The sequence below is a fragment of the Paenibacillus sp. FSL R7-0333 genome (genome assembly GCF_038000365.1).
Taxonomy (GTDB): domain Bacteria; phylum Bacillota; class Bacilli; order Paenibacillales; family Paenibacillaceae; genus Paenibacillus_AQ; species Paenibacillus_AQ silagei.
Genome location: NZ_JBBOBZ010000001.1, coordinates 5,304,329 through 5,361,999 on the forward strand (window position 1 = coordinate 5,304,329; position 57,671 = coordinate 5,361,999).

Here is a 57,671-nt window from a genome sequence, read left to right on the forward strand (position 1 = left end):
ATCGGTTCTTAACGTCAACAATTGTAAAGCGTTGGAAGTGACCAGATCATAGGACCCTTTGCCATTATGCAGTTTTCTGTGGAGATCATGTGTGTCTTTGCCTCCGTCTAAACTGATAGATAACCCATAGTTAATATTCGTAGCCAGAAAACTCATTTTCTCCGCGTCCAATAATGTTCCATTGGTGGTCATTCCGAATAACAACACATCGTCTTGTCCGATAAAAGCTTCTTTGATTCGGTTTGTGGTATATTTCACAATCTCAAAGTTCATTAATGGCTCTCCGCCATGAAATTGTACGATCAGCGTTGTATCCGCCATTTGCTTATATTGGCTCAAGATGTAATCGATGGCGATATCCACCGTCTCCCGGCTCATCATCTCATATGATTTGTCCATGCCTTCGTAGCAATAATCACATCTCATGTTGCAAGCTGTCGTTACCCATATACTGGCTAACATAAGAACCACCCTTTTTATGTATGACTTCCCCAGACCGCTTGCTGCAATTCCCGCTTCTGTTCACTGCAATCAAATTCGGCAACATGATCGCCCTTCTTGAGTAGATCCAAGAAATGAACACAGTTCCAACAGAACAGATTGACATCACAATCAGCACACTTATTGAAGTTCTCTGGTTGAATGTTCATCAAGGACTGGTACCCCCCGCAATCTTGATAACATTTCTGACTGTAAAAGGATTCGAAATCCTCTATATCATTTACATGACATAGACGATATTCTTCCTTCTCAAGCAAGCCGCATGGATATACATTTCCTTTATAGTTGATATACAACGTTTTTTGGATTGCACCGCAATGACAGGTCTTCAGATTATGAAGAATCTCATTGTTGTTCAACTGCCCCATGTCCGACTTGAAGTCGGAATCAAGGTTAACCTCCAATTGACTTTTATTAATACGTCCTCTACCAATCGGACTAAAGATCCGGGTTACCCCTTTGGTGCCCAACTGTTCATTCAGATGGTCGAATTCTTCGCGTAAATGTTGGGTATCACTGGTGATAACCATGGACAACGATATTTTATCCAGACCATTCTCTTGCAGCAGCCGGATACTGTCCACTACTTTTTGGAAGACGCCTTCTCCTCTTATCTTGGAACATGTCTCTTCATCAACACCATCAATGCTAATGTCGATCGAGTCGGCATATTTCGCCAATGCTATAACATTGACTTCTTCAATAAGTGTGGCATTTGTCATTACGCCGATGATTCCCTGGTAATGCTCACGTCCATATTTAAGAATATCCAAGAAATCTTCCCGGACCAGCACTTCACCACCTGTAAAATTGATTTGGGCGGGGTGGAGGGCTATGATTTTATCCAGTATGCCCAGGATCTCTTCGGTCTGTAGGAACTCCTTGCCTGCGATAGAACTGGCCGCGACGCAGCAGTGGGTACAGTTCAAGTTGCAGCGGTGCGTGACCGCAAAATCAATAGCCCTCGCTGGAACCTTCTCCTCATCGCTCTGCAATCGGATCACTCCGATGGCTCTGAGTTTCGTAAATAATTTCTTGAAATAAGCTCTATCTTCATCATCAGCTAATGCTTGAAGCAAATCAGCAAAAGTGGCCTGATGATCCACACCCATGTTCAGAATATCGAAACATTGCTTGCTGATCTTCATCCATTTCCCGTCATCCCGGTTCCCGATAACGACTTGATTACCGTGTTTAAGCGTTCTCAAATTGCTCTTGAATTGATATTTCTCTTCAACCTGCATGAATACCATGCCTCCCTGCTGAACGTTGTAGCTGTCTACCTCACACAAAAATCATAACATAAAAAAATAATTATGGTGTAAAATGGGTTTTAATTGCATAAAAAGGGGGTATAAGTCGCAAATTACAGAAATTTTTAAATGACAGGAGGTTATTCCTTGTTCAACGTAGCCGTATGTGACGCTGATGAGCTCTGCCACGCTCAAATTGAAGATTTCTTTCGTAGATTCGAACAAGAGGCTAAATTCTACTTTCAAATCAAGTATTTTTTTTCCGGGGAAGAACTGATCGAATATTTGAAAAGCCATGCCGGTAATCCATTTCATATCCTGATTATAGATGTTGTGCTCCGTAAGATGAATGGCATTGAGACGGCAAAATGGATACGTAATCATCAGGACTATGATTTACAAATCATCTTTCTTACACACGATCAGCAATCTATATTAGATTGTTTTGATGTGCAACCCTTTCAGTTCATTACCAAACCTACTTCCTATGATTTGTTTTCTATGAAATTGTTAAAGTTATGTGAATATATCGTCTCGTTATCCGGGCGATACCTAACTATCCGGACAGACGGAGAATATCTGCTGTTAAAAGTCGCCGAAGTCCTATCCATCAAGAAAGTGAAAGATGCCGTTCTCAAAAATCAACTCGAAATTTCAACCGCAGATTGCCAATATCAAAGCAGAGGTGTTCTTAACAAATTCAAATTCGAAACGGAATCCCCGCTGCTTATGATTCACCGTTCCATTATTGTGAATATTGAACATATCCATAAAATCTCGTCCAACACGGTATCCATGTCCAATGGCGATCAATTCCCCATCGGGCGCTCGTATATGAAAGAGGTCAAAGATGTGTATAACTGTTATATGACGTCCCAATATAAAAAAAGAGTGTTTTTTTAGGTTAAAAACGAAAATGCAGCGATTCTCCTGTTGTTGGAGGATCGCTGCTCTGCGTTTTGATATAAATAGTGCTATTATTGCTTATTTCACTTTGATCCTACTTAAAATACAAAAAGGACTATCCCAATTAGCCACTTCATGGCTTTTGGGACAGCCCCTTATTCATACTAAAATTCAAATTCAACGTCGCTAAGACGTCTTTGAATCTCGGAGATGACACGCTTCTCCTCTTCCTCGCCCTTGGCCACGAAGGTCACGGAGAAACGCACGAACGCGCCGGCATCATCCCAAGGCACGGTGGAGATGAGCTTCTCGCGGATCAGGAACTGCGAGAAATCCTCGCCGGATTCGAAGCGGCGTCCGCCCTTGACGCCCTTAGGTGCGGCTACATAAAGGAAGAAGGAGCCCTTCGGCTTCTCGGCCTTGAAGCCCAGGCTGTTCAGCGCATCCACCAGCATGTTGTGGCGGCGGGAGTATTTGGCGGCAATCGCTTCGGTAATCTCAGGATGAGAGAGGCCGTAAGCGGCAGCTTTTTGAATGGCGATGAACTGGCCGGAATCATTGTTGTCCTTCACATCACTGAACGCCTTCACGATCAGCGGATTGCCGGCCACGAAGCCGATTCTCCAGCCGGTCATGTTGTAGGACTTGGACAGGGAGTGCAGCTCAACGCCAACATCCTTGGCACCAGGCACGGACAGGAAGCTCAGCGGCTTCACGCCGTCATAGGTCAATGCAGCATAAGGTGCGTCATGGATGACGACTACATCATATTTTTTGGCCCAGGCCACTACTTCGCTGAAGAATTCAGGGGTGGCGCTTGCGCCGGTAGGGTTGTTCGGATAGTTGAGGTAGAGCAGCTTCGCCTTACGGGCAACCTCTTCAGGAATGGAGTTCAGGTCAGGCAGGAAATTGTTCTCCTTCTTCAGCTCCACAGAGTAGACTTGTCCTCCAAGATACTTGGTATGAGTACCCAGTACCGGATAGCCCGGAATGGTCATGATCGTGATATCGCCCGGATTAATGAATACGGATGGCAGCATAGCCAGCGCAGGCTTAGAACCGATGGAATGCACGATTTCCGTTACAGGGTCAATTCCGTCCACCTGAAAAACTTCCTTAAGATACACAGCCGCAGCCGCTTTGAATTCAGGAATACCGTTATCGGAGTAGCCGCGGTTCTCTTCCTTGGCCGCTTCCAGCGCAAGTCTGGACACGATGCCTTCATCTGCCATTTCGTCCGGCTCACCGACGCCCATGTCGATCAGTTCAATGTTCGGAAAATCCTGCTTCGCCGAGGCTTTGGCGCGTTTGATTTTCTCAAATTTGTAGATGGAGGTGTCCTTGCCGTATCCTTCGCCGCCGATGCGGTCTGCGAAATTCGTCTGAATGAATGTCGCCTGATATTGTTCAATGCTCATAATCTTCTATTCATCTCCTGGGCCTAAATTGTGAAGCTATGCTCTTAATATGACGCAAATCGGGCCTGTGTACCATGGATTTATAATCTATTGATTTGTACTTATCTGCTGCGCAATGTAAATAGAAGCTCTTCCATATCCGCCGGAATCGGTGCGCTGAACTCCTTGTACTCGCCTGTAGAAGGATGTACAAAACCGAGTACCGCTGCATGAAGGGCTTGTCCGTTCATAGTAGTTCCCTTGCTGCGCCCGTAGACCGGATCACCCACCAGCGGATGGCCGATAAATTTCATGTGAACACGGATCTGGTGCGTGCGTCCTGTCTCAAGCTGAAGCTCCAGCAGTGTGCAGTCACCGAACCGCTCCAGCACGGTAAAATGCGTCACGGAGCGCTTGCTGTTCTTCTCGGTTACGGTATACAGCTTGCGGTCATGCGGATCACGGCCGATTGGCGCATCTACGGTTCCCTTGTCATGAGACAGATTACCATGCACCACTGCGATATAGCGGCGGGTCACACTGTGCTCCTTAAGCTGGGCGGACAGCGAAGCATGACTGGCGTCATTCTTGGCCGCCATAATCAGACCGGAGGTATCCTTGTCGATGCGGTGGACAATGCCTGGGCGAATCTCGCCGTTAATGCCGGACAGATCCTTGCAATGATACATCAGCGCATTGACCAGGGTGCCGGAGGGATGTCCCACTGCCGGATGCACGACCATGCCGCGTGGCTTATTCACCACAATCACATCGCTGTCCTCGTAGGCCACTTCCAGCGGAATATCCTGTGCGATCAGATCCGTAACCTCGGGTTCGGGCACCGTAACGGTTACCTTATCGCCTTCATTCAGCTTGTAGTTCGCTTTGACCGGCGCGCCGTTGACCACAACATGGCCGCTGCTGATCCATAGCTGAACCTGGGAGCGCGAGATCTCGTCTTCCATGGCCTCTGTAACGTATTTATCAATCCGCTCCCGCGCATTCTCCTCGGCAACGATCCACTCAGTGACGTCTCTTTCTTCCTCGAGGGCGCCAGAATCCGCCAGCTCTTTGACGTCTTTGTTCAAATCATTCATTCCCTTCTTTGACTTCCTGTGATTCCTTCACCTCGGTGACTTCCTGTTCGCCCTTCACTTCCAGCAGCGTGTCCAGAATAATCAGACCCACCCCGACCACGATACAGGAATCAGCCACATTGAAGATCGGGAACGTATAGCTGCCGAAATTGAACATGAGGAAATCCACAACCTCACCGTTAAGAATCCGGTCCAGGAAGTTGCCGATCGCTCCGCCAAGGACAAGCGCCAGTGCAGTAGGCAGCAGCTTGCGGGTCTTGCGGGCTTTGTTCAGGTACCAGACGATTCCGCATACAACAATTACTGTAATCACAATGAAGAACCACTGCTGTCCCTCCAGAATTCCGAAGGCGGCTCCACGATTGCGGTGCGACGTAATAATGAAGAAATCCTTGATTACCGGAATTTGCTCTGCGAGCTCCAGCCGGGTGGCAATCAGATATTTGGTACCCTGGTCAATCAGAAATACAATTAGCGCAATCAGAAAGTACACCACAGAAGTTGTCACTCCGTTCTTATTTTTCCCGCGGCTACGCGGTACGAATACTGTATAAAGACTTGTATATTGTAGCACAGGCCTCAAGAACCCGTCTATTGCATGACCAGGTAAGCCGGTTAAGGAAGGGCACTATTTGCCAGCGCTAAAAAAGGGCCCCGGAGGCCAAGCTATCCAGAGAAAGAAACGGCCTCGCCGGTATCCTGCCGGGGTATTCTTCACTTCCTTCATCCCTGGCACCGGCGCTAGGCCCATTTCAGCGATTAGCTACCGAAAGGAGCTCACAGCAATGAGCCATCTGACACCACAGCAGCTCTCCGGGCTGCGTACTGCTCTCCTGCAGCAGCAGGAGGATATCAAGCACAGGCTAAGCAATAGCGGACAATACGGACTGCAGGAGGCTATGCGGGACAACACCGGAGAGCTGTCCGAAATCGATAACCATCCCGGCGATGCTGCCACAGAGCTGTATAACCGTTCCATGGATATCTCCCTGCTGGAGCGCGATGAGCATGAGCTGGACGATATTGAAGCTGCCTTGCAGGCGATGGATGAAGGAACCTACGGCATATGCCTCGCCAGCGGCGAACCGATTCCTTATGAACGCCTGGCCGCCCTTCCCTCCACCCGCTACACGAAAGAGCATGCTCCCCGCCAGAGCGCTCCTTTCACCCGTCCGGCCGAGGAGGAGCTGCTGTCCCCGCCGTTTGGCCGCACCAGTCTGGATGAGCGGGACGACCAGAACGGCTTCGATGGCGAGGATGCCTGGCAGATCGTGGAGAGCTGGGGCAACTCGGATTCGCCGGCTATGGCTGAAGGGAACAACATCGGCTCCTACAATGATATGGAGATCGAAGCGGACGAAACCGAGGGCTTCGTGGAGCCTTGGGAGAATTTCGTGGCCACCGACATTTCAGGCAATCATCTAATGATTATCAAGGGCAACAGCTACCGCCATTACATGGACGACGAGGAAGGCGACTACCTGCTGGACCCGACTCGAAAAGAACGGAAGTAGCGCCGCTGATTCGTGCCTCTTTTTATAAAGGAAGATTGCCGTGCCCGTTATCCAAGCCGCAATGCCCCACACTGTGGGGTTATTTCCTGTTCATCCACGCTCAGAACGTCTTCAGCTCCAGCTGATGCTGGACAATCCGTACAATATCCGCGATATAGTCGCCGATGATCGGCAGATTGAGCGCACCCAGCACCTGAAGCACATAAATAATTGTCGCCGCAAAAAAAGTAAATCCGAGCGCAATCCCCAGCCCCCTGGCCACGCCGGAGAGAATGTTCAGCCAGATCAGCCGGAACGGGGAATGCAGCAGCTCGGTATATTCCGAGATTCGTGACTTCTCCATCTGTTGAGCCAGACTCGTGGTCATCCGGTACAAGGCGTTCAGCTTCTCTTCCGGGGGAAGATCGGCCGGATCGACGGCTGCTGTGACAGTCACTGCAGGCTTAGGACGGGAAGAAGCGGCTGGCTGGCTTTTCTCAGGATATTCTGCGCCCGGTTCTGTCTTGCCCGAAGGGCCTGCTCCCGAATGCGGGGGCTGCTGCTCATGCGGTCCTTCCTCCCTGTTATTCCCTCTGTCCGTGGTTCTGATCGAAATTCTTCCCGGCCCGTCCGGCTGCTTCGGCTGCTCCGCAGGAATCTTCCCGCCTTTCCATCCGCCCATGCCCCTGCACCTCCTGGTTGTCTGTACACCGCAAAACAAACGAGCCCGGTCAAAGAGAATTCTCTCTTCAAGCACAGGGCTCGTCATTTGCATTCTAACCCGTGGAAACTTTTCCTTAGCGGCTAGTATATGCCATACAGGGACAAGTAATGCAGGAAATGCGCGGCCGCTCCGGAGTTAAGCGCCGATATGAATACCGATACTCTTGCCGCCGGCATCCACTGTCTCATAGGTATACTCTCCGTCAAAATCAACCGTAGTCACCAGTACATTCTCACGCAGCACATGCTCGAATGCAGTCACCGCCGCCTTCAGCTCGTCATCGACATGCAGGGTCAGCGCAACCCGCTTGTCGATCGGCAGATCCAGACGTTTGCGGTAGTCCTGCACCGCACGTACGACTTCGCGTACCCAGCCTTCCTGTACCAGCTCCGGCGTGATTTCCGTGTTCAAGGCCACTGTCAGTCCATAGCCGGAAGCGGAGGCAAAGCCTGGTTTGGCCTGCTTCTCCACCAGCAGCTCCTCAGACGTAATCTGCAGCTCTTCTCCGTCCGGTGACACAATGGCGATAACGCCTTCTTGCACTGCTTTGCGGGTAGCGTCACTGTCCATCGCTTTGAGGAAGCCTTGCAGGAAGCCGACGCTCTTGCCGTATTTCTTGCCTGCCACCTTCAGGTTCAGCTTCAGGGTGAAGTCTACGAAGCCGCTGTCGCTGTGCTCGATGACGATATTTTTGACGTTGATCTCTTCTTTGATCAGCTCTTCATAATCCGCCACGTTGAAGTCGTCCGGAGTGGACGCGATCAGCTCGGACAACGGCTGGCGGGTCTTGATGCCGCTCTCGTTGCGGACGTTACGGGCCAGCTCGACGATGCCGCGGGCGTACTCCATATCTTTTTCCAGAGCAAGATCGATCAGGTTCTCATCCGCTGCGGGATAGTCTGCCAGATGCACGCTCTCCCCGCCGCCCAGGTTCGTGAAGATATCCTCGGACAGCATCGGGGTGAATGGAGCCATCAGCTTGGCTGTGGTCAGCAAGACATGCGTAAGGGTGCGGTAAGCATCCAGCTTCTCTTCGCCCAGCCCGCTGCCCCAGAACCGGTCACGGGAACGGCGGATGTACCAGTTGCTCAGCTCATCCACGAAGTTCTCAATGGCCTTGGAGGTGTTCACGAAATCATTCACAGCCAGCCCCTTATCCACCAGCACGATCAGGCTGTTCAGACGGGACAGAATCCAGCGGTCAAGCTTATGCTCAGACACCTTGAACGGGTGATCCGCAGGATCATAGCCGTCGATTCCGGCATACAGCGTAAGGAAGGCATGTGTGTTCACCAGAGTGTCCACTACCTTGGACTTCGTCTCCCCGACCAGACCGCGCGAGAACCGCTTGTTGTTCCACGGCGCACTGTCAGACAGAATGGCCCAGCGGAAGGCATCCGTGCCGTATTCGTTCATGATCTCCCAAGGGTCGATGACATTGCCTTTAGATTTGGACATCTTCTGGCCGTTCTCATCGAAAATATGGCCGTGGGCGATAACTGCCTTATACGGAGCCTTGCCTGTGAACAAGGTCGATACCGCCAGCAGGCTGTAGAACCAGCCGCGCGTCTGGTCGATCCCTTCGCAGATCATATCTGCCGGATACTGGTCCTCGAACCGGTCTTGATTCTCGAACGGGTAATGACTCTGGGCGAACGGCATCGAGCCGCTGTCGAACCAGACGTCGATCACTTCCGGGGTGCGGACCATGACGCCGCCTTCGCTGAACGGGCTGCGCAGCTGGATATTATCCACATACGGCTTATGCAGCTCGATATCCTCAGCGACCTCGCCGATGGCCATCGCTCTCAGCTCGGCGATGCTGTGCGGTGCGAATTCCTTGCCGGTATCCTGGCAGACCCATACGTTAAGCGGAGTACCCCAGTAGCGGTTACGGCTGATATTCCAATCCACCAGCTCCTCCAGGAACTTGCCGAAGCGGCCTTCGCGCACATGGTCCGGGTACCAGTCCACACTGTTATTGTTGGCAATCAGCTGATCCTTGATTGCTGTCGTCTGGATGAACCAGCTGTCTGTTGCGTAATAGAGCAGCGGGGTGTCGCAGCGCCAGCAGAACGGATAGCTGTGCTCGTATTTCTCTTTGTGGTAGAGCAGTCCACGTTCAGACAGTACCTTCACGATATCAAGGTCACAGTCCTTCACGAACCGTCCGGCAAAATCACTCACTACATCCGTGTATTTCCCGGAAGCATCCACTACATTCACGAAGCTGATCCCATTCTCGCGGCAGCTCTTATAGTCGTCTTCCCCGTGAGCCGGAGCCATATGTACGATCCCGGTACCGCTGGAGTCCGTTACAAAAGAGGCTCCGACAATCACATTATGCTTCTCTGCCTTGATATAACCGAACGGTGGTGTGTAGCTCTGGCCGATAAAGTCAGCGCCTGTGTGTGTAGACAGGATGGTGTACTCGCCCTTCAACACTTCGTCCACCAGATTCTTAGCCAGTACATACACGCCGTCTTCCTGCTGCGCACGCACATATTCCATAGCCGGATTCATCGCCAGCGCCATATGCGCCGGAAGCGTCCAAGGCGTAGTCGTCCAGGCCAGCACATAGTCGCCGCTGCCGTCCAGCTTGAACTTGGCGGTGGCACTCAGATCCTTAACTGTCTTATATCCCTGGGCTACTTCATGGGAGCTGAGGGTCGTCTGGCAGCTAGGGCAGTATGGGCTAACGCGGTGACCCCGGTACATCAGGCCTTTCTCATGAACCGTAGCCAGGATGTTCCACACGCTCTCAATATACGTATTGTCCAGCGTTACATACGGATGATCCAGATCTGTCCAGTAGCCGATCGCTTCTGTGAATTCACGCCACTGCTTCTCATAGCCGAAGACACTTTCCTTACATTCCTTGATGAACTTCTCCACACCGTATTCTTCGATATCCTGCTTGCCGGAGATGCCGAGCTTCTTCTGCACCCCGAGCTCTACCGGCAGGCCGTGCGTATCCCAGCCCGCTTTGCGGATGACGCGGAAGCCCTTCATGGTCTGATAGCGGCCGATGAAGTCCTTGATGACCCGGCCCAGCACGTGCCCGATATGCGGCACCCCGTTCGCGGTCGGCGGCCCTTCATAGAACACATAGTTCGGGCGTCCCTCGCGGTTCTCCATAGACCGGCGGAACGTATCCTCCTCGCTCCACTTTTTCAAGATCCGGACATCTCTGGCCCGGGCTTTTTCTTTGACGTCTACCTTATGCATGATGGTCAATCCCTTCGTTTAGTCTTAAACTGTATCGGATATCATCCGAGCCTTCTTCCTTAAAAGATTTTAAAGATTTTAATGATTCAAAAAATTTTCGATCCCTCCCAAACCCTCCCTTCGCCAAGGGAGGGCCCCAAGGGCGCTGCCCTCTGGACACCCGAAATAAATGCATCGCGCGAGGAGCAGGGTCAGTGGACGGAAAGGATTACTTCGGCGGAGTCCTCGGCCCTTCTTAGGCTGCCCTACGGGTACGCCTGCGGGGCCTTAACTGCACTAGGCACCACCGGGCTCCCGCCCGGGGGCCTTGCCGTTCGTTCTTGGGCCACCCGGCCCGCGAACCCGAAGGGCAGCTACTTGGACGGGGGGCTTGCCGTTGACTCTTGGGCTACCCGGCCCGCGATCCCGGAGGGCAGCACTGGACGGGGGGCTTGCCGTTGACTCTTGGGCCACCCGGCTCGCGAACCCGGAGGGCAGCACTGGACGGGGGGCTTGCCTTTTGCTCTGGGCCACCCGGCCCGCGAACCCGGAGGGCAGCACTGGACGGGGGGCTTGCCGTTGACTCTTGGGCCACCTGGCCTGCGACCCCGGAGGCAGCACTGGACGGGCTGAGCCCGGGGCGCTGTTAAGGCCCCGCAGGCGTTCCCGTAGGGGAGCCTAAGAAGGGCCGGTCCTTCCGCCAACAGAGTCCATTCCCTTCCGCCCACGCCACTCTTTCCACGGAGCACTTGTTGCGGGTGTCCAGAGGGCGGCCAGCCCTTGGGGTCCCCCTTGGAAGGGGGATTTAGGGGGATAGAAATTCGGGATGCCCACCACACAAAAAGGCGCCGCCCCGCCCCCAAAGGGGCGAGACAGCGCTCGCGATACCACCCTAATCTGCACTGCACGCACATCCTAAGGGTGTGGATTCAGTACAATCTCAGTCCGCAGGCAATAAGACAACCTTGCGGGTCCGGGATAACGTCCGGCAGACGGCGGAGCCTACGCACGTATTACACGCTTCAGCTTAGCTTCTAGGGGAGGATCTTCGGGTAAGGCGTGAACGATCGGCTCGCAGCAAGCACCGACTCTCTGGAGAACGTTACCTTATCGTACTTGTCCCGTCATCGAATTTGGATTCAATGGATACAGATATGTTCTAGTTATAGACGTTTTCTCCCCAATTGTCAAGGCGGATTACAGCAGCAGGTCCCAGCTCAGCGGGGTGCCGACGGGCAGATCGGTTCTGAGACGTTTGCCGAGAAGCAGATCATAATATTTGGGCGCGAGGCCGTAGCCGGGGCGGATGACTTTGATGTTATCCGCAGTGAGCAGGTCTCCGGCCTTGATGTCCTTGGAGGTATAGACAGACCGTCTGAATTGCAGGGATTTCTCTTCTTCGGGGGTGGGACCGATGGAGATACCCCCGAGTGCCCTCCAGGCCGTATCTGTCTCCCGGACCAGGGAAGCGAATTCTGCCGGCTCCAGGGAGAATGCAGCATCCACCCCGCCTTCCGCACGGTTCAGGGTGAAATGCTTTTCGATCACCGTACTGCCCAGCGCCACGCTTGCCACAGCGGCCCCTACGCCCAGGGTATGGTCGGACAAGCCCACCTGAGCACGGAAGACGTCGCGCAGATACGGAATGGTATTGAGGTTGGTATTCTCAGGCGAAGCCGGATAGCTGCTGGTGCATTTGAGCAGTATATATTCCTGGCAGCCTGCCCCGGTAATGGTGTGGACAGCCTGTTCAATATCGCCAAGCGAGGCCATCCCGGTGGAAATAATCATCGGCTTCCCTTTGGAGGCCACCTTCCGCAATAAGGGAATATCATTATTTTCGAAGGAAGCAATCTTGTAGCAGTCGACGCCGAGGGTCTCCAGGAATTCGAGCGAGGACTCATCGAACGGGGTGCTGAACGGAATCATCCCGAGCGCCCTGCACGAAGCAAAGATAGGCTCATGCCACTCCCAGGGCGTATACGCCTCAGCATACAACTCATACAGCGATTTTCCCTTCCACAGTCCATTCGAATCCCCAATCATGAAATCCTTATTCTGCAGATTAAGCGTCATGGTGTCCGGCGTATAGGTCTGGATTTTGAACGCATGTGCGCCCGCCCGGGCGGCGGCCTTAACGATGTCGAGCGCGCGGTCCAGGGACTTATTATGATTACCGGACATCTCCGCGATGACAAAAGGCGGATGCCCGCTGCCGATGGTGCGGTTACCGATCCTGATTTCCTTCATGGCCTGTCGTTGCCTCCTCTGTCAGCCGTAGCCTGTACTTCTCCCATTGCTCCCGGAACAGGGCCATCAAGACCACATCCACAGGCTGATGATTTCTGATCCGTTGCCTGCCTAGCCTGCCTTCCTCAATGAAGCCTAGTTTGCGGTGATAGGACAAGCTCCGCTGATTGAAATCCAGGATTTGCGCGCACACCTTACTTAGCTGCTCCACCTGGAAAATATGCTCCAGCGCCAAGATTCCCATCATGGTGCCGGAGCCGGGGGGACAGCTCTTGTCCCCTATATAAAAGCCCCATTCACAGGTCTTGTGGACCCTGTCGAGCTGTGAGAACTGTACGAAGCCTACCGGTGTGTCCAGATAGTAACAGATTCGGACCACCCGGCTGGTATCCTCGGCAATAGCATCCATCCAGCTAAGATGCTCTTCCAGCGCAATGATCCCGTCATGATTCATATAGGGCCGGATATGATCCGCATTGCGCCATTCCCATATGAGCCGGCTGTGCTCTTGGCCCAGCTTCTCAAGCCTGTAGTCCCTTAGGTCTGCCATAGTCCCCTCCCATAATCCTGTCTATGACCTCATCCCATTTATCCTCGCCCATCAGGCGAAGCGCCTGCTCAGACATGGCCCGTACCCTGGGCGGGTTAGCGAGCATAGAATTAAGCCCCTGCTCAATTGTTTGAGCGGTCACCTCGTTACTCTTCCCCAGGCAAAGTGCAGCCCCCTGCGCATGAACCAAGGCTGTGATCTCCCGCTGATTATCGGCCGTAATAATACATAGTGAAGGCAGGCCCAGGTAACAGCGCTCCCAGGTCGTACTTCCGCCTGCTCCGATGGAGAGGTCTGCCTTCTGCATCAAGTCAGCCATGTAATCAATCTGACAATGGAAGCTGGCCTGTGGCATCGTGTCGCATAAGGCTGCGATGTCATCCTTGCGGCGGTTCATTCCGCCTGCTACGACATCCAGCCGCAGGTTAGCGAATGCGGGGCTCTGTAATGCTTGTAAGGTCTTCAGGGTCTCGCCCGTAGGATCTGTGCCGCCAAAAAACACCAAAACCCGGTTGATGCTTCCGTCCCGTTCAGCCAGCCCCAGCTTAGCTGCGCGGAATTCCGGCCGCAGCAGCGTATAGCAGGTGCCTGTCAATTTCGTGCAATAAGCGGGAAGCAGCCCCTGGTAGCGATCCCGGGCAGCAGATGGATTGGGGTCCAGCAGCAGATCACACTCATGCGGACGGTCCGCCAAATCGTCGATGACCACGATCTTCTTCACTTTCCCCTGCACCCATGCTTCCCACCGCTTATCAATCCCGTAATGGTCAACAATGAGGCAATCTGCAGGAGCAGTTCCCTCCAGCCGCTGCACTGTCTCCAGGGCATCGGTCCGCCAATCCACCTGAAGCCAGAATGCGGCGTACGACGGATCATCCGGCGGCGGAAGCAGCTCCACCGCATAGCCCTGCCCCCTGATATAATCTGCCAGATTCCCCGGCAGCTCGCGGCAGATGAAGGTGATCTGCCCGCCCCTGGCGGCAAGTCCGCCTGCAAGTGTGAGGCAGCGCATAATATGGCCCGTGCCCATAGAATACGAGGAATCGGCGCGAATCCATATATTCATCTGCTTAGCTGCTGTGCTTACCATGCGGTCCAGCCTCCGTCAACAGAGATATTCTCACCTGTAACATAGCTTGAAGCGGCAGAAGCCAGGAATACCATGACTCCCTTCAAATCTTCAGGAGTGCCGATCCTGCCCAGCGGATTCTTCCTCTCCAGCTGCCGGATGAACTGCGGATCGGCTTGAACCGCTGCATTCGGAAAAGGCCCAGGCGATACCGTATTCGCTCTGATTCCATGTTGCCCGAAGTGGCAGGCAATGTAACGGGTAAACTGGCCAATCGCCGCTTTACCGGCCCCGTAATTGGCGGGATTATCCATCCCGCTATCTCCGTAGACCTCCGGGTTCGGCGAGACCAGCCCATACATCGAGGAGACGTTAATGATGGAGCCTCTCTTTTGTTCAACCATATAGGGCAGGACGGACTTGACACATCTGAAGGTTCCGTTGATCGTCCCGTCCAGCCCGGCCAGCCACTGTTCTTCACTCATGACGGCCAGCTTGGCGGCTGAGCTGAACGCGGCATTATTCACCAGGATATCGATGCTTCCGGCCACTTCGGCGATGCTCTGAATACATGCTCTGACTGATGCTTCATCCCGGATATCCATTGCCTTGCCGAAGCAGGCTGCTCCGGTGGTGCGGGTGATCGCCTCAGCGGTCTCCTTGCAGCGCTGACCACTTGAGCTTACCAGATAGACTGACGCGCCAGCCTCAGCCAGCCCCTCTGCTATAGCTGTGCCCAGATAACCAGCACCTCCGGTCACAACCGCTGTCCGGCCTTGCAGATTGAATAATTCTTGAAGAGTACGCATCCGGTTACTTCCACCTCCTGGGGTCAATGATCTCTACAGGAATATCCGTAAAGGATTCACCGAGCTTCTGCCTCACTGCCCGGCTTAGAGGGGGCAATGCCATCATCCGCAGGTTCTCCTGCACCTGTTCCACCGTCTCGCAACCAATCACCAGCCCTGATATCCCCGGAAGATCCCTCACATAGAGGAAGCACAGCTCTTTAACCGGTATCCCGGTTTCCTCGCTGTACCTGATTAATCGTAACAACGGCTGCTCCGCTTGCTTCAGCCCCGCCGGAAGCTGCTCCGGTGCCATCAGCAGCAGGCCTTGCAGATAGACACTGCGGACGAAGATTTCTGTGCCCTTCCGGGCGAGCCGCTCCAGCATTCCATTCGTTATCCATCTCTGGTCCAGCACATTCAGCGGAATTTGAATGCTGTCCAGGTCTTCCTCGCGCATAAAATTCGCAATATCCTCCGCATCATACACGGATACGCCGATTCTACGGATCAGCTGCTGCTGCTTCAGCTCCTGCAGCATTCGCAGAATTTCACCGCCCTGGTAAGTCAGATCCAGCGGATCATGCAAGAGACAGACATCCAGCGCAGAGCACTTCAGCCGGTTCAGAGAAGAACGGACGGAAGAGGTGACGAACCTCCTCCGCGCTTCCTCCGTGTGCAGTCCTAACCGCTGGACGGAAGGGAGCTTCGTCACGATCTGCGGCCGGCTCTGCGGCTCTGCACCCTCCAGGCAATCTCCGATGATAGACTCGCTGTCCCCGTATCCCGGTGCGGTATCCAAATAACCGATCCCCGAGGAGAGGGCATATTGGAGCAGCTCATTCCTCTGTTGCACAGAGAAATTGACAGCTGTATTCGCAATCCCGTAATTTCCGCCTAACTGGGCTGTACCCAGCACAAGCCTGGCTTTATTCATCATCTTCCGAAGCCTCGCTAACGTTATGGTCTCTTCTTCAGGGTGGTTGCTTCATTCAGCTCCTTGACCAGCTCTGTATCATCCCGCCATTTCACCTGAATGCCCCGGTTGCGCTCAGCCACCTCGGGATGGTCCTGCAGGAATGCCTTCAATTCTTCGAAGAATAGCGGTCTTGCACCCACATCCAGTGCCTGATAGACCGCCTCGAACAGCTCCAGATCCTGAATCTCATCCATGGTTAACCGCCACTCGGGATGCACCCACTCTGCAGGAAGATCCACAGCATTGATCTTGAAGAGCGTCGGATTGTTGAGAAAGTAAAAGGACAGATACTCCGCATGCGTAAGCGGATTGGAATAGTGCAGCAGCCTTCTCAGCGCTTCAACGGTAAACACATCCCCCACCGTTCCCATGGTCGACTCCTTGGCGTAGGTAAAGTCTGCGCCGCTTGCCAGATGCCGGTCTATCAGAAGCTGAAGCATCTCCGGGGAAATAGCCGGATTGTCGCCGGTGACCCGGACTACGATATCTGCCTGGGCCGCTTCAGCCACGCTCAGCATTCTGGCAGCCACATTGTCCGGGTCGCCGGTTACCACCTTCACCTGATGGTTCAGGGTGAACGCTGTAAGGGGCTGGTCGTCCGGCAGATCCGAGGTGGCCAACACCACCTCATAGCCGCCCGGCACAGCCAGACAATTCATCAGGCATCTCTCGATGGCTGGAATGCCGTGAATCTCGCGCAGCGCCTTGCGGCGGAGCCGGGTGGATTTCAATCTACAGATGACGGCGATGCAGATTTTGGGTGTTTTTACCTTCCCGGGCGTGATGGGTGTGTTCGCTGGTATTGCTGCCGTTGCAATCATAGGGAATTGCACCGAAGCATTGCGCGCCATGAGGGCATCTGGCATAGAGGAACGCTTATAGCATATATTCGCAGGCGTGATCATTTCACCCGGGCGCAGCTCCGTACGGGAGACGATCTTCAGAGAGGAATCCTCCAGGTACCTTCTTTCCGATTCCTTAATTTCGAGACTGCCCTGTACACACTCTGCCCGGCGCAGCTTATCCACCATCCGCCCGAATTCCTCCGGCTCCAGCGCGGAATAATAGTCAATGCCCTTCTCCGCACGGTTCAGGGTGATATGCTTCTCAATGACACTGGCCCCCAGCAGATAGGCATAGACTGGAAGATCAATCGCCATTTCATGATCAGCATCCTCATGGTCCGCGAAGCCCACCTCCAGCTGATAGGTTTGCTTAATATGGGCGATCCGGCTCAGATTGGAATCCTCCGTCCGGGTCGGATAGCCCTGGAAGCCGTGCATCAGCACGATGGGGCCTTTGAAATGACTCCGGATGTAGGATAATTGGGAATCCATCTCTTCCTCCAGCCAGCCGCTTACACCGATAAGTAAGGGCTTATCGAACCTGTGCAGGGCTAGAGTCAAGGGGAGCGACTGTAAGACGGTTGTCGGTAATTTCAAGCCGTCTACCTGGGATTCAAGCTCCGTAAGCAGCCCGGCCCCCCATTCATCATAGAGATCTACCCAGACCTCCAACCCCGCATCCTTGGCAAGCTGTACCGCCTCCGCCCATTGCTGCTTGCTGATGAACAAATCGATATACGTCTGATAATGGATGAAATCCGGCACCGCTAGGCTGTCGTAATGGAACCATTGAAATTTCACCCCGTCAGCGCCGCTGCGTGCGGCTGCGAGGATCAGCTCCCGCAGCCGGCCGGGGTCGCCCATATGGGCATTGGCAATCTCGGCAATCACTTTTGCCTTGGCCACCTGGCTCACTCCCTTCTTCACGATTTGGAATAGTGGCGGATCACCTTCTTGACCGCGGCGACCACATCCATCACATCTTCGGAGTCCATGCCCGCATATAACGGCAGCGTAATGAATTCCTCGTAGCAGCTTTCAGCAACCGGACAGATTCCCTTGCGGAACCCCAAGCTTTCGTAGTACGGATGGAGATAGGCGGGGATATAGTGGACGTTTACTCCGATGTTCTCCTTTTGCAGCGCCTGAAAGACCGTCTTGCGGGTGGCCTTCAGCTTCGATAGCTGAAGTCTGACAATGAACAGGTGCCAGCTCGACTCCGCCTCCGGAAGCTGATGCGGCAGAATAAGCTCTTCAGTCCCGCTCAACTCTTGCAGATACAAGGCTGCAAGCTGCTTGCGCTTCTCAATGAAGCTTCCGATTCTGCGCAGCTGGGAGATGCCGAGTGAGGTCTGTATATCTGTAATCCGGTAGTTGTACCCGAGGAATTGCATCTCATAATACCAGGGTCCGTGGTTCTCCCTTAACTTGCGCTCATCCCTGGTGATGCCGTGGGTGCGGAACTGCAGCAGCTTCTCATAATACACCGGGTTATTGGTCGTAATCATTCCGCCTTCTCCCGTTGTTATATGCTTTACAGGATGGAAGCTGAACATGGTCATGTCCCCGATGGCCCCGATGCTTCTCCCCTTATATCTTGCACCAAGCGCATGGGCGGCATCTTCGATCACGATCAGATTATGCTCCCGGGCAATCTGCAGGATCTCATCAAGCTGTGCCGGCTGGCCGGTGAAGTGGACGGGAATAATCGCTTTTGTTCTGGCCGTAATTCTCTCTCTGATTCGCTGCGGATCAAGGTTATACGTCCGCGGATCGATATCGGCGAATACCGGTACGCCCCCCTGATACAGCACACAGTTCGCCGTGGCGGCAAACGTCATCGGTGTTGTAATCACCTCATCCCCTTCACCGATCCCGGCGGCATAACAAGCTCCATGCAACGCTGCTGTTCCGCTGGAGAAAGCCACCGCATATTTCGCCCCTGTAAACGCTGCAATCTCTGCTTCGAATTGCTCAATGGCCGGCCCGCTGGTCAAGTAATCACTTTGCAGCACCTTGACCACGGACTCAATATCCTCGTCATCGATCATCTGTCTCCCATACGGCAAGTAGTGGGCACGTACAGGCTTCCCGCCGTCAATGGCCAGTTTGCTTTTTCTCATGACTGGTTCGGCTCCTTTCGGTGAAAGGTCTCAAGAATCCATTGCTCTGTCCGCCGGATGCCCTCTTGAATGGTAACCTTAGGCGTCCAGGACAATTGCTTCTCCGCCTTGTTGTAATTGCATAACAGCTTCTGGATCTCACTCTGCGGGTGAATATGCGGAACGTGATGGATGGGGGCCTGCCCGTCTGCAATAAGCTCGGCCAATTGATTGACGGTGATATCCTCACCCGTGCCTGCATTGACAATTTCTCCATGCAGCTTATCGCTGTAGCCCGCCTCCACTACGAAATCTGCACAGTCCCCCACGTATAATAGATCCCGTGATTGGGTGCCGTCTCCGTAGATATTCAGCGGCTCGCCTTTTAATTTGCAGTGAATGAAGATCGCCACGACGCCGCCTTCGCCCCCGGTTTTCTGATAGGGACCATAGGTGTTGAACGGTCTTACAACGACCACCGGCAGATCATAAGCATAGTAATAGGATAGCACCATATTCTCCGCAGCAATCTTGGCACCGGCGTAAGGCGAGGCTGGCTTGATGGGGGATTGCTCGTCAATTCCCTGCTCATCCGTAGCTCTGGCATAGACCATGCAGGTACTCATGAAGACCACTTTCACCTGCTGCTTGCGGCATTCCTCCAGCAGATAGAAGGTGGCCAGCGTATCATTGTTGAACGTGGTTTCAGGATCATCTATGCTGTCTTGCACATTAATGCTCGCAGCCAGATGGTAGCACAGGTCGAAGGTGTTCTCCCGGAAAAGCTCCTTCAAGGCCTCTCTGTCCTTGAGGTCCATGATCTGTACCTTCTGCAGATACTCGCTATCTTCATACTCTTTCAGATTATCCAGGGATGAATTCGCCAAATTATCGATCACCCAGACACTTTGTCCATCCTTTAACAAACGCCCTACGACCCATCTGCCAATGAACCCTGTACCTCCGGTTACGAGTATATTCATAATAGCCTCCACTAGATTAGATTTTGTTCAATCGCCAGCTTCCTTACCTCCTCCTTGGTCAGCGGGATCTCTCCTTCGGAGCTGTAGGTGCCCGGCTTCGGCCTGCTTGCTTCCCGGTAGGACTGCGGTGCAGCATAGGGGGAAGGGACAATGTATACATCCTTTAATTCATAAGCGGTTAAGGATTCCTCGTGGGTCATCAGCTCTTCGTACCTCTTCTCACCCGGCTTTAGGCCAATCTCCAGAATCTTCACCGCAGACGGGCGGGTCCCGTATTTCTTCGGCGCCTCTTCGGCTACAACTTCAGCCAGATCCTTCAGCCTGATCACCGGCATCTTCAGAATAAAAGTCTCACCACCCTTCGCCAGCTGCAGGGACTGAACGGTGAGTCGGGTCGCCTGCTCCAGGGTCATCATGAACCTTGTCATGGACAGATCTGTTACGGTGATCGCTCTGCCTTCTCTCGCCTGCTTCACAAACAAGGGAATGACAGACCCTCTGGAGCCCATCACATTCCCGAACCGCACAGTGCAGAACACCGTTTGGCCAAGGGCTCCCGAGGTGACGGCAGAGGAAATCAGCTTCTCAGCAGACAGCTTGGTGGCCCCGTAGTTGTTGGTCGGCGAAATGGCCTTATCTGTGCTTGTAAAAACGACCTTGCGTACCTTCTGCTGCTTCGCTGCCTGAATCACGTTATGAGTGCCGATAATATTCGTAAGTACAGCCTCGAACGGGTTATATTCACAGAAGGATACATGCTTCATAGCTGCGGTATGGAAAACATAATCTATCCCCTCCATCGCAGCCAGCACACGGTCATAATTACGAACATCGCCAATCAGGTAGCGCAGCCTTGGATTTCCGTTCAGTTCATTCTGCAGCTCAAATTGTTTATATTCATCTCTGCTGAGAATCCGGATGACTTCAGGCTCCTGCTCTGCGATAAGCCTCACAATGCTTTTCCCGATGGTGCCGGTTCCGCCAATGACCAGAATTTTCTTGTTCCGGAAGAACATACTCTCCACCTCCCGCTTCATCGCTTCTCGCTTCCGTGGATCAGACGGTCCATGAGATCCGCAAGCGCTTTGCCGGAGTCAGAAATCTGATAGGATTGCTGCAAGAACTTATCCTTCACAGCCTTGTAGTTTACTTTCTTTTTATTGCTGGAGAAATAATGGGCCACCATTCGTGTCAGATCAGCCGGCTCTTTTTGAATATAGGGATCAAGAGCATCATAGTAATCATATTCACGGTTAGCCTGAATGAATTTGTAGACAAATACGGGCTTATCGAACAAAAGGCCTTCGAGGGCAACCGTGGAGAGGGTGGCGACCACAGCGTCCGATTTCATAATCAGCTCACGGGTATCAGCCTTTCTGTCGGTAACCACATGAACATTGCTATATTCTTCTTCATACTCGGTATACAGCGAGATCAGCTTCTTCGACAGCTCCCAGGGATGGGGCTTAATAATCAACTGGAATTGCGGATGTGAGGCCAACTGGGTAAGCAGGGTGCGGATCTTGTATTCATCGAGCGTTGGTCCGGTAGCGATTAGTAAGGTGACTTTATGAGGGTCAAGCTGGTAGGTCTCCCGGAACGAATCTTTGGGGGTATGCTGTGCCGTAAAGATATCATCATAACGCGGGTGGCCAGTGATCACAATTCGCTCCGCTTCAAGCCCTCTTCTTGTATACCAGTCGTGTTCATATTGCCCATAGATTCCGATATGGCTGGAGAATACAGGAATGAATGCTTCCTCTCCCATCAGAATTCCGTGCTGCAGACATACGCTGGGAATCCCCTTAATCCCTGCAACGACGGCAAGTGTCCGGCTGGCAACATCCTCTGTCGTACCTACCATTACAGCGGCTACCGGCAGGTCATTGTAGAGATTAAACACCATTTCAATCGTATCTACAATGGAAGGAATCCGGCTTAGGAAGGTCTGGGTAAAAAATTCATTACTGAATGCAGGGTGTCCTTCGGCCTTAGCGAATAGCTCCGCCGCCCGCTGGATCAGCTCTTCCGCCTCAGCTTTGGTGTCCTGCTTGTAGCCCAGGCTGTAAACATTGGGGATGCCAAATAGCTCATCCGCTCTGGAGCGGGATAGAATCATAGCCGAATTTCCGCTGAAATGCTCGCTGATCGTTTGCTCCGACATTCTGATATAGTCCAGATTAATCAGTATTTTGCCCTTCAGATTGGACTTCACGGGCTGATAGAGCGGCGCAACCCACTTTTCAAAGAATGGCTGAATTTGGTGCTGCTCTTGAATACCGGAATGCTCCAGCTTCAGCTTAAAATCAATGCTCCCCATCTCGCTTCTAAGCTCATCATTGATTTGCTGATAGAAATTTGTCATCAGGGCCAGAGGGATATTCCTGTACTTCAGGTCCTGCGCAACATGAATAAATTCACTATAGAGCGACCAGTAATTGGACAGATAGATGGACAATCCGTTTTCCCTCCTCGTGGTACCTTTCTATGCAAAGACTTTATTTCTTTTGCTGCTGAATGGATTTCAGCTCTTCTCTCAGCTCCTTGCAGGTGCGCTGCGGGGGAAGCATCTGAATGAACTGGCTCTTCTCCTGATGCTGCAATTGATAATGAATCGACAGCTCAGTGATATAGTTATCATCCAGAACCTCATCCACCGGGTAGAAGTCCCAGAACTGGTTGAGCCGCCAGAAGAACCGGCCGTCGCCAATTCTATAGAACTCCGGATTCTCATCCCAGTAGGACCCGAACTTGTCATGAATGACCGGAAGAATGGAGCTTCTGTGCAGGATGGAGCAATGATCGATGACGCAAGGGGCCACCGAAACGATTTTTTTGGCCGGTCTTAACTGGCTGCGGGTCACTTCATTGTGTTCATTCAAGTAGTTGACCAGCGATGCAGAGTAGGCAATCATGACCTCAGGATTCTCCTCCATATAGTCCACCATCTGCTCAAGTCTAGTATTTCTGTAACAGTTGTCATCCGTAGCATAGGAAATATACTCTCCCTTTGCTTGATACAGGGCTTGATTAATCAGCGCGGAATATCTGACCTTCTCCACTCTCTGCTGCAGGGTTTTGGTATCGCTTCGGAAGAATTTGATTCTCTTATCCTTGAGATAGGGCTCAATCACTTTCAGAGTTTCTTCATTCGAGTTATCATCCATCAGGTAGAATTCAAAATCTGTAAGCGTCTGATTCAGAATGGATTCAATGGACTTTGCGACATATGCGGCCTTATTGTAGCTGGTCATAATGATCGTAACTTTTGGCAATCGAATACCTCCCTCGCTGTTTACTTGCTATCATATGTATCCTTCTTCGAAACGGTATAGGTTAGAAGACTAAATTTTCAAATGGAGGACAGAATGCTTCTCTGGATCTAAGGGCAACCTGAATAAACGCCTAACAGAATAACTGTAAGGCGTCAATCAGGTCCGGTAAATCCGTCTATCAAGCTTGCACGTTCATTAACAAATCATGCACCCGGTGTTCAAAAGTATGGGCGGCCAGCACCTGCTGCCTCGCTGCTTCAGCTATCCGCTTGCGCTCATCGTCATGTGCCATATAGTAATGGATTTTCTGCAGTAAATCATGCTTATCCTGATACGAAACCACCTGATTTCCTTCCTCAAATTGATGACGGAGCCCGCTTCTATAGTCTGTAAGCTGAAACGCTTCACAGCTGGCCGCGTCGAAAGTGCGGTTGTTGATGCTTGTTGCGATGATCCCCGCCCGGTTCCGGTTGTACTTCTCAGCGGAGGGCCGGTGGATATTCAGCACAATCTTAGCGCCATTATAATAATTCACGGCTGTTTCGGGCTTCACCCAGGCGTTCACCAGCTCTATAGTCTGGCCGGGCTGCTTCACCCATTCATTGTAATACCTGCCCCACCCTCTCCCCACAATTTGAATCCGGTAATCGGTTCTCTGGAGTAAGAATTCGATAAGCTCTATGCGGTTACTGTAGGGTACACCTACTAAACAAATATCACTTTCATACTCTTCAGAGACCTCTGAGGGATGAAACAGGCAGGGATCTGTGCCCAGTGGCAGATGATTGACATGGGGATGACCAAGCTGTCTGTACTGTTCCAATGCGGCTTGATCGATGGTGAAGATGTAATCAAAATAAGGGATGAGCGAAACCGTCCAATCCATATAATAAGGGTCCTCGGTCAGCCATATCGCTGACTTCCCTTTGGTTTGTTGTATGAATTCCAGCACAGGTGTCGTGATTTTGAGGCCGGCCAGGACCAGAATCAGATCCGGCTGCAGGGACTGCTGCTTAAGCTTTAGCGCATCCAAGCCACTCTTTAGCGTGAAAGATTCACAACGATGGCCGGCCTTCCGAAAAGCATCCACTATACTCTGTTCAAAAAAGTAATAGACGGCCCGGAAACCTGAGGTAATAAATAGAATATTCAATCTAATCCTCCCTTATAAACTCCCAATTTCCCAAAGAATAGGATGTCGCCCCAAGCATAATATCCATGAAAACCATATGATGTGATTATGATCAAATTGGAGGTGAAAATATGGCGCAAACTTTAGTTGAATATGCAAGAAGCTTCCATACCAATCTAAGCACTGGAGTTATTATGATTCCAGTCCCTGCCACACCAACTTTGATATTAGAATTCGGTATGGCAATTCCTCCTGCTCCAAGCAATTATGTAGAACTCACTACTACCGTTGGCTGGGAGGTAACGAACGTATTTGCCACGCCGCCCGATCAGCCCAAGCTTTTGCTTGAAGTCCTTGTGGATGGAATCCTCGTCGGCAGTGCCCAGCAGTCCTCCATCTCGAACGATGAAGATGAACCGCTGCGGATGACCACCATGTTCCAGACCATTCTTACCGATCTTCCTGAAGGATATTATGCTATTCAGGTATTTGCGACAAACCTGGAGGATCTTCAAGGAGATATCACCTTAAGAGGCCCTATCCTCATCACCGGAAAAGTAATCGCCACTGTATAAAGGCTACACAAAAAAACTCCTTGGTAGAAGTCTTATTTGCTCTAAAGCAAACAAGATTAACTTCTACTAAGGAGTTTTTGTATGCATCTGAGCGGTTACCTGCTCAGAGCGCGTTCTCGCTAACCTCACGGCTCTCCAGCGCATTCCAGTCATCCTGGGACAGCAGCTCCAGCTGGGCTTCCAGCAGCGTCCGGAACCGGGTACGGTAGATCGAAGCCTGCTTGCGCAGCTCCTCGGTCTCGATCGCCACCTTGCGGGATTTGGACAACGCTTCGTTGATAATCCGGTCGGCGTTCTTCTCCGCTTCCTTGAGGATCAGCTGGGATTCCTTCTTAGAGTTGTTCTTGACATCATCCGCAGCCTCCTGGGCCACAAGAATAGTCTTGGACAGGCTTTCTTCAATATTGACGAAATGATCCAGGCGTTCCTGAAGGGTTAACAGCTGGTTGTGCAGTTCCTTGTTCTCCCGGATCACACTCTCGTAATCCTTAATCACCTGATCCAGAAATTCATTGACCTCATCTTCGTCATAACCGCGGATTCTCCGGGAGAATTCCTTGTTATGTATATCGAGCGGTGTTAATGGCATGCTGTGCACCTCCTAGAAATTTCGGTGAAGATTATAGATGAAAGACAATTACCGGCGCACGGCCTGCTAAATGTCCATATTTCCCTGAGATTATCAATTTCGACAAGCACAGCTGTAATCCTGCAAAGACTTCAGACAAATTTGCCTACCAAAATCCGGTAACGGCCCTTCTTCGTCAAGCTGCCGATCTCCAGCACCTTGAACCGTCCGAAGCCCTGGATAGAAACCATGTCCCCGTCCTTCAGCGAACAGGACGGATCTTCCTCGACCTTCCAGTTCACCCGGACGCGCCCGGCCTTGATCGGGGCCAGAATCTTGCTCCGGCTGAGCCGCGTGACATCCGCTGCAATCCCGTCAAGCCGGAGAGAAGCCACTGTGAACTCCATCGCCTCCAGCTTGACCTCACTGCTGCGCAGGCCGGATAACGGCAGAATCTCCGTACTGACGTTAATCCGGTGTACCCCGGTCAAATGGATGGACAGGTAATCCGCGATGTCAGCAGCCACCACTACGTGGCAGCCGTCTTCCAGCACATGAATATCACCGATCTTGCCTCTTGTAATGCCAAGTCCCAGGATTGCTCCCATATAATCCCCATGCATAAGCGAGAGAAATTTCTGTTCGCCTGAGGTAATCGCCAGCACGCTTAGCTCCATATCCTCTTCCGTGAGGTCACGGTAATCCGGAGCCACCAGCCCCCGCTTCCGCTCGGCATCCGAAAAACCGCCCTCCCAGCGCACAATCACATCAGGATGGCGGTTCACCAGACTCTGCAGAATATAGGCCTGACGGGGGTCCAGGAATTCGGTCAGCTTCGTCTCATGATACTCCCCGGCATTCGTGACCCACTCCCAGGCCTTGTCCACAAACGGCCGCTCATCCGGGTGGAAATGCCCGTAGATTTCATTCTTCATCGGATTAGCCGAAGACCGAGGTTACGATAGACTGAAGCCCGACTGCGGCAAAGCGCAGCATGATAATCGCGACAATCGGGGAAATATCCAGCGTTCCAAACAGCGGAGGGATAATCCTCCGGAACGGTGCCAGATACGGCTCCACCAGCTTGCCCAGCAGCTCGCCGATAAAGTTCTCACGCAGATTCGGCAGCCAGGACATCAGAATGTACACGAGGATCATGTAATAGTAAATCTGGAATAGGATGTATATAATTGAAGATACTTCGTTCAAAACCTGCTCACCTCATTCTGTTGTAATCTTGCTCGTCACCCAGGATCTCGGTAATGGAGCCTTGAATCTCCACGGTGTCCGGTGTGCACATAAATATATTGCCCCCAATTTTGGATATTCCTCCACCCAGAGCATAAACAGTTCCGCTGAGAAAATCGATAATCCGCATCGCCTGGTCATTGCGCACCCGCTGCAGGTTAATTACTACCGTGCGGTGTGAACGCAGATGGTCGGCAATCTCCTGCGCCTCATCATACGAACGCGGCTCGTAGAGCACAACCTTCACATTTTTTTGGGAATGAATGCTGACGACGTTGGCCCTCTGATTCTTGCGTGTTTCTACAGGGGCGGGTTCGTATTCATCCTCATCACGGGAGATTTGCTCCCGTTCCACAATCTCCTCTTCCTCCTGCAAGCCCAAGAAACTCATAAATCGGTTCATCACGCCCATCATTCTCCCTCCTCATGACCTACTAATACCGTTCCCAGGCGTACCCGGGTGGCTCCTTCCTGTATCGCCACTTCAAAGTCATTCGACATGCCCATCGACAGCTCTTGTATTGGCTCAGGTGTCAAGCCCAGGAGATTCAGGCGGTCACGCAGCTCGCGGAGTCCGCGGAATACCGGCCGGGTCGCCTCGGGGTCTTCCTCGTGAGGGGCCATCGTCATCAGGCCGATGACCTTCACCCGGTCAAGCGGGGCGATCTCCCTCAGGAAGTCCTCCACCGTTTCCGGCGCCAGGCCGAACTTGGTATCCTCGCCTGAAATATTCACCTGCAGGAACACTTTCACTTCAAGTCCTGCAGCTTCCGCCTTCTTATGCAGCTCCCTGGCCAGCGACAGCCGGTCCAGAGAGTGAATATATTGAAATTTACCGATAACGTCCTTCACCTTATTCGTCTGCAAATGCCCGATAAAGTGCCATATTCCCTTATGCCCAAGCGCATTCCATTTCGGCTCCGCATCCTGCCAGCGGCTCTCGGCGATCTCCTCAAGACCTGCCTCCAGCACAGCGGCAACCGTATTCAGCGATACGTATTTCGTTACCGCAATCAGCTTGACTTCACTGGCATCCCGGCCGCTGGCCGTGCAGGCCCGTGCGACACGTTTCCGGGTAGTGGCTATTCTTTCTTGTAGCGAGGCCAAAATGTCAACTCTCCTTTATTCCGATCCAGCTCGTCATTCTCCCAGTGACCCCGTTTTCCTTCCGGTAGGAGAAGAACAGATCACTGTTACAGCTTGTACACCAAGTTGTACATTCGATATGAGTCGGCAATATTCCTGCTTTTATCATAATGCGTTGATTCAATTCTTTCAAGTTCAGCATCATTTTGCTGCTGTCTGTCTCCGATGGTCTATATACAGCCCGCGCGCCTTCTGCCGCAGCCGGCAGGTTCAGCCCGGCCTCCAGGCGGCGGACAGGGTCCATTACATAATCATCCACCTCATAGCAGCAGTCACCGATGGAAGGTCCTATAGCAGCCTGTATGTCCTCAGGACGGCTTCCGAACGTCTGTCCCATGCGCTCCACCATCGCCGCCGCGATTCCCGCCACAGTCCCCTTCCAGCCAGCATGCGCCAGCCCTACTACTTGGTTCAGCGGATCATGGAAGAACAGCGGCACACAATCAGCGTAAAAAGAAGTCAGCAGCACCCCGGGCACATTCGTCAGCAGCCCGTCCGTGGCCTGAAAGGCAGAGGCCCGGTCCAGGCTGCCCCGGCCCCGGTCCTGTTCTGTAATGACTGCGATCTCTTTGCCGTGGGTCTGTTCCCCGCAGGTCCAGTCGGCCAGCCTGAAGCCCAAACTCGCAGCCAGCAGGCTGCGGTTAGCCAGCACATCCGCCGGATCATCGCCTACATGAAAAGCACAATTGAAGCTGTCATAAGGCTTCGTGCCGCTTCCGCCTGCTCTGCCGGTAAAGCCTGCAGTAATGCCCCTATACGGCTCACGCCACGGCTCCAGATGCAGCAGCATAGGCGCTGCGCCATTTTGCATAAACGGTTCCATCTCTTCACCTCCGCTTAAGTGTAACACACTCAGCCCCACAAACTCTTCCCCACAAAGTGAAGTAATGCTTCGGAGTGGATTCAAGTACTTTGCAGGGGCCCCGAAAAACCTCCTTACAAACCCACCCTATGACTATACCCATAAAGGCAGAAAAAAGACGCACCTCATTAATAAGTGCGCCGTTCACTGCGGTCCGGCCGATCCAGGTACATCATCTCGCGGTCTTCCTGTCCCTGCGGCATACGGGGCTCCTCCAGCTTCACGAGCACGACATCCGCACCGATCTTCACGATATTCCGCCACGGAATCACCAGATCGGCGCCGCCGCCAAACAGCCCCATGAATCTGGTGTACCCCGGGACAATCACAGCGTCAATGACGCCTCTACGCAAATCCAGCTCCAGATCGCTGATCTGGCCCAGCCGTTTACCGTCAACAATATTGATTACATCTTTGGTTTGAAAATCGGAGATTTTCATCTTTTTCCCCGAAGCTGACGTTTCCTCAATCATCCTGCCACCCCTGTACATTCAGACCTATAGCTTCAGTATATGTCCTTAGGGCTTGGCCGCATGACTGTATTCCAGAGCCTTAGCGCCACGGACATATAAAAGGATATCCCGGCTAGCGGCTAGTTGCCGCCATCCGGAATATCCTCCGCTCATCTATAGACTGTGGTCAGGACTTTACATGCTTTTGCATTTGCTGGATCGCCGATTTCTCAAGCCGTGAGACCTGGGCCTGTGAGATGCCAATCTCGTCGGCGACCTCCATCTGGGTCTTGCCTTCGAAGAAGCGCATCGACAGAATGCGTTTCTCGCGCTGTCCCAGCCGCTGCATGGCCTCCCGGAGCGCAATCTCCTCAATCCAGGAGACATCCTTGTTCTTGTCGTCGCTGATCTGATCCATCACATAGATCGGGTCCCCGCCGTCATGATAGATCGGCTCAAACAGGGAGACCGGGTCCTGGATCGCATCCAGAGCGAAGACAACATCCTCCTTCGGAACACCGAGCGCTTCGGATATTTCGAAGATCGTCGGCTCCCGCGAATTCTGGTTCGTCAGACTGTCACGCACCTGCAGCGCCTTATAGGCAATGTCGCGCAGGGAGCGGGATACCCGGATCGGGTTGTTGTCCCGCAAGTAGCGGCGGATCTCTCCGATGATCATCGGCACCGCATAGGTGGAGAACTTGACATTCTGCGATAAATCGAAATTATCGATGGCTTTCATGAGTCCGATGCAGCCTACCTGAAACAAATCATCCACGAACTCTCCACGATTATTGAACCTTTGAATCACGCTTAGCACAAGCCTGAGGTTGCCATTTACCAATTTCTCTCTGGCGGATCGCTCGCCCTGCTGCTGCAGCGAAGTGAACAATGCCCGCATTTCCACGTTCGTGAGAACAGGCAGCTTGGCGGTGTCCACACCGCAAATCTCGACTTTATTTCGGGTCATGATGATTAACCTCCCAAGGAGAAACATTACTGTACATTATCTCCCCGGTCCGGCATTTTATTCCTCGGCTTTCATCACTTACACCATCTTGTTGAACTCCTTGCGCAGCCGCTTGATAATTCGTTTCTCCAGGCGTGAAATATAGGATTGGGAGATGCCCAGCAGATCGGCCACATCCTTTTGCGTTTTTTCCTCGCCGCCCCGCAGCCCGAACCGCAGCTCCATAATCAGCCGTTCCCGCTCGCTAAGCTTCTCCAGCGCCTTCTGCAGCAGCTTACGGTCGACCTGCTCCTCGATGTTGCGGTAGATCGTATCGTTCTCCGTGCCCAGCACATCCGAGAGCAGCAGCTCGTTGCCGTCCCAGTCAATATTCAGCGGTTCATCAAAAGAAACCTCGCTTCTGGTCTTACTGTTGCGCCGCAGATACATCAGAATCTCATTCTCGATGCAGCGCGAGGCGTAGGTGGCCAGCTTGATTTTTTTCTCCGGATCAAAGGTGTTGACCGCCTTAATGAGTCCAATCGCGCCAATAGATACCAGATCCTCGATGTTAATGCCGGTGTTCTCGAATTTTCGGGCGATGTAGACCACCAGCCGCAGGTTACGCTCAATCAGCATGGCCCGGACAGCCGCATCCCCGCTGGAGAGCCGCTGGAGCAGAAATTCCTCCTCCTCGCGTGTCAGCGGCGGCGGCAGCGCTTCACTTCCCCCGATATAATAAATCTCCTGGCTCTTCAGACCGAGCAGAAACAGCATGCGGTAATACTGCAGTTGCAGCACAAGCTTGAATTTGACCATTATTGTTCCTCCTATAGGTTACTTAGCCCATCACCTTGTCAGCCGGTGCTTCTGGAGCACTCTCTTTATGGGTCAGGTCAGGATGTATGACCGCCCGGTACGCGCCGTCTCCCGACAGTGTCCCGCCATCCAGCCCGATGAGTACCCTTGTGCTGCAAAAGGTATCACCGCCAAGCTCTATCCTCACCTTATCCGGCTTCAGCGCGAGCATGAAGGATGCCCCGCGGTTGACGCCTCTGTACGGCACCAGCCGCACTCTGTCCTGCCAGGCGAACGACTGCCCGTCCGTTTCCAGTACAAGTGTATCTGCACCCGTCTGGGTCAGCCTCCCTTTCCAGGAAGCCGGCAAATGGCCCTCCCACAGCGAGGCTTCCATCACCATCACCGGAATCCTCGTCAGCGGATCGCTGAGCCGGTTCCCGGTATCCAGCAGTCCGGGGCAGGTAACCGACACTCCGTCGATCTCCACCGTCACTTCCCCGATATAGGAGTCCAGCTGCTCTCTGTGCCGGCGGGAGGACTGGATCAGCTTGAAGAGCAGCAGCACCAGCGGAAGCAGGGTAAGCACGAACCAGAACCCGATCTTCAGCCGGTAAGCTTGGCCTCCCGATGAGGTGAAGATCATGCCCTTCCAGAGGTCACCAGAGCTTTGCAGCAGATAATGAACGCCTATGATCCCTCCCGCCGCCGCAAAATTAATGATATAAAACGCCCCAAATGCCCGAAGATAGCTTTGCAGACTTCTAAATCCAAAGGCTATCCAGATCATCAAAACCGATAAACCGAATTTGACGAGAAAGGTATACAGAAAGGACAGCTCCGGTACAAACATCATGACAACATAGAGCGCCCCCGCCAGCGCTGAGAGTGTCAGCCGCCACCAGGACACCTTGTGCTTCACCAGCCAGCTTGTCAGCCACAGCAGGACTCCGTCGATCAGCAGATTGGCGGCAAAAATCAAGTCAATATACACAACCATCGCTCTCACCTGCCTGCAAGCGGATATCTATCCGGAGGCCGGGGTGCAGGCTCTCTTTTTAGACGATAAGATTAGTATAGAAACTCCCGCATCCAAAGTCTGTCTAAACATGGGGGGCGTTCTTGCAGTTTTTTTGTCGAGTTATGGGCCTTGAGAGGAACTTCAGCGCACAAGTGGAAACGGCTTTGCCGTCCTTTTAAAGGACGGTACCGTTTCAGCGAGAAATAGAAGGATAATGTATAGCGTGGAACATATAAATTCTTATATTTCAACAAAAGCCAGCCTTAAGCGGCTGGCTTCAGACGTGCCGGATTTAATTGTTGATAGATTTCAACTCTTCTTCGGAGAGTCCGGTTGCCTTCTGCACTGAAGCACGATCCATTCCCATAGACAGGAGATTCTTTGCTATAACACGTTTGGCTTCCAGCTCACCTGCCGCTGTACCCTTGGCGAAGCCTTCCCTAAGCGCACCATCCCGCTGCGAGGCTTCGTCCATCAGAAACTTCTGGCGGTCCTCATATTTACGGCGGGCTTCTGAATCCTGACTCAGAAATTCCAGCGTCTCCATCGCCTTCTTCAAGGCTGGCTCGTTCATTTGCAGCACCTCCCAATCAGAGTAGTCAATCCCTTTTAGAAATAACAGCCAGTTCACAAGGCCGCCCTCGCCGGGTATACGCGGCTGGTTCAGCTTGGGCAGCTCCAGGAAATGAATCTCGATATCGTCTGTCAGCGGCGCTCCGCTGCTGTCCTCCCGCAAATGAAATACACTATGGGTATGTTCATTGGGCAGCACCTTATAATTCAGAATGTTGATCGTCACGCACTTCTTGAGATCAATATATTTGCCGTTGACCTGAAGCTGGCCGGCATACCGTTTGCTCCAATAATACAACGTGCGTTTCTCAATATCATATTTGTTGAAAAGCTGCATCTCGATGTTGATCAGCTTGCCGTCAACCGTCTTCGCCCATATATCAAATATCGCCTGCTTATCCAGCGGATCATCCTTATCCGTATAAGGATTAAGCAGCACTACTTCCTCCAGCGGAAGATCGCCCGCATCCAAGAATATCCGGTTCAGAAAAGCGAGCAGTACATCCTTGTTGCCCTCGCTTGCAAATATCCGCTTAAATACAAAATCCACCCGGGGGTCCAGCATTTCCATGGTATCGTCTCCCGTTAACGTTATTATACAGCCTGAAAAGCAAAAAAACACCATACCCCGCAGTTCAAAGCTGCGTGATACGGTGCTTCCGTAACAGTCTAAGCTATAATCGCTATTAATAACTCTTAATCATTATTGCCGCGTGTCCGGTTGCGCAGGAAGGTCGGAATATCCAGCTGATCAGAGCTTGTCTGATTCCCGAACGGACGAAGATTCTCACTCTTGCTCTTATTATCAGCAGAGGGTTCGCTGTTTGCCGCAGGACGGCGTACAGGAGCTATGGGAGAAGGCTTGTGTTCAAAACCGGTCGCAATAACCGTAACCTTGATCTCGTCCTTCATGCTCTCTTCGATAATGGCACCGAAGATCATATTCACTTCAGGGTCCGAAGCAGAGGTAACAATCTCGGCAGCTTCATTCACTTCGTACAGGGAGAGGTTAGAGCCGCCTGTAATATTCATAATGACGCCGCGCGCACCTTCGATGGAGGTTTCAAGCAGCGGGCTCATAATCGCCTTGCGGGCCGCCTCAGATGCCCGGTTCTCGCCGGTGGCAATCCCGATGCCCATAAGCGCTGAACCGCGCTCCGTCATAATCGTCTTTACATCGGCAAAGTCAAGGTTGATCAGGCCGGGAACCTGAATAAGGTCGGAGATGCCTTGCACCGCCTGACGGAGTACATTGTCCGCTTCACGGAAGGCTTCGAGCATTGGAGTCTTCTTATCCACAATTTCCAGGAGGCGGTCATTCGGAATCACAATCAGCGTATCAACCTTTTCCTTGAGCGCTTCGATTCCAAGCTCTGCCTGGTTGGCACGTTTTCTGCCTTCAAAAGTGAACGGGCGGGTCACGACGCCTACCGTCAATGCTCCGCATTCTCTGGCGATTTCGGCAATGACAGGCGCAGCGCCTGTTCCGGTACCGCCGCCCATGCCTGCGGTAACGAAGACCATATCTGCGCCCTTCAGCGTATTTGAGATCAGATCGCGGGATTCCTCTGCCGCCTTCTTGCCGACCTCAGGATTCGCTCCTGCGCCAAGTCCGCGGGTCAATTTATCCCCGATTTGTAATTTATGCTCCGATTTGGCCATATGCAGCGCTTGGGCGTCTGTATTAACCGTGATGAACTCAACACCCTGAACGCCATTTTCAATCATCCGGTTCACAGCATTGCTTCCGCCGCCGCCGACGCCGATGACTTTTATTTGCGCCAAACTCTCCATTTCAAAATCAAATTCCAACATATTGTTTCCATCTCCCCCTCGAGTAGTGCTTGGATGGCCAGTCCAAGTATATCTGGATTACACTTATATGAACTCGCTAAACATATTCTTTAGTCGTTCCACCAGACCCGGCTTCTTGGAAGAATCCTGAACCGGCGCTGCGCTCTGCTTGCTGCGGTTAACGGTCTTCTTGTTGGCACTTCCGCCGCTGCTCCGTCCGCGGTAGTTACGTACCACATTATGAAGAATGCCTACGCCGCCGGTGAAGCCTGGATCGCGTACTCCAATATAATCCGGAACAGCGATCCGTACGGAGGCTGCCAGTTCGTTCTGGGCTACCTTAAGCACCCCAGGCATCGATACTGTGCCACCCGTAAGTATATAACCTCCCGGGAGCTCCGTATAACCAAGCCGCTTCACTTCCTGACGGATCAGGTGGAAGATTTCCTGGACTCTCGGCTCGATAATCGCAGCCAGATCTTCCTGGTTGAATTCCTTCTCTACATTGCTGCCGATACGCAGGACCTTGAAGACGACCTCCGAAGCGGCATCGTCGATCCAGGCACAGCCGTATTTCAGCTTGACCTTCTCGGCCTGGTCGGTAAGTGTCCGAAGTCCGTACGCAATATCATTGGTTATGAATTCTCCTCCGATCGGAATCGTGGAGGTTGCACTAAGGGAACCTTCTTCATATACGGCTATCGTGGCTTGTCCTGCACCTATATCCACCAGTACAGCCCCCATCGATTTCTCATCTTTGGAGAGCGCTAATCCGCCAGCCCCGAGAGACATAAGGACAAGATCTTTAACCTTCAGACCTGATTTCTCCACGCAGCGGAGCAGATTATGTATGGGGGTCTTGGCACCGGTAATGATCGTGGCCTCCACTTCCAGGCGGACGCCGATCATTCCGCGCGGGTCCTGAATGCCTTCTAGGCCGTCGACGATATACTGCTTTGCGACAACATCAATGACCTCGCGTTCCGGCGGGAGTGCAATAACCTCCGCTGCCTTGATTACACGGTCGATGTCATCTTCGCCGATCTCACGGTCCTCATTCTGAACGGCAACTACGCCGTGGCTGGATTGCAGGCCGATATGATTGCCGGATATGCCGACATACACCTCGGATATTTGAATACCGACCATTTGCTCCGCATGCTCTACGGCACTCCTGATCGATTGCACAGTCTGATCGATGTCTACAATCGCACCCTTGCGTATCCCTTCCGAATCAGCAGATCCAACGCCAATAATATTGAAGGTTCCACTAGTAACTTCCCCGATTATTGCCCGAACTTTGGATGTACCGATGTCCAAACTAACAATGATGTCATTGTTGCTCAAGCCCTATGGCACCTCCTGTTATAATCATAATAAACATGTCTTTGATCCCGGTCGCGGGAAACATCTCTGTACATATTCAACATCCCTAATCCTTTCCCTCTTTTTTCAACAAATTTTTTGAGAGGAATAATATGACAAGGTATTCACGTGCAGGCAGACGCTCTCCGCTTAGCGGGATCAGCACCTGACATTCAAACAAGTGGAAACGGCATTGTCGTCCGTTTAAGGACGATACCGTTTCAGCGAGAAATAGAAGGATAATGAATAGCGTGAAACCTATACATTCTTATATTTTAAGAAAAACAAGAGAACAGCGGCTATATCCTGGATTGCATCTCAAAAAATCCGCAGAAAAAAGAGGGATATTGCTTATTACCCGTAAAACAGATTGTAGCATTTATTCCGCTCTATTAGTAGGGACTATTTACTCTTGTGCATCTGCGTCTTCTCCGGTGTCCCCAGCTTCAGAATGGAAGGGAACATAGGAATCAGCCTCCAGCATTTTGATCAGTCCCGGCTCCTCCGTCTGAATCACCTGATTCAAATAGCCTACTTTATCCTTCAGCAGTGAAATGGCCGTTATGACCTCAAAGCGTGAACGTGTGTAGAGCTTGATCCGGTCAGGAAAAGATAACGTCGGAGAAGGTACAATCTCCGATATATCACTGGTCAGCTCATTCGGAATGCCGGCCAGCGCCTGGCACAGCTTGGTCTTATAAGGATCGTCAGCCTTCCAGTTAGTCAATATCGGCTTCTCTACAGCAATTCCGGTATCCGTCACAGAGACGGCGGCTCCGCTTGACAGAATAGCCTCCAGCACGCCTGCCTGGTCCAGTTCATAAGCAACCGCCGGGTACTCCTTCACAGTGATCGTAACCACACCGGGGAACTTCTTGCTTACTTGCGCCTCCTGAACCGTATCCAGCCCTTCCAGCGCCTTCCCCACAGTATCTCCGGAGACTGCAAAGAACTGTCCACCGATCTTTAGGCCGCTTGCAGCCAGCAGCTTCTCGCGGGACGTATATTTATCCCCCTGCATTTCAATGGCTGTAATCTTGCTGATCGACGAACGGAAGAAGATTACAGCCAGCAGCGCAGTGAACAGCAGTGCCAGGATGATGATGATTTTACGGTTTTTTCTCTTGCTAGGCTTGTCCTCTTTCAAAAGAGGTATTCGCGTTTTTGGCATTCTCATATCTCCGTAATAAGGCCCTGTCTCCTTCCTCACGGCTACGCCGAAGGAGACAGGGAGCTTTAATTGGCCAAATCCAGCGGGTCAGGCACCGGCACCTTGCGGCTAATGCGCGCCCCCAGCTTTTGAAACAATAATTCGATGCCGTCATATCCCCGGTCAATATGATGCGCCTGCTCTACAATAGTCGTTCCCTGAGCAGCCAGCCCGGCGATTACAAGGGCTGCTCCTGCCCGCAGGTCAGTAGCCTCAACCGTTGCCCCATACAACCTCTTAACGCCGCGTATGAATGCCCTGTTCAGATCAATGGAGATATCGGCTCCCATCCGGGCCATCTCCTCCACATGCTTGAAGCGCCCTTCGAAGACCGTTTCCTTAATCACACTGAATCCTTCCGCCAGGGACAATAGAACCATAACCTGAGACTGCAGGTCCGTAGGAAAGGACGGATACGGAGAGGTAACAATTCGCTCAACCGCACGGGGACGTCCCATACAGCTGATATTAATTATATCATTGCACACTGTAATTTGAACACCGGCGCGCCTCAGGATGTGGATCAGGGAGGTCAAATGTCCTGCATTGGTGTGTGTCAGCGTCACATTGCCCCGCGTGGCGGCGGCGGCAATCATCACGGTTCCGGCAACAATCCGGTCGGGGATCACCTCATAGCTGCAGGCATGGAGCTTGCGGACACCCTGAATGGTGATCGTATCCGTCCCTGCGCCGATGATCTGTGCCCCCATCGCATTGAGGAAGTTCTGCAGGTCCTGGATTTCCGGCTCTCTCGCTGCCCCGGAGATGGTGGTCGTGCCCTCGGCCATGGCGGCGGCCATCATGATATTCTCCGTGGCGCCCACGCTGGGATAATCCAGATGGATATCACAGCCTCTCAAGCTAGCAGCCCGGCAGCAGATCCGGCCGCCCGTCTCCTCAATCTCTGCCCCGAGCAGCTTCAAGCCCTGCAGGTGGAGGTCGATCTTGCGCTCCCCGATGGCACAGCCCCCCGGCTGATAGATCGTCACTTCCCCGAACTTGGCCAAAAGCGGGCCCATCAGGAATATGGAGGATCTCATCTGCCGCATCAGGTCCTCCGGAACATGAGAGGTCAGGAGAAAGGACGTATCGACGGTGACCGTCTCCTCTTCATGTACTGTCCTGCAGCCCAGCCTCTGCAGAATATGCAGCATCGTTTCGATGTCCAGCAGCTTCGGCACATTATGCAGTGAGTGAACTCCTTCGGCCAGCAGGCTGGCTGCCAGAATCGGCAGTGCCGCATTTTTTGCTCCATGGATACGTATGGTGCCTGACAGGGGGGTACCGCCCTCAATCACCAATTTGTCCAATGTATCACCTCCGAGATTACCGCTCACCCACCGTAAGCACTTCCTGCACCACGGCCCTGCAGAATCGGCCGGAACGAACTCCGTTTCCGAATCTCAGACATCAAGAAGCGCTCTGGGTGATTGTCACGATTATAGGATCATCCTATGTTCGGAGCTCCGTGTGTGTGACAATGTCAGCCCGGATTCTAGCGTCCCCGTTCTGCAGCCAGCCTGCGGAGCTCGCTGACAACCAGGGAGGCGGAATCTCTTTTACCGAGGCGTCTAGAGGCCTCCGACATGCTGTGACGCAGCGTATCCGCTCCGATGATCTTCTGAACCGCTGTGAACAGGGCCTCGCCGCTTAAGTCCTTCTCCAGCAGTACCACTGCCGCACCTTCACCTTCCAGCGCTCTGGCGTTGGCTTCCTGATGGTTGTTCGTTACATTGGGAGACGGAATGAGGACAGAGGGTATGCCAAGCGCGGTAATCTCTGCGAGAAAAGAGGCGCCTGCCCGGTTCACGATCAGGGAAGTGCAGGCCAGCACCTCAGGCATATTGTGAATGTAAGGGAGGACATGCAGCCAGTTCGGAATACCGCCCAGCTGCTCGCGTACTGCTTTGCGGGTATCCTCGAAGTAAGACTCTCCGGTGACATACACATAGTGAACACCATTACCCTTACCCACAAAGGGTGCCATTTCAATCATGGCACGGTTAATCGCCTTGGCTCCTCCGCTTCCTCCGACAACCAGCACCACCGTGCTTCCTTCGGGGATACCGAGTGAAGCGAAGCCGCGCTGCGGATTAGCCGTCATGACCGTAGTAGCCCGGGGATTGCCCGTATAGATTACGTTCTTGGCCCCGGGAAAAGCCGGCTCTGTACCTTCAAAGCTCACCGCGACCGTGCTGGCATACCGGCTGAGAAAGCGGTTGGTCAGTCCCGGAATCGCATTCTGTTCATGGATCAGCGTCGGGATGCCGAGCCGGGAGGCTGCATACACCACAGGTCCGCAGACATACCCCCCGGTGCCGACAACTACATCAGGCTTGAACTCGCGCAGCATGGCTTTGGAGGCTTTGACCCCCTTCAGGAACCGCATGACCGTCTTCACATTATCCATCGACAGCTTGCGGCGGAAGCCTGTAATATCAATGGACTGGAAAGGCAGATTCTCCTGAGGAACCAGCTTGCTCTCCAGACCTCGCTTGCCTCCTATATACAGGAAGACAGAATCCGTATCTTCGGATTCCAGTTGTCTGGCTACGGCTACGGCAGGATAGATATGTCCTCCTGTGCCGCCGCCGCTAAGTACAATACGCATGTCTTTCACCTCGCATAACGGGATAAATTAAGCAGAATGCCAAGAGCTGTGAGCATCAGGGTGAGCGATGAGCCGCCATAGCTGATGAGCGGAAGCGTGATGCCGGTTACCGGAATCAGGCCGATTACCACACCGATGTTGATGACGACCTGAACCGCCACCATACAGACGATTCCTACGGCAAGATAGCTGCCGAAGCGGTCCGGCAGGCTCATGGCTACCTTCATTCCGCGCCAGATCAGCAGCAGGAACAGCAGCAGCACGGCCAGCCCTCCGATGAATCCCAGCTCCTCGGCCAATATGGAGAAAATAAAATCAGTCTGCGGCTCCGGGACATAGCTGTATTTTTGCCGGCTCATCCCGAAGCCCAGTCCGCCCAGCCCGCCGGGACCCACCGCGTAGAGCGACTGAATGATCTGATAACCCGCGCCCAGCGGATCGGACCACGGGTCCAGGAAGGCGGTGATCCGCTGCAGCCGGTAAGGCGCAGCGGCAATGAGTCCGGCGAACCCGGCCAGCCCCAGCGCACCGAGGGAGAGCAGATGCTTCATCCGCGCCCCCGCTGTGAAGACCATCATCATGGCCGCGCCGAACATGACAGTGCCTGTGCCGAGATCCGGCTGAAGCATAATCAGTGCGAACGCGGAGCCGATCAGCGCAAGCGGCGGAAGCAGCCCGCGCATGAAGCTGGAGATGTCATACTCCTCGGTTCCGAGCCACTTGGCCAGGAAGAGGATCATCCCCATCTTCATGAATTCCGAGGGCTGAATGCCGAAGGAGCTGATGCCCAGCCAGCTGCGCGCACCGCCGCGAACCACTCCGATGCCTGGAATCAGCACCAGCACCAGCAGGGCGAAGCACACGAGCAGGAGCGGCCGGGCGAATCTCTTCAGCACCAGGTAATCGGTGTTCGCCGTAATGAACATCGCGATGAGGCCCAGGCCTGCGAACAGCATCTGTCTTTTGACAAAATAAAACGAATCGCCATAATTGCGGAAGCCCAGAACGGACCCGGCACTGTATACCATTACCATACCGATAGCCAGTAAAGCCAGTATCGGAAGCAGCAGCCAGATATCGGGCGCATGACGGGATTTGTTCATCAGGAGCACACCTCTTGCATCCGTAGTAGGGGCTTATCCACCCCCCTACTTAAAGGTTATGCACCGCCTCTTTAAAAATACGCCCGCGCTCCTCATAGGAGGTAAACATATCCCAGCTGGCACAGGCAGGGGACAGGAGAACTACATCCCCCGCTTCCGCCAGGGCGGAAGCCTCCCGCACAGCCTGCTCCAGCACGGCAGCGGCACTCTCCCCATTATCGACGGAGATGACCGTCTTTACTCCTGCCAGCCGGGCTACAGCCGCCAGCTTGTCCCGGGTCTGCCCAAGCGCCACCAGGGCTTTGACATTCTCTCCGAGGACAGGCAGCAGCTCCATATAATCCGAGCCGCGGTCCAGGCCCCCGGCAATCAGAATGACCGGCTTCCGGAAGGAGGCCAGCGCCATGGAGGTAGCTTTGGAATTGGTAGCCTTGGAATTGTTATAATAGGCGGCCCCTGCCTTGTCTGTTACATACTCCAGCCTGTGCTCCACCCCGCGGAAGGAAGCCAGCACCGGACCCAGTACCGCCGGGTCCGCTCCTGCGGCAATGGCAATGCCGCAGGCAGCCAGCGCATTCCCTACATTGAAGCGGCCGGGAAGTCCGATAGAATCGACATCGGCTATTTCGGTCTCGCTCTCGGTGTAATCGCGGTAGATAATGACCCGCTTCAGTTCGTCTGCCGTATCCTCCACGTAGGACGGGCGGACGAAGATGCCCTGCACCAGCTCCTCGTTCATGGAGAAGGGCAGAATGCCCGCCTTCAGATAGGGTACCAGCTCGCGGCAGACCGGATCATCCCAGTTCAGCACAGCGGTGTCCTCCGGTCCCTGATTGGCGAACAGCTTGGATTTGGAGGCTACATAATCCTCCATGCCCCCATGGTAGTCCAGGTGGGTCTCAGCGACATTCAGCAAGGCAGCAATCTTGGGCCGGAACGCTTCCGTGCCCTTCAGCTGGAAGCTGCTTAGCTCGACCACCATCCAGTTGTCCGCGTCAGCCTCCTGTGCGGCCTGAGAGAGCGGCGTTCCTATGTTCCCGGCCACAATGGGGCGCATCCCTGCTGCCTCCAGCATATGGCCCACCCAGGTCGTTGTAGTGGTCTTGCCGTTGGAACCGGTGATGCCGATCATCGGGGCAGCGCAGAGTTGATAAGCTACCTCTACCTCGGTCACCACCTCAATCCCCAGCTCCAGCGCCTGCTGCACCGGAGCGACCGAATACGGAATCCCCGGATTCTTGACAACCAGCTGCACACCCTCGTGGATCAGGCTCTCCGGATGCCCGCCGCATAGAACAGAAATTCCCAAAGATTCCAGTTCGGAAGCTTCGGGACTCTGATCTCTTTCCTTTTTATCATTGACCGTCACCACAGCGCCGTGTTCATGCAGCACCTTGGCCACCTGGACGCCGCTTTTGGCGAGCCCCAGGACGACCACCTCTTGACCACGGTACAGATCCGGATGTTTCATTCGTTACAACCCCTTGATGAGATATAGTCCAGCTGCCGCCAGCACGAGGCCCACCGCCCAGAAGGAGACGACTACACGCCACTCCGACCAGCCGCCCAGCTCAAAGTGATGATGGATCGGGCTCATTCTGAATACCCGTTTGCCACGCGTCTTAAACGAGGCGACCTGAATAATTACGGACAGCATTTCAACCACGAAGACTCCGCCAATCACCACAAAGAGCAGCTCGGTCTTGGTGACAATAGCAATCGCGCCAATCGCCCCGCCGATTCCGAAGGAGCCGAAATCGCCCATGAACACCTTGGCAGGATGGGCATTGAATACGAGAAAGCCAAGCACTGCGCCAATCATCGCAGCGGCACAGACACCAGCGGCAATCGAGGTTGCCTGCATGGCTACCACCGCGAAGGCAGCGAGCGCAATTGCACTTACGCCTGATAGCAGACCATCCACACCGTCCGTGAAGTTAACGGCATTCGTGATTGCCATCATCATCAGCACAATGAACGGATAATAGAACCAGGGGCCCCAGTCGAAGCTGAAGGAGGTTCCCGGAACGCTGATATTCGTATGATGCCCGGCCGAGATCAGCAGGACGCTGAGCACGACGCCGACCAGCAGCTGGCCCAGCAGCTTCTGGCGCGCCGTAAGGCCGAGGGAGCGCTTGAACACAATTTTGATATAATCATCCAGGAATCCAATGAGTCCATAGCCCAGCGTAGCAGCCAGCAGTACATAGAAATCCGAATTAATGACCGAGAATTTCAGAAAAGACAGCGTGAACGCGACCATGATAATTACACCGCCCATGGTAGGGGTTCCCGCCTTTTTCAAATGGGTCTGGGGCCCGTCGTCACGAACCTGCTGTCCCAGCTTAAGCCGGCGCAGCAGCGGTATGATCAGCGGAGCGGCAATGACCGCAAGGATAAAGGATACAGCAATAGTCAGCAGAAGTAATTGATAATCCATGGGTACACCCCTCCTTTAGTTAGCATTCGCTTCAGAATGTTCTTTCAAGCGGTGGAGCACTTCTTCCAGCCGCATCCCTCTGGATGCTTTGAACAACACAACATCATCATTGCCGCACATCGCAGTCAAGGCATTGATCAAGGCTTCTTTATCTGTAAAAGCAAAGATATGCCCGGCCTCGAACCGCTCCGAGGCCGCCGCCGCAAGCTGCGCCGACAGCGGGCCGAAGGTGAATACGTCATCCGTCAGCTCCGGGTCGAGATAGCTGCCGATCTGCCGGTGGAACTGAAGCTCCTCCGGCCCGAGTTCCAGCATGTCCCCCAGCACCGCGATTCTGCGGCCGCTGCATTTCATGGACTGCAGCACATCAATCGCCGCTCTCATGGACGTAGGGCTGGCATTATAGGCATCATTCAAGAGCACCAGCCCGCTTGCCGCCTGAATAACCTCAATCCGCATACCGGTCAGCTTGAGGCCGCTTAGTCCTTCTGCCATATTCTCATCGGTCACCTTATAATGACGCGCCACTGCAAGCGCAGCGAGCGCATTAATTACATTATGCTGCCCCGGCAGCGGAAGGGTGAAGGCCCGCTCCCCATGCTGCAGCGAGGTGAAGGTCATTCCCCCGCTGTGGGTCATCAGGCCGGTCGGATAATCATCATTGTCATCCGACTGCCCGAAGCGGAAGGTTAGCAGCCCTTCAGGCGTGCGGAAGCCTGGCTCTGCCAGAACCTCGGCAAGCAGCGGCTCATCCCCGTTATAGATCAGCAGCCCGCCCGGCTGAAGTCCGTCCACAATCTCCAGCTTAGCTCTGGCAATCTCCTTGCGGGAGCCAAGCTGAAGCAGATGGGATTCGCCGACATTGGTAATTACCGCTACGTCAGGAGAAGCGAGCAGAGACAGCAGGGCGATCTCTCCCCGTGAGCTCATGCCCATCTCCAGCACAGCGATCTCAACATCGCTGTCCATGGAGAGAATCGTAAGCGGCAGGCCGATGTGATTGTTGAAGTTCCCTTGGGTCTTGTGTACCTTGTACTGCACTTCCAGCAATGCCGTAATCATATCCTTGGTCGTCGTCTTGCCGTTGCTTCCCGTTACGGCAACCACCTGGGGGGCCACCTCGGCCAAATAGGCGGAGGACAGCTTCTGCAGTGCCGCTAAAGTGTCCTCTACCAGAATAACCCCGCCGCCTGCGGGTGCAGGCCCCTTATCCCTCTGCCAGAGGGTAGCGGCAGCTCCTGCCGCCAGCGAAGCGACCGCATAGTGATGGCCGTCGAAGTTCTCTCCAACGAGCGGGACGAACAGGCAGTCCTGCGATATTTTGCGCGAGTCGGTTACGACTCCCTTAATCTCTATATCCTTAGCTTCGGACGAGGACAGCTCTCCTCCGCACATTTCCGCGACGTTATGCAATGTTCTAATAATCAATAGCTTCGGCCCCTTATCACTTCTTTGGCAACGATGCGGTCATCGAAGTCATGAACGACTCCCTTGATCAGCTGATAGGTCTCATGACCTTTCCCCGCAATCAATACTACATCGCCGGGGCTTGCCATTTCAATAGCTTTTGTGATGGCTTCCCTCCGGTCCGGAATCATCTCATATCGCTCACGCGCCACGCCATCCTCACGCAGGCCCGCCTCAATATCAGCCAGAATCTGCAGCGGGTCCTCCGTCCGCGGGTTGTCGGAGGTGACCAGCACATGGTCGCTGTATTTCGCAGCTATTTTGCCCATGAGCGGCCGTTTGGTCGTATCACGGTCCCCGCCGCAGCCGAAGACAGTAAGCACCTTGCCCGCAGCGAATTCACATACCGCCTTTAGCACATTCTCCAGACCGTCCGGCGTATGCGCATAATCAACGATCACCGCGAAATCCTGCCCGGCATCCACCGATTCGACACGGCCGTCCACCCCGGCAACCGACTCCAGACTGGCCTTGATGTCCGCAAGCGGCACATCCTCCAGCAGCGCAGCCGTAATAGCCGCAAGCGCATTATAGACGTTGAACTTGCCGACCATGCGAAGCGAAATATCCGTCTCACCCTTAAACGTCTCCACGTGGAAAAAAGTTCCTTTGGAGGTGATCGATATTTGCGAGGCCCGGACATTGGCAGCCTTGTCGATACCATATGTAATGACCTCCGCTGCGGTCTGGGCGGCAAAATAGGCGCTGGCTTCATCGTCAGCATTCAGCACGGCATACTTGCGTTCTTCCTTCCACGGGGAGATCACGTTGCCGAGCCGCGAGAAGAACAAGCCCTTCACTGCGCGGTACTCCTCCATCGTATGGTGGTAATCCAGGTGATCCTGGGTCAGATTCGTAAAGATTGCGGTGCGGTAGTCGGTCCCCTTTACCCGGCCCTGCTGGAGCGCATGGGAGGATACTTCCATTACACAGCACTGCACGCCCTTAAGCGCCATATGATTCAGGCTGCGCTGAAGCTCCAGCGATTCCTGTGTCGTACCGGACACCCCATAGCTCTGACCGTCATACCGCATCTGGATGGTACCGATCAGGCCGGTCTTCACCCCATGATCCTGCATGATCCGTTCAATCAGATACGTAGTCGTGGTCTTGCCGTTGGTACCGGTGATGCCGATCAGCTTCATCCGGCTGCTCGGTGAACCGAAGAAGGCATTGGACAGCACAGACATGGCATACCGGCAGTCATCCACCACGATCTGCGGCAGGTCAATGTCCAGCTTCCTTTCGCAGACCAGGGCAGCCGCGCCCTTGGCAGCAGCCTGAGGTGCGTAATCATGTCCGTCCACTGTATGTCCGGGCAGACAGATGAACAGATCGCCCGGACCCACCTTGCGTGAATCGGCCTGCAAATCTGATATTTCTATGTCTCCGTCCCCGTATAGACGGGCAGCGGCCAGACAAGAAGAGAGCTCTTTAATTAACATACCTATCCCTCACTCTGCATTTGTACTTGTAAGTTTTTCAGTATGGGATTACCGTGACTCCAGAGAAGTTTTGGGCTTCCAGCCGCTGCCCATCCCCAAATTTCTTTTAATCAAACCGCTGTTAGCGGTAGAAATCCGGTGACAGCTAATGCTTCCGATGCGAGCTTTCCTGCGGAAAGCTTTCAGGCGGACGCTACCGCTCCTACAGCTCCAAAATTCCCTTCCGTCACTTTTCCCTGTCTGTATATTTTCAAGTTCAATTTATATAAATCTTTAAATGATACGACTTATTGTTCACTCGGCGTTCCCATGTAAATCCGGATCGTAGAGCCCTGCTGCACTCTTGCCCCGGGCTTCGGAGCCTGATTGATCACGGTGTTGCCGGTGCCGGAACGGACCAGCATGAAATTCATATTCAGATCCTCATAGATATCCTGAACAGTGGCTCCCGTAAGATCAGGGACCGTCACAATCGGAGTCTCGCCGTATTTATAGGTTCTTGGCAGCTGATCCTTACGCTCTGGAACCTTCAGATACAGAAGAGAATCCTCAAGAATATTCTGGACAATCGGAGCGGCTACTACACCCCCGAACTGAATTCCCTTCGGGTTATCGACTGCCGTATAGACCACGATCTGCGGATCATCCGCCGGGGCGAAGCCGATAAAGGAAACGATATGCTCCGTAGGAGAATACCGGCCGTTGATTACTTTCTGTGCTGTCCCTGTTTTGCCGCCCACACGGTAGCCGTCAATAAATGCCGGTCGGCCTGTGCCTTTGGCAACCACGCTCTCAAGGGCAGCCCGCACTTTCTTCGAGGTCTCCTCCGAGATCACCTGCCGCACTTCCTCCGGCTCAGTCTCGGAGACAACGTTCCCTGTATCCGGGTTAATCCAGGCCTTGGCCACATGCGGAGTATACAGCTTGCCGCCGTTGATGGCTGCCGATACCGCAGCAATCTGCTGGATTGGCGTGACGGATACCCCCTGGCCGAATGCAGTAGTCGCCAGCTCCACCGGGCCCACCTGAGCCGGCTTGAACAGAATTCCGTTCGCTTCACCGTTCAGATCGATGCCCGTCTTACTCCCGAAGCCGAAATCCCGGATGTACTTGAACAGCGTATCCTTACCCAAACGCTGTCCCAAGGCTACAAATCCCGGGTTGCAGGAGTTCTCGACCACTTCAAGGAAGGTCTGGCTTCCGTGTCCGCCCTTCTTCCAGCAGCGCAGCTTAGCTCCGCCGACCTCAATGTAGCCCGGATCAAAAAAATGCTCATGCTGCAGATCCACCTTCCCCTCCTGCAAGGCCGCAGCCAGCGTGATGATCTTGAAGGTGGAACCCGGCTCATACGTCATCCAGATCGGAAGATTCCGGTTATATACTTCGGCATCGTATTCCTGGTAAGCCCCTGGCTCATACCCCGGCCGGCTGGCCATCGCCAGAATCTCGCCATTGCGGGGGTCCATGGCAATAGACCAGGCCCCCTGCGCCTGATATTTCACCATGGCCTGATCCAGCTCGCGTTCCATAATAGATTGAATCTGCTTGTCGATAGTGAGCTGCAGGCTAAGTCCATCCTGCGGCTCGGTGTACTTCTCGGAGGACCCGGGCATCAGCCGGCCTCCCGCATCGGAGAGATAGGAGATATTGCCTGCGCTCCCCTGAAGCAGCTTATCATAGATGCTCTCAATTCCGGTAATCCCCTGATTGTCAATTCCGGTGAAGCCCAGAATATGTGCGGCCAGATCCCCGAAGGGATAATACCGTTTGTTATCCTCAGCGACAACGATGCCCGGCAGCTGCAAATTACGGATGCTCGCGGCAAGCTCCATCGTAATTTTGCGGCCGCCGGGCTGCAGTTTCACTGAGGCTTTCTTTTGGGTCAGCAGCTGAACCAGCTTCTCCTCGGTCATGCCGAGCAGCGGAGCCAGTTGCTTCGCGGTCTGTTCCTTCTCCTTCACCTGTACAGGAATGGCATAAATCGTCGGTGAGCTGATGTTATAAGCCAGCGCCACACCCTCCCTGTCCAGAATCTCGCCGCGCTTGGCGGTGAAGGGGATATTCCGCCGCCATAAATCCTCGGCCCTCTCGCTCAGCTTCTCGCCTTGGGTTAACTGTACATAGGCAAGACGCACAGCCAGCGCGCCGAACAACACGGCCAGTCCCAGCAGCGTCCACAGCATTCTCCGCCGGCTAACGACTTTCGATACCTTCATTGTGTTCTCCCCGCTTTCGCTCATAGACATGATCTCTTACCTTCATGACTATTCGGGACATACAGGGGTTAGAACAAGCCTATATGGGTGTTACTCTGCAGCTTCTTCCTTATCGGCATCACCGGCTAAGGCAACAGGTATATTCTCGCCGTATTCATTGATAGGGCTAAGCGTAAGCGCTACCTGCGTTTTCCCTTTACTCTTGGCCTGGCTCTGCTCTGTGACATAACCTTCTCCCTCAATGGAGATCCCCACCTTCAGCAGGTTCAGAATCTCCAGCGCATCGCGCAGAGACTGCCCGCGCAGATCCGGAATCGTCATGTTCTCTCCCTGCTCGCTTAACAGATAGATGCGCTGCCCGGCGGTCAGGGCGGTGCCCTTCTCAGGGTACTGGCTGACTACATTTGCCCCTTGACCTACAGCTTCAAAATCAAAGCCCTGATTAATGAGCAGTTGTCTCGCTGCCTTCACCGTCTTGCCGGTCAGATCCGGCGCTTTGCGCTGGACAACAGCCTCGGCCTTCACCGTCTTCTTGTCGGCAGGACCTGTGACATCCCCCGCTTTGGACACGCCCATATAAGGAAGCGCCTGGGAGACGATCTCCTGGAATACGGGTGCGGCTACCGCACCTCCGCCATTACGGCCATCCTCACCCTTAGGCTCGTCAATAATGACAATGACCGCAATCTTGGGATCATTAACCGGTGCATAGCCGACAAAGGAGGAAAGCACCTTGTTCCGGTCGTAATCCGTACCGCTGACCTTGATAGCCGTGCCGGTCTTTCCCGCTACACGGTAGCCTTCAATATAGGCATGGCGTCCGGTTCCTATGACATGGTCCGCTACCACCTGTTCCAAATAACTGCCTGTTTCTCGTGCACTCCCCTCCGAAATGACCTGGCGCACCACTTCAGGCTGGGTGATAGTTTTCTTTCCGGTATTCGGGTCAGTCATTTCCTTAACTACGTGCGGAACCATCAGTTTGCCTCCATTGGCGATCGCTGCCACAGCCGCTAGCTGTTGAATAGGCGTAACTAGCACCTTGCCGTGGCCGTAGGCCAAGGTAGCATTTTCGACAGATTTATTCGGGTCAGGGTTAACGAGGCCAATCGTTTCTCCCGGCAGGTCAATTCCGGTTTTTTCATTGAAGCCGAAAGCATCGATATACCGCAACAGCCGTTCCGGACCCAGCATCTCAAATCCGAGCTTAACGAAGGCTACGTTACTGGAACGTTTTACCCCATCAAGGAAACTAATAGGCCCCCACCCTACTCTGTTAATATCATGTAGCGACTTTCCATAGCCTTTGATGCGGATTGAACCTGACTGGAACGAGGCATTGGGGTTGAACAGCTTCTCCTCCACCGCACCAGCCAAGGTAACAATTTTGAAGGTTGAACCCGGCTCATATCTGGATTTAATGGCATGGTTGTAGAAATCTTCCGCTTTCTGATTAGGATCCCAGAATTTATTCGGGTTAAACGTCGGCATATTCGCCAGACCCAGAATCTCCATCGTCTTCGGGTCGGCAGCAATAACACTGATCGACTTCGGCTTGTACTCCGCATACGCCTTTTTCATAGCCTCTTCAATATATAACTGAATCGTGCTGTCGATCGTCAGCTTGTAGTTGCTTCCATTTACCACAGGCTGGAACGTATCCTTGGAATCGGGCAGCTTGATGCCCTTGCCGTCACTCTGGTAATTCAGCTTGCCGTCCGTACCAGAGAGCTGTTTGTCCAGAAGCTTTTCCAGTCCGATGACCGCTTTGCCGTCCCTGTCGGTATAACCCAGAATATGTGCAGCCAGCGAATCCTTAGGATAATAGCGTTTCTGCTCCCTGACGAGCCCAACTCCGGTTTCCAGTGTATCATGCTCCTTCTTGAGCTTCTCAACGAAAGCCGTCACTTTATCTTTCATTTCCTCATCGATTTTCCAGCCCTCATTACGGATTTCCCGGTTCGTCAGATATTTCCCTTTTTCATTCTTGGCCTCCACCAGCTTCTTCAGCTCATCCACCGGCTTACCAAGCAGCTCATGCAAGCCCTGAATCACCTCTTCACCGATCTTTTTCTCGGCAATGACCTCAGGGTTAACCACCACCGTGTAGGCCGGCACATCGCTGGCCAGAACACTGCCGTTACGGTCTTCGATCACCCCGCGGACAGCCTTGATGGTTGAAGTGTGGGCCCACTGCTTAGCTGCGGTCTCCTGCCACTTTTCACCCTGCAGAACCTGAATCCAGAATACTCTGGCGACTAAAACAAGAAAAAAGAGGGTAATACACCCTCCTATAAACAGCGTGCGAAGTTTGATTCTCTTAACCATAAGGTACCTCACAACCTCTATTATTGCGATTGCCGTTCATCGCTGATTATTTACCGGCTTTGTCAGTAGCCTGGCTGCTAAGCGGAACATAGATAGTAGAGTCCACGGAAGGGACCACAAAGCCCATTTCCTTCGCCCGCGGGACAATCGTCTGCTCCAGCGTCTGCTTCTCCATCTGATACGTGGCAATTTGCTTTTTGTTCTTGGCGATTTCGCTGTCCAGCTTCTGGGCCTGCATATTCAAATCGTAAATATGGACGTAACGCCAGATCAGGGCGGCTGCTACCAGAATAAAGGCTCCCAGTGTCAGCAGGTACATAAGCTTCTCCTGCAGCGGAAGCACTCTCCGCGTGGTAACAACTTTCTTTTTCTCACGGTAGAGCGGGTTGGTCTCTTGTTTCCTCTTGGGTTGAACTGCTAAATTACCGCGGGTATAAGCCATCTCTGATTCTCCTTTATCGTCATCTACAATTTCTCTGCGATACGCAGCTTGGCTGAACGGGCACGTGAGTTAAGCTCCAGCTCTTCTTCTCCCGGCACAATCGGCTTACGGTTGATCAGCTTCAGGGTGCCTTCGGCACCGCATACGCAGTACGGCAGGTCAGGCGGACAAGTGCAACGGCTTAGATAGCTGCTGAAAATCTGCTTGCAGATCCGGTCCTCCAGCGAGTGAAAGGTAATAACGGATACCCTTCCCTCAGGCGCCAGACAGCGTACAGCAGCATGCAGCCCTTCCTCAAAAGCTCCCAGCTCATCATTGACGGCAATCCGCAGCCCCTGAAAGCTCCGCTTGGCCGGATGTCCTCCGGTCCTTCTTGCCGCCGCAGGAATGCCTTCCTTAATCAGCTCGGCCAGCTCTCCGGTGGTCTCCACCGGGCGTTCTTCCCTGCGCTCTACAATCTTCCGGGCAATCCGCCGTGAGAATTTCTCTTCTCCATACTGGAAAAGCACCCTGGCGATTTCCTGCTCACTCCAGGTGTTGACGATATCCGCCGCGCTCAGCTGCGCCGACTGGTCCATCCGCATATCCAGCGGGGCATCATGATTGTAGCTGAAGCCTCGTTCCCCTTCATCAAACTGCGGAGAGGATACCCCCAGATCAAAGAGAATCCCGTCTACCTGGGGAACTCCGTCCTTTTGCGGAACAAACGGCAGTCCCTTCAGCACCTGCTCCAGATCGCGGAAGTTGGTCTTGACGGTCACCACCTTGTCGCCGTATCCGGATAATTTCTCCTTCGCATTGTTCAGCGCCCATTCGTCCTGATCCAGACAGATCAGCCGTCCCCCGCCGCTAAGCTTGGATGCGATAAGGGCGCTGTGCCCGGCTCCCCCGAGCGTACAATCTACATATAGGCCATCCTTCTTGATGTGCAGCCCTTCTGTCGCTTCTTCTTTTAGTACCGTGATGTGGTGAAACAAGCTGCATCCCTCCAAGGCAGTAATTCGAAATGTTATGTTTTATAGATCAAAATTGAAATCCACCAATTTCTCGGCGATTTCGTTGAACGATTCCTCTGACTGTTCGAAGTACTGCTCCCATAGCTCCTTGTTCCAGATCTCCACCCGGTTCGAAACGCCCAGAATAACACAGTCCTTGTCCAGCTTCGCATATTGCCGCAAGTTTCCCGGCAGATTCACTCTGCCTTGCTTGTCCCATACACACTCAGTCGCTCCCGAGAAAAAAAAGCGGCTGAAGGCACGGGCATCCGATTTCATCAGTGAAAGGCTTTTAAGCTTTTGCTCCATGATTCCCCATTCTTCCATGGGATAAACAAACAGGCAGGAGTCCAGGCCGCGGGTCGCCACGAAGGAGGTTCCGAGCATGTCACGGAATTTGGCCGGGATAATGATCCGTCCTTTATCGTCAATGGTATGCTGGTATTCCCCCATAAACATGATCTATTCCCACCTCTACATCCCGATTCCCCACTTTGCCCCACTTTTCACCACCTAAGCATAATAGATTCGCCATTAAAAATCAAAAACCTTTTTCCGGAGCAAGGTAATTTTTTCTTATTTGTCAAGAGGCTATTCTTGCATCCCCTGCGGACACGTAAAAGCCCGGGCCAATGTGATTGGCTCCGGGCTCGTGCAGATCCATATCCTTAGTCGTTCAGATTCCAGCTGTCCAGATACTCGACTTGTGCCTGTGTCAGGCTGTCGATGGATATCCCCAGACTTTCCAGCTTGTAACGCGCTACCTGCTCATCCAGCTCATAGGGAACATTCTCCACTTTGACGCCAATGCTCTTATAATTGTCATTCACATATTTAAGGGACAATGCCTGGAGTGCGAAGGTGGTATCCATAATCTCTGCCGGATGACCATCGGCTGCGCCAAGGTTCACCAGACGTCCTTCGGCCAGAAGGTACAGCTTGCGTCCGTCCTTCAGCTGATACTCTTCGATATTCTTACGCACCGTCCGCTGTGACAGGGAGCGCTCGGCCAGCTCCGGCTTGTTGACTTCCACATCGAAATGTCCGGCATTGCAGAGAATCGCGCCATCCTTCATCACATCATAATGCTCACCACGGATCACATAACGGTTACCTGTGACTGTAACGAAGAAATCACCGTGCTTCGCAGCTTCGAGCATCGGCATGACATGGAATCCGTCCATATGCGCCTCTACCGCCTTAATCGCATCCACTTCCGTAACGATCACGTTCGCTCCCAGTCCCTTGGCCCGCATCGCTACCCCTTTGCCGCACCAGCCGTAGCCCACCACAACCACTGTCTTGCCGGCCACAATCAGGTTCGTAGTGCGAACGATGCCGTCCCATGCCGATTGTCCTGTACCATATCGGTTATCGAACAAATATTTACAATAGGCGTCATTTACAGCCACCATCGGGAACTTCAGCATTCCTTGCTTCTGCAGTGCCTTAAGGCGGATGATACCGGTGGTTGTCTCCTCAGCACCCCCGCGGATATTCTCCATCAGGTCGGGGCGTTCGGAATGCAGCAGGGTGGCGAAATCACCGCCGTCGTCGATAATCAGATCCGGCTTGCTCTCCAGCGCCCGGATGTTCAGTGCTTTGAACTCCTCCGGGGAAGGGTTGTACTTGGCGAACACCGTAATGCCGTCCTCAACAAGCGCAGCGCACACATCGTCCTGGGTAGATAACGGGTTGGAGCCTGTAATCGTTACCTCAGCGCCACCAGCCTGCACTACCTTGGCCAGATATGCGGTCTTGGCTTCCAGGTGAAGGGTGATCGATACCTTGAGCCCCTTGAACGGCTGCTCGGCTTCGAACTGCTCACGGATGCGGTTCAGTACCGGCATATGCTGGCGAACCCAGTCGATTTTGAGATGCCCCTCGGGTGCAAGCGACATATCGGCAACAATACTGTTTTGCTTGGATAATGAACTCATGGTAGGACCCCCTAGAATAATGTTCTTACATATAAATAATACGGTGTGTTCCGCTGTAGTCAGCAGGCACAGCCATCAATTCCTCCAGCCATTCCAGCCCATACCGGTTCAGATAATACATCATATTATAGACCCGCTCCTGAAGCTTGCCCAGCGGCATTAGCGACAGCTCGATCCGTTCCCACTGGCGAAGTGCAGCCTCATTCTGCTTCTCCATCGCATCCAGAGCTTTGCCCTGCAGGAAGGAGATCTGGTCAATAATCTTATCCTTGTTATTGCCGCCCAGCTTCAGCAGTCCTGCCTGAATGCCGCCAAGCTGTTCAATCAGCGGCTCATACATCCCTAAGAACGCTGTTTTGATCTCTTCGAACTTGTCTTCAAGCTTCAATTCGTCCTGAGCGCTCAGCCAAGCCTTGCGTTTATCATCCAGCCCCGTCTTCACATCCGTGAAGGACAAGCCGTATTTATCCATATGCTTGCGAAGCGTCCCCTCAATCACTGTAAAAGACATGCGGGGAATAATCAGCGGCATCTGTCCGTCCAGCACCCTGAAGGCTTGATGCGGAATCGCCCAGTAAGCCATTTCCCCTTGTCCGAGCACCGTAGCGAGCACAGGAAGTACATAGTCCTGCATCAGCGGACGGGTTAGCACATTGTTGCTGAACCGTTCGGGATGGCTCTCCAGCAGCTCCAGCAGCTCAGAACGGGAGAACGAGACAGTAGCCTTCCGGTCTGCGAACCGTCCCTCCACCTTATGGAGCAGAAGCCGTGCACCTTCATGGATATAGAAAAGATTCGCATTGCCAGGCGTCACATCAGCCTGCAGCTCATATCCGCTGGCCGTAATCCGTTCAGCTGCGGCAAGATAAGCTGCCTCCAGCTCGTCATTCCGCTCAATCATGGAAGCGAACATGGGCTCTTCCAGCCTGCGCAGGGCAGGATCAGCAGAATCCAGCAGAATCAGTCCGAATTTGCCGAACAAAGATCCCATCAGCTTGGCAAATGCCTCGGTCATATTCCCGGCGCCCGTAGATGCAGCCGTAACCAGCTCCATCAGCTGCGGTTTGAATTCACTGTCCTGCAATAAGCCGTCCAGCTGCGTAACCGCCTGAAGCCAGCTCTCGGCATCTATCTGGATGTCGCTGACCGAGGACCGGGGTCCTTCGCCTTTATCCAGCTTAATGCGGGTAATTTCGCCTGTGCGGTTCAGCACATAGGTATGATTGACCTCATCCCAGTCATGATCCTCACCCGCAATCCAGAACAGCGGAACGACCGGCCGGCCAAGCTGAGCCGCTGCCTCCCGGGCTGCCTGAATGGTCGTAATGGCCTTATAGACCACGAATAGAGGACCTGTGAACAAGCCGCTCTGCTGACCGCCGGTCACTACCAGGGTCTCTGGCTGTTCCAGCAATTCTATCGAGCGGAGAACGGCTTCATGGGTATTGTGTTTCCCGTTGTAGCTGCGCAGGTATGAGACAACCGCTGCGCGGTCTGCCCGCAGGCTTCCTGTACGATCAAGCCACGCTGCGCGTTCAGCCCGGCTCTCCTGGCTGCGGAAGTCCCCGCCATACAAATGTCCTACTGTTTCATATTGATGTATATAGTCACTGGCGAGCGCAGATCCGCCCGGCAGTGGTTCCGGTACAACATTCATATGCAATTGCCTCCTGTTCTAAACCTGCTATATGTAATTCATAAACCGGTAAACCCTTTATGATTGTATCCAAAGTTGGGTGCGGCGTCAAAGTAATATACGCCATCCTTTTGAAGGATATCCGTAAATTGAAAGAATAGGCGAGAGCTGAATGCTCCCGCCTACGTTCCGCCTGCCATTTTAAGTTTAGGCAAATTGCTTGGCTACGAAATGTCCCTTGGACACCTCAACCAGCTCATAATCGCTGTCATTTGTTTTCTCGCCGGCCGCATAAATCGGGCTACCCAGCTCATCATGCAGATGAATGCGTTTTTTGTTGGCTTCAACCTCTGGGTCCGGAACCGGAATCGCAGAGAGCAGGGATTTGGTATACGGATGGATCGGATTAGCGTACAACTCTTCGCTTTCCGCCAGCTCTACCATTTTGCCCAGGTACATAACGGCCACACGGTCACTGATATGCTTAACCATGGACAAGTCATGCGCGATGAAGAGATAAGTCAGTCCAAGACGATCCTGCAGCTCCTTCAGCAGGTTAACGACCTGCGCCTGGATGGATACGTCGAGTGCCGAGATCGGCTCGTCACAGACGATGAACTTAGGGTTCACGGCGAGCGAACGGGCAATCCCGATACGTTGGCGTTGTCCGCCGGAGAATTCATGCGGATAACGGGTGGCATGGTCATGGTTAAGTCCAACCATATCGAGCAGCTCTTCAATCCGCTTCTTGCGTTCCTGCCGGCTTCCGGCCAGATTGTGAATATCCAGTGCTTCACCGATGATATCAGACACCGTGAACCGCGGGTTAAGCGAGGCATACGGGTCCTGGAAAATCATTTGCATATCACGGCGCATCGCCTTCATCTTGCCGCCGGACAACTTGTAGATATCTGTACCATTGTATTTCACGCTTCCCGCAGTCGGTTCATACAAGCGGAGAACTGTGCGGCCGGCAGTAGTCTTGCCGCAGCCGGACTCCCCTACCATCCCCAGGGTTTCGCCTTCACGGATCGAGAAGCTAATATTATCAACTGCCTTAAGAACTCTTCCTTTGCCCACATTGAAATATTTCTTAAGACCTTCTACTTCAATCAGATTCTTGCTCAGATTCTTACTCAAACGAACTGCACCTCCTTGGCCATCGAATGCAGATTCCAGCAGTGCGCTATAAGCGTATCACTGAACTCTGTGAGGTCTTATGCTGCAGTGCCGCACAAGACCATTGGTGTATTAAGATAACCCTCTCATCTGTCCCGGCAACTACGCCGGGGTTCAGTGTATTCAGGATGATGGAGATCCCAAGCGAATTGCTGCACTTCGCCGGAGAATTCGATATTGGTTAAAGCGAGCCTCCGCTTTCATAATGCCTACTAGCTTCAGCATTTCAACAGCTTAATGATTCGCTTCGGCCGCTAGCATATTCTGATGTTAATCAAAACTTCGGTTATCTGATTGCCCACTTGGATCATTGGGTTCAAAGAAGTCATCGGGTCTTGAAATATCATGCCAATATCTTTGCCGCATGGGTTCCACCATAGTGTATTTCTATTTCTTCAGCTTAGGGTCAAGCGCATCACGCAGACCATCACCAAAAATATTAAAGGAAAGCATCGTTAAACTGATAAGAATCGCCGGGAACAGGAACCGCCAAGGATAATACATCCAACCGGTCAATGAGTCATTGATCATCGATCCGAGTGAAGCTACCGGAGCCTGTACACCAAGACCGAGGAAGCTCAGGAACGCTTCGGCAAAGATGGCATTCGGTACGGACAGCGTAATCGTTACAATAATCGGTCCTACAGCATTCGGCAAAAGATGCTTGAACAACAGCCGCTTGGACCCTGCACCCATCGAACGTGAAGCCAATACGAATTCACGGTTCTTAAGCTGCATAATCTCGCCGCGCACAATC

General features: G+C 53.2%; 52 protein-coding genes and 1 pseudogene (2 of these 53 running past the window's edge). 3 read left to right on the top strand and 50 right to left on the bottom strand.

The genetic code is table 11. The features are described from left to right. On the bottom strand, positions 1 to 462 hold the beginning of the coding sequence (locus tag MKY86_RS22370; protein WP_076076000.1) for a radical SAM/SPASM domain-containing protein. It extends 582 nt beyond the left edge of the window; only the first 462 of its 1,044 coding nucleotides appear in the window; the start codon lies at positions 460 to 462; its stop codon lies beyond the left edge, outside the window. Between the two features lie 14 nt (positions 463 to 476). Continuing rightward, complete coding sequence (locus MKY86_RS22375; protein WP_076075997.1) at positions 477 to 1,745, bottom strand: radical SAM protein; 1,269 nt, start codon at positions 1,743 to 1,745, stop codon at positions 477 to 479. Positions 1,746 to 1,901: 156 nt separating this feature from the next. Here MKY86_RS22375 and MKY86_RS22380 point away from each other — a divergent pair, with 156 nt between their 5' ends. Continuing rightward, positions 1,902 to 2,657 carry a LytR/AlgR family response regulator transcription factor gene (locus MKY86_RS22380; protein ID WP_076075994.1) on the top strand — a complete coding sequence of 252 codons (756 nt, stop codon included), beginning with the start codon at positions 1,902 to 1,904 and terminating at the stop codon, positions 2,655 to 2,657. Positions 2,658 to 2,824: 167 nt separating this feature from the next. Here the strand turns inward: MKY86_RS22380 and MKY86_RS22385 are convergent, their stop codons facing one another. From MKY86_RS22385 to lspA, 3 genes are all read right to left on the bottom strand, one after another. Next, positions 2,825 to 4,078 carry an LL-diaminopimelate aminotransferase gene (locus MKY86_RS22385; protein WP_076075992.1) on the bottom strand — a complete coding sequence of 418 codons (1,254 nt, stop codon included), beginning with the start codon at positions 4,076 to 4,078 and terminating at the stop codon, positions 2,825 to 2,827. 101 nt (positions 4,079 to 4,179) lie between these two features. Next, positions 4,180 to 5,154 (bottom strand): RluA family pseudouridine synthase, encoded by a 975-nt coding sequence (locus MKY86_RS22390; RefSeq protein WP_076075973.1) that lies wholly within the window; start codon positions 5,152 to 5,154, stop codon positions 4,180 to 4,182. Next, positions 5,147 to 5,650, bottom strand: a complete 504-nt coding sequence (lspA, locus tag MKY86_RS22395) for a signal peptidase II (RefSeq protein ID WP_076075971.1) — start codon at positions 5,648 to 5,650, stop codon at positions 5,147 to 5,149. The genes MKY86_RS22390 and lspA overlap by 8 nt, the downstream gene beginning before the upstream one ends. 289 nt (positions 5,651 to 5,939) lie before the next feature. Between lspA and MKY86_RS22400 the strand changes: the two genes are divergently transcribed. Next, positions 5,940 to 6,668 (top strand): TraR/DksA C4-type zinc finger protein, encoded by a 729-nt coding sequence (locus tag MKY86_RS22400; RefSeq protein ID WP_076075968.1) that lies wholly within the window; start codon positions 5,940 to 5,942, stop codon positions 6,666 to 6,668. A gap of 100 nt (positions 6,669 to 6,768) precedes the next feature. Here the strand turns inward: MKY86_RS22400 and MKY86_RS22405 are convergent, their stop codons facing one another. From MKY86_RS22405 to MKY86_RS22470, 14 genes are all read right to left on the bottom strand, one after another. Then, positions 6,769 to 7,104, bottom strand: coding sequence for a DUF5665 domain-containing protein (locus MKY86_RS22405; protein WP_076076360.1), 336 nt, complete (start codon positions 7,102 to 7,104; stop codon positions 6,769 to 6,771). Between the two features lie 402 nt (positions 7,105 to 7,506). Next, positions 7,507 to 10,599 carry an isoleucine--tRNA ligase gene (ileS, locus tag MKY86_RS22410; protein ID WP_076075965.1) on the bottom strand — a complete coding sequence of 1,031 codons (3,093 nt, stop codon included), beginning with the start codon at positions 10,597 to 10,599 and terminating at the stop codon, positions 7,507 to 7,509. Positions 10,600 to 11,775: 1,176 nt separating this feature from the next. Next, positions 11,776 to 12,828: a pseudaminic acid synthase gene (pseI, locus tag MKY86_RS22415; protein WP_076075960.1), complete on the bottom strand. Its 1,053-nt coding sequence runs from the start codon at positions 12,826 to 12,828 to the stop codon at positions 11,776 to 11,778. Then, a complete protein-coding gene (gene pseH / locus MKY86_RS22420; RefSeq protein WP_076075957.1) occupies positions 12,806 to 13,378 on the bottom strand; it encodes a UDP-4-amino-4,6-dideoxy-N-acetyl-beta-L-altrosamine N-acetyltransferase in 573 nt (190 codons plus the stop codon). Before pseH ends, pseI begins: the two co-directional genes overlap by 23 nt. Continuing rightward, a complete protein-coding gene (pseG, locus tag MKY86_RS22425) occupies positions 13,350 to 14,468 on the bottom strand; it encodes a UDP-2,4-diacetamido-2,4,6-trideoxy-beta-L-altropyranose hydrolase (protein WP_083684537.1) in 1,119 nt (372 codons plus the stop codon). Before pseG ends, pseH begins: the two co-directional genes overlap by 29 nt. Continuing rightward, positions 14,462 to 15,256, bottom strand: coding sequence for an SDR family NAD(P)-dependent oxidoreductase (locus tag MKY86_RS22430; protein ID WP_076075954.1), 795 nt, complete (start codon positions 15,254 to 15,256; stop codon positions 14,462 to 14,464). Before MKY86_RS22430 ends, pseG begins: the two co-directional genes overlap by 7 nt. A 4-nt stretch (positions 15,257 to 15,260) precedes the next feature. Beyond that, a complete protein-coding gene (locus tag MKY86_RS22435; protein WP_076075952.1) occupies positions 15,261 to 16,175 on the bottom strand; it encodes an aldo/keto reductase in 915 nt (304 codons plus the stop codon). A gap of 20 nt (positions 16,176 to 16,195) precedes the next feature. Then, a complete protein-coding gene (locus MKY86_RS22440; protein ID WP_340827520.1) occupies positions 16,196 to 17,965 on the bottom strand; it encodes an N-acetylneuraminate synthase family protein in 1,770 nt (589 codons plus the stop codon). A gap of 17 nt (positions 17,966 to 17,982) precedes the next feature. Continuing rightward, complete coding sequence (gene pseC, locus MKY86_RS22445) at positions 17,983 to 19,182, bottom strand: UDP-4-amino-4,6-dideoxy-N-acetyl-beta-L-altrosamine transaminase (RefSeq protein WP_076075949.1); 1,200 nt, start codon at positions 19,180 to 19,182, stop codon at positions 17,983 to 17,985. Then, positions 19,179 to 20,144: an NAD-dependent epimerase/dehydratase family protein gene (locus MKY86_RS22450; RefSeq protein ID WP_076076353.1), complete on the bottom strand. Its 966-nt coding sequence runs from the start codon at positions 20,142 to 20,144 to the stop codon at positions 19,179 to 19,181. The genes pseC and MKY86_RS22450 overlap by 4 nt, the downstream gene beginning before the upstream one ends. A gap of 11 nt (positions 20,145 to 20,155) precedes the next feature. Next, positions 20,156 to 21,160, bottom strand: coding sequence for an SDR family NAD(P)-dependent oxidoreductase (locus MKY86_RS22455; protein WP_076076351.1), 1,005 nt, complete (start codon positions 21,158 to 21,160; stop codon positions 20,156 to 20,158). Between the two features lie 17 nt (positions 21,161 to 21,177). Then, positions 21,178 to 22,602: a CDP-glycerol glycerophosphotransferase family protein gene (locus tag MKY86_RS22460; RefSeq protein ID WP_076075946.1), complete on the bottom strand. Its 1,425-nt coding sequence runs from the start codon at positions 22,600 to 22,602 to the stop codon at positions 21,178 to 21,180. A gap of 40 nt (positions 22,603 to 22,642) precedes the next feature. Then, positions 22,643 to 23,419: a glycosyltransferase family 2 protein gene (locus MKY86_RS22465; protein WP_076075943.1), complete on the bottom strand. Its 777-nt coding sequence runs from the start codon at positions 23,417 to 23,419 to the stop codon at positions 22,643 to 22,645. 178 nt (positions 23,420 to 23,597) lie between these two features. Beyond that, a complete protein-coding gene (locus tag MKY86_RS22470; RefSeq protein WP_076075941.1) occupies positions 23,598 to 24,572 on the bottom strand; it encodes a CgeB family protein in 975 nt (324 codons plus the stop codon). 110 nt (positions 24,573 to 24,682) lie between these two features. On the opposite strand from MKY86_RS22470, the gene MKY86_RS22475 reads away from it, so the two are divergent. Further along, positions 24,683 to 25,126 (top strand): hypothetical protein, encoded by a 444-nt coding sequence (locus tag MKY86_RS22475; RefSeq protein WP_036724258.1) that lies wholly within the window; start codon positions 24,683 to 24,685, stop codon positions 25,124 to 25,126. A gap of 103 nt (positions 25,127 to 25,229) precedes the next feature. Here MKY86_RS22475 and MKY86_RS22480 read toward each other — a convergent pair whose 3' ends face one another. The 31 genes and pseudogenes from MKY86_RS22480 to MKY86_RS22630 form a co-directional block, all read right to left on the bottom strand. Continuing rightward, entirely contained in the window at positions 25,230 to 25,715 is a 486-nt protein-coding gene (locus tag MKY86_RS22480; protein ID WP_036690176.1) for a DivIVA domain-containing protein, read from the bottom strand. 131 nt (positions 25,716 to 25,846) lie between these two features. Then, complete coding sequence (locus tag MKY86_RS22485) at positions 25,847 to 26,629, bottom strand: YlmH family RNA-binding protein (RefSeq protein WP_076075939.1); 783 nt, start codon at positions 26,627 to 26,629, stop codon at positions 25,847 to 25,849. Between the two features lie 4 nt (positions 26,630 to 26,633). Further along, positions 26,634 to 26,903, bottom strand: a complete 270-nt coding sequence (locus MKY86_RS22490; RefSeq protein WP_036690179.1) for a YggT family protein — start codon at positions 26,901 to 26,903, stop codon at positions 26,634 to 26,636. A 7-nt stretch (positions 26,904 to 26,910) separates the two neighbouring features. Further along, positions 26,911 to 27,354 (bottom strand): cell division protein SepF, encoded by a 444-nt coding sequence (locus tag MKY86_RS22495; RefSeq protein ID WP_036690181.1) that lies wholly within the window; start codon positions 27,352 to 27,354, stop codon positions 26,911 to 26,913. Continuing rightward, positions 27,354 to 28,049: a YggS family pyridoxal phosphate-dependent enzyme gene (locus MKY86_RS22500; protein WP_076075936.1), complete on the bottom strand. Its 696-nt coding sequence runs from the start codon at positions 28,047 to 28,049 to the stop codon at positions 27,354 to 27,356. The genes MKY86_RS22495 and MKY86_RS22500 overlap by 1 nt, the downstream gene beginning before the upstream one ends. A 4-nt stretch (positions 28,050 to 28,053) precedes the next feature. Continuing rightward, complete coding sequence (gene pgeF, locus MKY86_RS22505) at positions 28,054 to 28,911, bottom strand: peptidoglycan editing factor PgeF (protein ID WP_076075934.1); 858 nt, start codon at positions 28,909 to 28,911, stop codon at positions 28,054 to 28,056. A gap of 167 nt (positions 28,912 to 29,078) precedes the next feature. Continuing rightward, positions 29,079 to 29,423 (bottom strand): YlmC/YmxH family sporulation protein, encoded by a 345-nt coding sequence (locus MKY86_RS22510; RefSeq protein WP_036724265.1) that lies wholly within the window; start codon positions 29,421 to 29,423, stop codon positions 29,079 to 29,081. Positions 29,424 to 29,589: 166 nt separating this feature from the next. Then, complete coding sequence (gene sigG, locus MKY86_RS22515; RefSeq protein ID WP_036690188.1) at positions 29,590 to 30,372, bottom strand: RNA polymerase sporulation sigma factor SigG; 783 nt, start codon at positions 30,370 to 30,372, stop codon at positions 29,590 to 29,592. Between the two features lie 78 nt (positions 30,373 to 30,450). Then, entirely contained in the window at positions 30,451 to 31,173 is a 723-nt protein-coding gene (gene sigE / locus MKY86_RS22520) for an RNA polymerase sporulation sigma factor SigE (protein ID WP_036690190.1), read from the bottom strand. A 19-nt stretch (positions 31,174 to 31,192) separates the two neighbouring features. Further along, the gene (gene spoIIGA / locus MKY86_RS22525; RefSeq protein ID WP_076075931.1) at positions 31,193 to 32,149 is read right to left on the bottom strand and encodes a sigma-E processing peptidase SpoIIGA; all 957 of its coding nucleotides are present in this window, start codon (positions 32,147 to 32,149) and stop codon (positions 31,193 to 31,195) included. Between the two features lie 313 nt (positions 32,150 to 32,462). Then, the gene (locus tag MKY86_RS22530) at positions 32,463 to 33,314 is read right to left on the bottom strand and encodes an Rpn family recombination-promoting nuclease/putative transposase (protein WP_076075928.1); all 852 of its coding nucleotides are present in this window, start codon (positions 33,312 to 33,314) and stop codon (positions 32,463 to 32,465) included. Positions 33,315 to 33,439: 125 nt separating this feature from the next. Beyond that, positions 33,440 to 34,558: a cell division protein FtsZ gene (ftsZ, locus tag MKY86_RS22535; RefSeq protein ID WP_036724269.1), complete on the bottom strand. Its 1,119-nt coding sequence runs from the start codon at positions 34,556 to 34,558 to the stop codon at positions 33,440 to 33,442. Positions 34,559 to 34,621: 63 nt separating this feature from the next. Then, entirely contained in the window at positions 34,622 to 35,884 is a 1,263-nt protein-coding gene (gene ftsA, locus MKY86_RS22540; RefSeq protein WP_036690197.1) for a cell division protein FtsA, read from the bottom strand. Between the two features lie 424 nt (positions 35,885 to 36,308). Continuing rightward, positions 36,309 to 37,073, bottom strand: coding sequence for a cell division protein FtsQ/DivIB (locus MKY86_RS22545; protein ID WP_076075925.1), 765 nt, complete (start codon positions 37,071 to 37,073; stop codon positions 36,309 to 36,311). Positions 37,074 to 37,138: 65 nt separating this feature from the next. Beyond that, positions 37,139 to 38,422, bottom strand: a complete 1,284-nt coding sequence (gene murA, locus MKY86_RS22550) for a UDP-N-acetylglucosamine 1-carboxyvinyltransferase (RefSeq protein ID WP_076075922.1) — start codon at positions 38,420 to 38,422, stop codon at positions 37,139 to 37,141. A gap of 185 nt (positions 38,423 to 38,607) precedes the next feature. Next, entirely contained in the window at positions 38,608 to 39,723 is a 1,116-nt protein-coding gene (murG, locus tag MKY86_RS22555) for an undecaprenyldiphospho-muramoylpentapeptide beta-N-acetylglucosaminyltransferase (RefSeq protein WP_076075919.1), read from the bottom strand. A gap of 5 nt (positions 39,724 to 39,728) precedes the next feature. Further along, on the bottom strand, positions 39,729 to 40,826 hold the full coding sequence (spoVE, locus tag MKY86_RS22560) for a stage V sporulation protein E (protein ID WP_036724276.1): 1,098 nt from the start codon (positions 40,824 to 40,826) through the stop codon (positions 39,729 to 39,731). A 49-nt stretch (positions 40,827 to 40,875) separates the two neighbouring features. Then, positions 40,876 to 42,297 (bottom strand): UDP-N-acetylmuramoyl-L-alanine--D-glutamate ligase, encoded by a 1,422-nt coding sequence (gene murD, locus MKY86_RS22565; RefSeq protein WP_076075917.1) that lies wholly within the window; start codon positions 42,295 to 42,297, stop codon positions 40,876 to 40,878. A 3-nt stretch (positions 42,298 to 42,300) separates the two neighbouring features. Next, positions 42,301 to 43,266, bottom strand: a complete 966-nt coding sequence (gene mraY / locus MKY86_RS22570) for a phospho-N-acetylmuramoyl-pentapeptide-transferase (protein ID WP_076075914.1) — start codon at positions 43,264 to 43,266, stop codon at positions 42,301 to 42,303. 15 nt (positions 43,267 to 43,281) lie between these two features. Continuing rightward, positions 43,282 to 44,691 (bottom strand): UDP-N-acetylmuramoyl-tripeptide--D-alanyl-D-alanine ligase, encoded by a 1,410-nt coding sequence (locus tag MKY86_RS22575; RefSeq protein WP_340827863.1) that lies wholly within the window; start codon positions 44,689 to 44,691, stop codon positions 43,282 to 43,284. Continuing rightward, positions 44,691 to 46,178 carry a UDP-N-acetylmuramoyl-L-alanyl-D-glutamate--2,6-diaminopimelate ligase gene (locus MKY86_RS22580; RefSeq protein ID WP_076075908.1) on the bottom strand — a complete coding sequence of 496 codons (1,488 nt, stop codon included), beginning with the start codon at positions 46,176 to 46,178 and terminating at the stop codon, positions 44,691 to 44,693. The genes MKY86_RS22575 and MKY86_RS22580 overlap by 1 nt, the downstream gene beginning before the upstream one ends. Before the next feature lie 287 nt (positions 46,179 to 46,465). Next, positions 46,466 to 48,394 carry a stage V sporulation protein D gene (locus tag MKY86_RS22585; RefSeq protein WP_076076348.1) on the bottom strand — a complete coding sequence of 643 codons (1,929 nt, stop codon included), beginning with the start codon at positions 48,392 to 48,394 and terminating at the stop codon, positions 46,466 to 46,468. A 90-nt stretch (positions 48,395 to 48,484) separates the two neighbouring features. Next, on the bottom strand, positions 48,485 to 50,722 hold the full coding sequence (locus MKY86_RS22590; protein ID WP_076075906.1) for a penicillin-binding transpeptidase domain-containing protein: 2,238 nt from the start codon (positions 50,720 to 50,722) through the stop codon (positions 48,485 to 48,487). 46 nt (positions 50,723 to 50,768) lie between these two features. Beyond that, positions 50,769 to 51,164: a hypothetical protein gene (locus tag MKY86_RS22595; RefSeq protein WP_076075903.1), complete on the bottom strand. Its 396-nt coding sequence runs from the start codon at positions 51,162 to 51,164 to the stop codon at positions 50,769 to 50,771. A 23-nt stretch (positions 51,165 to 51,187) separates the two neighbouring features. Further along, the gene (gene rsmH, locus MKY86_RS22600) at positions 51,188 to 52,141 is read right to left on the bottom strand and encodes a 16S rRNA (cytosine(1402)-N(4))-methyltransferase RsmH (RefSeq protein ID WP_076075900.1); all 954 of its coding nucleotides are present in this window, start codon (positions 52,139 to 52,141) and stop codon (positions 51,188 to 51,190) included. Positions 52,142 to 52,180: 39 nt separating this feature from the next. Then, entirely contained in the window at positions 52,181 to 52,618 is a 438-nt protein-coding gene (gene mraZ, locus MKY86_RS22605; protein WP_036724286.1) for a division/cell wall cluster transcriptional repressor MraZ, read from the bottom strand. A 209-nt stretch (positions 52,619 to 52,827) separates the two neighbouring features. Next, entirely contained in the window at positions 52,828 to 54,099 is a 1,272-nt protein-coding gene (locus tag MKY86_RS22610; protein WP_076075897.1) for an adenosylhomocysteinase, read from the bottom strand. Positions 54,100 to 54,124: 25 nt separating this feature from the next. Then, positions 54,125 to 55,756 carry a bacillithiol biosynthesis cysteine-adding enzyme BshC gene (gene bshC, locus MKY86_RS22615; protein ID WP_076075894.1) on the bottom strand — a complete coding sequence of 544 codons (1,632 nt, stop codon included), beginning with the start codon at positions 55,754 to 55,756 and terminating at the stop codon, positions 54,125 to 54,127. A 186-nt stretch (positions 55,757 to 55,942) separates the two neighbouring features. Next, positions 55,943 to 56,863, bottom strand: a complete 921-nt coding sequence (locus MKY86_RS22620; RefSeq protein ID WP_036724386.1) for an ABC transporter ATP-binding protein — start codon at positions 56,861 to 56,863, stop codon at positions 55,943 to 55,945. Positions 56,864 to 57,088: 225 nt separating this feature from the next. Beyond that, a pseudogene (locus tag MKY86_RS22625) lies at positions 57,089 to 57,276 on the bottom strand (peptide ABC transporter ATP-binding protein); the annotation flags it as partial. Between the two features lie 25 nt (positions 57,277 to 57,301). Beyond that, on the bottom strand, positions 57,302 to 57,671 hold the 3' end of the coding sequence (locus tag MKY86_RS22630; RefSeq protein ID WP_076075891.1) for an ABC transporter permease. The gene runs 578 nt beyond the window's last position; only the last 370 of its 948 coding nucleotides appear in the window; the start codon falls outside the window, past its right edge; its stop codon occupies positions 57,302 to 57,304.

Excerpts from the sequence above, each read along its gene's own strand:
- pseC (WP_076075949.1), bottom strand. The coding sequence starts at position 19,182 with ATGAGAAAAAGCAAACTGGCCATTGACGGCGGGAAGCCTGTACGTGCC.
- spoIIGA (WP_076075931.1), bottom strand. The coding sequence starts at position 32,149 with ATGGTTGTGTATATTGACTTGATTTTTGCCGCCAATCTGCTGATCGAC.
- MKY86_RS22475 (WP_036724258.1), top strand. The coding sequence starts at position 24,683 with ATGGCGCAAACTTTAGTTGAATATGCAAGAAGCTTCCATACCAATCTA.
- bshC (WP_076075894.1), bottom strand. The coding sequence starts at position 55,756 with ATGAATGTTGTACCGGAACCACTGCCGGGCGGATCTGCGCTCGCCAGT.
- pseG (WP_083684537.1), bottom strand. The coding sequence starts at position 14,468 with ATGGTAAGCACAGCAGCTAAGCAGATGAATATATGGATTCGCGCCGAT.
- MKY86_RS22455 (WP_076076351.1), bottom strand. The coding sequence starts at position 21,160 with ATGTTCTTCCGGAACAAGAAAATTCTGGTCATTGGCGGAACCGGCACC.
- MKY86_RS22595 (WP_076075903.1), bottom strand. The coding sequence starts at position 51,164 with ATGGCTTATACCCGCGGTAATTTAGCAGTTCAACCCAAGAGGAAACAA.
- pseH (WP_076075957.1), bottom strand. The coding sequence starts at position 13,378 with ATGGCAGACCTAAGGGACTACAGGCTTGAGAAGCTGGGCCAAGAGCAC.
- MKY86_RS22435 (WP_076075952.1), bottom strand. The coding sequence starts at position 16,175 with ATGATGAATAAAGCCAGGCTTGTGCTGGGTACAGCCCAGTTAGGCGGA.
- ftsZ (WP_036724269.1), bottom strand. The coding sequence starts at position 34,558 with ATGTTGGAATTTGATTTTGAAATGGAGAGTTTGGCGCAAATAAAAGTC.
- MKY86_RS22510 (WP_036724265.1), bottom strand. The coding sequence starts at position 29,423 with ATGATTGAGGAAACGTCAGCTTCGGGGAAAAAGATGAAAATCTCCGAT.
- murG (WP_076075919.1), bottom strand. The coding sequence starts at position 39,723 with ATGCGTATTGTACTTAGCGGCGGCGGCACAGGAGGACATATCTATCCT.
- MKY86_RS22495 (WP_036690181.1), bottom strand. The coding sequence starts at position 27,354 with ATGGGCGTGATGAACCGATTTATGAGTTTCTTGGGCTTGCAGGAGGAA.
- MKY86_RS22400 (WP_076075968.1), top strand. The coding sequence starts at position 5,940 with ATGAGCCATCTGACACCACAGCAGCTCTCCGGGCTGCGTACTGCTCTC.
- MKY86_RS22530 (WP_076075928.1), bottom strand. The coding sequence starts at position 33,314 with ATGGAAATGCTGGACCCCCGGGTGGATTTTGTATTTAAGCGGATATTT.
- MKY86_RS22585 (WP_076076348.1), bottom strand. The coding sequence starts at position 48,394 with ATGAAGGTATCGAAAGTCGTTAGCCGGCGGAGAATGCTGTGGACGCTG.
- MKY86_RS22480 (WP_036690176.1), bottom strand. The coding sequence starts at position 25,715 with ATGCCATTAACACCGCTCGATATACATAACAAGGAATTCTCCCGGAGA.
- MKY86_RS22390 (WP_076075973.1), bottom strand. The coding sequence starts at position 5,154 with ATGAATGATTTGAACAAAGACGTCAAAGAGCTGGCGGATTCTGGCGCC.
- MKY86_RS22610 (WP_076075897.1), bottom strand. The coding sequence starts at position 54,099 with ATGAGTTCATTATCCAAGCAAAACAGTATTGTTGCCGATATGTCGCTT.
- murD (WP_076075917.1), bottom strand. The coding sequence starts at position 42,297 with ATGAAACATCCGGATCTGTACCGTGGTCAAGAGGTGGTCGTCCTGGGG.
- mraZ (WP_036724286.1), bottom strand. The coding sequence starts at position 52,618 with ATGTTTATGGGGGAATACCAGCATACCATTGACGATAAAGGACGGATC.
- mraY (WP_076075914.1), bottom strand. The coding sequence starts at position 43,266 with ATGGATTATCAATTACTTCTGCTGACTATTGCTGTATCCTTTATCCTT.
- sigG (WP_036690188.1), bottom strand. The coding sequence starts at position 30,372 with ATGACCCGAAATAAAGTCGAGATTTGCGGTGTGGACACCGCCAAGCTG.
- MKY86_RS22430 (WP_076075954.1), bottom strand. The coding sequence starts at position 15,256 with ATGCGTACTCTTCAAGAATTATTCAATCTGCAAGGCCGGACAGCGGTT.
- pgeF (WP_076075934.1), bottom strand. The coding sequence starts at position 28,911 with ATGGAACCGTTTATGCAAAATGGCGCAGCGCCTATGCTGCTGCATCTG.
- spoVE (WP_036724276.1), bottom strand. The coding sequence starts at position 40,826 with ATGAACAAATCCCGTCATGCGCCCGATATCTGGCTGCTGCTTCCGATA.
- MKY86_RS22580 (WP_076075908.1), bottom strand. The coding sequence starts at position 46,178 with ATGTTAATTAAAGAGCTCTCTTCTTGTCTGGCCGCTGCCCGTCTATAC.
- MKY86_RS22450 (WP_076076353.1), bottom strand. The coding sequence starts at position 20,144 with ATGAATATACTCGTAACCGGAGGTACAGGGTTCATTGGCAGATGGGTC.
- MKY86_RS22485 (WP_076075939.1), bottom strand. The coding sequence starts at position 26,629 with ATGAAGAATGAAATCTACGGGCATTTCCACCCGGATGAGCGGCCGTTT.
- MKY86_RS22590 (WP_076075906.1), bottom strand. The coding sequence starts at position 50,722 with ATGGTTAAGAGAATCAAACTTCGCACGCTGTTTATAGGAGGGTGTATT.
- MKY86_RS22545 (WP_076075925.1), bottom strand. The coding sequence starts at position 37,073 with ATGCCAAAAACGCGAATACCTCTTTTGAAAGAGGACAAGCCTAGCAAG.
- MKY86_RS22385 (WP_076075992.1), bottom strand. The coding sequence starts at position 4,078 with ATGAGCATTGAACAATATCAGGCGACATTCATTCAGACGAATTTCGCA.
- MKY86_RS22375 (WP_076075997.1), bottom strand. The coding sequence starts at position 1,745 with ATGCAGGTTGAAGAGAAATATCAATTCAAGAGCAATTTGAGAACGCTT.
- pseI (WP_076075960.1), bottom strand. The coding sequence starts at position 12,828 with ATGAAGGAAATCAGGATCGGTAACCGCACCATCGGCAGCGGGCATCCG.
- ileS (WP_076075965.1), bottom strand. The coding sequence starts at position 10,599 with ATGCATAAGGTAGACGTCAAAGAAAAAGCCCGGGCCAGAGATGTCCGG.